Here is a 56,929-nt window from a genome sequence, read left to right on the forward strand (position 1 = left end):
TTTGCGTACCAATATGTGTCGCTGCACCGGGTATCAGCAGATTGTCGAGGGGGTCCTCCTCGCTGCAGAACTGCTCCGCGGGGGAGGGGGAATCCCTGAGCCGGGGCGGACCGCGGGCGTAGGCGAAGAGGTGCTCCGCATCGACGCGGTCGAGAAGGCCTTGGGTGAAGGCCAGTATGTCGATGACATCGACATTCCTGGGCTCGTTCACGGAAGACATGTCTTCACTGCTCATCCTCGGGCACGGATCCTCTCCATCGACGTCGCCGATGCGCTTGCTATGCCAGGTGTGCTCGGGGTCTTCACCGCCGAGGACATCCCGGGGGAGCGCTATGTGGGGCATCTGTACAAGGATTGGCCCGGCATGATCGCTGTGGGAGAAGTCACCAAAGCGATCGGGGACACCTTGGCGATGGTCGTCACGCAGACCCACGCTCAAGCCGAGGCCGCTGCTGCAGCGGTTGTGGTCGAGTACGAGGTGCTCGAGCCGTTGACCAGCCCTGAGGCCGCCATGGCGGAGGGTGCACCGCAGATCCACGGCGAGGGTTTTTGGCGTTTCGGGTCTTTCACCGTCCCTGAGGGAAATATCTGTGCTCATGAGGAATTTTCCCGTGGCGATGTCATTGCTGGTTTTGCCGCTTCGGAATATATCGCTGAAGCAACTTTTGACCTCCCTCCTCAGGAGCACGCTTTCATGGAGACCGAAGCGGCTATCGGTATTCCTGATGGCGAGGGGATCATGGTGATCACTGCAGGCCAAGGAATTTACGACGAATATCATGAAATAAGCGAGTATCTTGGGCTACCCCTGGAGAAAGTTCGGGTTCGCTCGGCACTGGTCGGTGGAGGTTTCGGGGGAAAAGAAGATATGTCGGTCCAGCATCAGGCAGCGTTATGTGCTCACTTAACGGGAAAACCGGTAAAAGTGAAATTCACTCGTACCGATAGCCTGAACTACCACCCGAAGCGCCACGCCATGAAGATCGCGATGAAGATCGGCTGTGATTCCCAGGGAATTCTGCAGGCCATGCAGGCTCGGATCATTTCGGATACGGGTGCCTATGCCTCTTTGGGTGGGCCAGTGCTGCAGCGAGCTTGCACTCATGCCTCGGGGCCCTACCACTATGCCAATGTGAGCGTGGTCGGTGATGCCGTCTACACCAATAATCCCCCGGCAGGAGCCTTCCGCGGCTTCGGGGTCACTCAGTCGGCGATGGCTGTCGAATGCCTTGTCAACGACCTTGCCCGCCAGGTGGGGATCTCCGGATGGGAGATCCGCTATCGCAATGCGATCAGACCTGGACAAGCCCTCCCGAACGGGCAGATCGTCGGAGTGGACACCGCGTTGGTGGAGACGCTGGACGCTGTTCGTGACGATTTCGAAAGATATGAAGCCGCCCCGAACGCCCACGTGGGTATCGCGTGCGCCATGAAGAATGCCGGAGTCGGGGTCGGCCTGAAGGATCCGGGGCGGTGCAATGTGGAGATCATCGACGGCATCGTCCATGCCCGTTCCTCCGCGGCCGGCATCGGACAGGGGATCACCACTGTCATCCTCCAGATGGTGGCAGAGACCACAGGCTTGGAGAGAAGTCAGATCGTGGTGGACCCTCCGGACACCAGCTATTCACCGGACGCAGGTACCACGACGGCGTCGCGGCAGACCGTCTTCACCGGGCAAGCAGCGCGGGAAGCCGGACAAGCACTTAAACGGGACCTGGACTCCGGATACACACTGGCAGATCTCGAGGGAAAGCTTTACGAAGGAGAATTCGACTTCGAAACCGACCCGATCACATCGACGAAAGCAAACCCGATCAGCCATATCTCCTACGGTTTCGCCACTCAGCTCTTCGCCATCGACGACAAGGGCGAAATCATCGAGGTCGTGGCAGCACATGACGCAGGCCGAGTGATCAACCCAGTAGCTTGTGAGGGGCAGGTGATCGGCGGAGTGGCTATGGCCATCGGCTACGGAGCGACCGAGCATTTCCGTTGTGAAGGCGGGGTTCCCCAGGTGAAACTGGCTCAGCTCGGGCTGATCAAGTCCAACCAGATGCCCCCGGTCCGGACGATCTTCGTCAACCGCGTCGACCCGACCTACGCCTATGGCGCCAAAGGCATAGGGGAGATCACCTGTTGTCTGGGCGCTCCAGCCCTGCAGAATGCCTACTTCAAGAAGGACGGTGCTTTCCGAGTCGTTCTTCCGCTGGAAGACACCTTCTACCGACCTGCGCGGCGCCGATGACCGCCGACAGCGCGGGTGCTCCAAAGGCCCGAGCCTTCAATGATTCATCGGAGTCTCGTTCCGGCCTCCTGGGCTCGACGTCGTTGGTCGTCGTGCGTGGTGCCGGAGATATCGCCACCGGTGTTGTCCAGCGCTGTGTCCATGCCGGTTTTGACGTGATCGCCCTGGAACTTGCCCAACCGATGGCCGTACGGTGGCGGGCCTCCCTGTGCACCGCGGTTCGCGAAGGCAGCTGGCAGGTCGAGGATCTCCGGGGTCTACGGGCCGATGACCTCGGTGAGGCTCGACAGATACTGGCGAAGAGCAGGCAGTGCGCGCGGACAGACAGCTACTGGGTTCCGGTGATCGTCGATCCTGAAGCCGAGCTGATCGATCAGGTACGGCCTGCTGCGGTCATCGACGCGATGCTCGCCAAACGAAATATCGGCACCCGACGCGGTATGGGCATCGTCACTGTGGGTTGTGGTCCAGGTTTCGTCGCTGGCGACGATGTCGACTACGTCGTGGAGAGCATGCGAGGGCACAACCTGGGAAGAGTGCTTTCCACGGGGAAAGCGCTGCCCAACACCGGGGTTCCGGGGGTGATCGCCGGGCATGGTGTCGATCGGGTCGTCCGGGCTCCTGCCTCCGGCCGGATACGGGTCGTGCGCGATATCGCTGATGTGGTGGATCGGGGAGAGACTCTCTGCATCCTGGACGGAGTCGACGGCTCCCATGAGGTGCTCTCGCCTTTGTCCGGAGTCGTCAGAGGCATGATTCCCGATGGTGCAGCCGTGCCACGCGGGCTCAAGATCGCAGATGTCGATCCTCGCCCGGAGATGGTTTCCTGCTGCGACACGATCTCTGACAAGGCCAGAGCTGTGGGCGGGGGCGCACTCGACGCTGTTCTTCAGGGGCTGTCGATCCACGGACAGCAAATATTCGAGGAATCACCGGCGTTCCCGAGCGGTGTTCGATGAACGATCTCTCGATACAGCTTGTCGTCTGGGACCGTGAAGGAAGAGCCGTCCCCGGACTCCTTCCGGCACTGGGCATCGCCGATCTGCTCGGGAGACGGGCTTCGGCACCGGATCGTGTGGGTGGAGTGGTGCTTTCAGCCGTGGGCGCTGGGGGTAAGACAACACTTCTCCACGCGATCGGGCGGGAGTGCGTAGCTCTCGGGCTGAAAACCGTGCTGACCACGACCACTCGGTTGTGGCATGAGGACGGTGCCGCACTCGACGTGGACGATGCGTTGGCACGCAGACTCGATTCAGCACTGTTGGTTGCGGGGCGCCCGTGCAAAGGGGGGAAGATCGCCGCTTTTCCCCAAGAAGGGTTTGATCGTCTGCGGCATGGTTTCGACGTGATCTTGGTCGAGGCCGACGGCTCCCGGGGGATGCCGTTCAAGGTGCCTGCTGCGCATGAACCCGTAGTGCCTCCGCAGACGGATCTGCTGTTGGTCGTGGCGAGTGCCACCGCCTTGGGCAGGCCATTGGGGGAAGTCTGCTTCCGGGAGGAGGAAGCCAGGGCCATTCTGAGCGCCGATCCGACGGCAGGGGTCGTGATCGATTCAGCAGCTGCTGCAGCACTACTGCGATCAGGCTATGTGGTGCCGGTGCGGGGCCTGGAACGTTCCGGAGATATCACGGTCGTGATCACCCATGTCGACCACGGGGCGAGCGACGACAACCTTGAGGGGCTGATCCGGCTTCTGCCTCACCACCGGGTGGCCTGTGTGGGGACACGGCACCGAGAAGCGAACTCCGAGGAGGAGAATAACGCCGGTCGGAGGAAGGCTTCTCCGTTATCGCCAGCGGGGCAGGGAGGTCGATGATGCGACGAGCGGGGTACGTCGAGTTGCTGGGGCGGGTCGACGCGGAGGGCATCCACGCTCGGCTGCACTGGACAAGTGGGTCGAGAGCAGGAGAATACGACCCCTGGGACGGTGATCGGGGGAGCCTGCCGGGTGCGCCACGAAGACCGTTCGGTGCGACCTGCCGGGATACCGAGGACGGCGGCTACTTCGCCGAGCAGCTCTGGGGGACGCCTCGGTTAGTGATCGTCGGCGCTGGCCACGTCGGGCGTGCTGTTGCCCAGATCGCTTCAGTGATGGGATTTCACACCGTGGTGGTTGACGACCGGCCCGAACTGGCTCGAGTCAGTCAGCTCCCCGGCGCGGATCTGGTCGTGGCCGATGATTACGGCAACGCGCTCTGTGCGCTTCCCGATCACGCCAACAGTTATTTCGTGATTGTCACTCCAGGGCACCGAAGTGATCGGGAATGTGCTCGGCTCTGTTTGACGCGCACTCATCAGTACGTGGGCATGATCGGTTCCAGACGTAAAGCTGCGCTGGTCCGTCGGGAGCTGACAGAGGCAGGGCTGCCTCACGCCCTGGCGCAGGAACTGCGCTCGCCGATCGGCATTCATCTGGGTGGGCCGGCGCCAGGGGAGATCGCGGTGTCGATCTGTGCAGAGCTGGTCCAGGTCCGCGCCGAACGCCAAGGTTCGGTCGTCGAAGCTGCAGTGGCTGACGCGATCCGTCAGCTGGCAGAGACGCCGGACCAGTCAGCTGTGCTGGCCACGGTCATCGGCGACGCCGGATCGACTCCCCGGGGCACGGGCGCACGCATGGTGGTGAATGCTCAGGGGCCGGTCGCGGGATCGGTCGGTGGAGGCGCTGTGGAACTCGAGGTGACTCGCCGTGCGCTGGCGCTGCTCGAGGAGGAGAACTCTTCTCTCGGAGTGTCCGACTACGACTTGTCTGGTCGTCAGGGAAATGAGCTGGACATGATCTGTGGGGGGAGTGTCCGCGTGCTTCTGGAGCGGATCTGAAGGCATTCCACGGAGTTCCGTGGAGAGGGTTCTCGGCCCCTTCGCCGGGTGTGGGGCCCTCAGCGAAGGAGCCCCACACCGAGGTCAGTGCTTGTGTGCTGATTCCTGTGCGGCCTGTTGCTGGGCATGAGCGCGGGCGAGGACCTCGGTCAGCTTGTTGGCTCCGGCCACAACGGTTGCGGCGTGGAGGCGTCCGGGCTGTCGGGAAATGCGCTCAATGGGGCCGGAGATCGAAACAGCTGCGATGACCCGTCCTGCCGGGTTGCGGACCGGAGCGGACACCGAGGCGACGCCAGGCTCTCGCTCGCCGACGCTTTGCGCCCATCCACGGCGGCGGACGCCGGAAAGAGTGGTGGCGGTGAATTCTGCTCCTTGGAGGCCGCGGTGGAGCCTGTCTGGCTCCTCCCAGGCGAGGAGGACCTGGGCTGCGGATCCGGCAAGCATCGACAAGGTCGCGCCGACAGGGATGGAGTCGCGTAGTCCCATGGGGCGTTCGGCCGCTGCGACGCAGATGCGCATGTCTCCCTGTCGTCGGAAGAGCTGGGCCGACTCATGTGTGTGGTCACGAAGTGCACCCAGGACGGCTCCTGCTGCGGCAAGCAGTCGGTCCTCACCTGCAGCGGAGGCCAGTTCTGCCAGGCGGGGGCCGAGGATGAATCTGCCTTGCATGTCGCGAGATACCAGTCGATGGTGTTCGAGAGCCACCGCCAGGCGATGGGCGGTGGGGCGAGCTAATCCGGTGATGGCGACGAGCTGTGCGAGAGTCGACGGTCCTGCTTCCAGGGCGCCGAGAACGGTTGCGGCCTTGTCCAGGACACCGACCCCACTAGAACTTTCCATGCACTTAGTGTGACGTCCCACGTCCTGAGACGCAAGCTCGCCACATCTTGAACGTGTGAACCATGGGCCTCACAGTTATGACAGATGTCGCCAATGACCTGTTGTGAGACGGTCGTCTCAGAGATGGAGATCGCCATGGGCTTCACGCTGGCTGAAAAAGTGTGGGCGCAGCATGTCGTGAGGTCGGCTCCTGGCGAGCCTGACCTGCTGTACATCGACCTGCACCTTCTCCATGAGGTCACCAGCCCTCAAGCCTTCGACGGGCTTCGCCTGGCAGGGCGAAAGCTGCGAAGGCCTGATCTGACAGTGGCGACCGAGGATCACAATGTCCCTACCCTTCCCGGCCCGATCGAGGATCCGATCAGCCGCACCCAGGTGGAGACGCTGCGCCGCAACTGCGAGGAGTTCGGGGTTCGGCTCTATCCGATGGGGCACGACCGACAGGGCATCGTGCACATCATCAGCCCCGAGCTCGGGCTCACCCAACCGGGCATGACCATCGTCTGCGGTGACTCCCACACCAGTACCCACGGTGCATTCGGCGCCTTGGCGCTGGGGATCGGGACCAGCGAGGTCGAGCACGTGATGGCTACGCAGACCCTGCCTCTGGCACCTTTCCGGACCATGGCTGTTCACGTCGACGGGAAACTGCGATCCGGAGTCGGCGCCAAGGACATCATTCTCGCGGTCATCGCCAGGATCGGTACCGGGGGTGGACAGGGCCACGTCATCGAGTACCGCGGAAGCGCGATCGAAGCTCTCTCGATGGAATCGCGGATGACCTTGTGCAACATGTCGATCGAGGCTGGGGCAAGGGCGGGGATGGTGGCCCCGGACGAGACCACCTACGCATATCTGCGCGGGAGGCCGCACGCTCCCGCCGGTGAGGACTGGGAATCTGCGCTCGTCGACTGGCGGTCGCTGGTGAGCGATCCGGACGCCGTCTACGACACGGAGGTCCACATCGAGGCGGAGAGTTTGAGCCCCTTCGTGACCTGGGGTACCAATCCGGCTCAAGGCGCGCCCTTGTCGGACAAGGTGCCCGATCCGCTGTTGCTAGGTGATGACGACGCCGCCCATACCGCTGCGCGCGCCCTCGAGTACATGGGACTCGTCCCTGGTACACCTCTGCGTGAGGTGTCGGTCGATGCAGTTTTCGTCGGTTCGTGCACCAACGGGCGGATCGAGGATCTGCGAGTGGTGGCCCAGATCCTGCGGGACCGTCGGGTGGCCGAGGGGACACGCTTGCTGGTCGTTCCCGGCTCCGCGCAGGTGAAGATGCAGGCCGAGGCCGAGGGGATCGACGAGGTCGTGATCGAGGCTGGCGGCCAGTGGCGTCTGCCTGGATGTTCGATGTGCCTGGGGATGAACCCGGACCAGCTGTCGCCCGGAGAGCGATGCGCCTCGACCTCCAATCGCAATTTTGAAGGACGGCAGGGCAGCGGAGGCCGAACTCATCTGGTGAGTCCCGCTGTCGCTGCGGCCACCGCGGTCGTGGGACGTCTGGCCTCCCCGGATGATCTGCCCGAATCGGGTTTGCTCCACCACTGACGCCGTCCTGCTGCGCTAGGGCGCGGCGGGGCCGTTGACGGGGCGCCCTAGCGCGCACCTCGAACTTTCGTGTTGCTCACTTGTCAGGAGAACGTCTGATGGAGAAGTTCACCACGCACACCGGTGTCGCGGTCCCCTTGCGCCGCACCAATGTGGATACGGACCAGATCATTCCGGCCTCCTACCTGAAGCGGGTGACACGCTCGGGCTTCGATGATGGACTTTTCGCGCAATGGCGCTCCGATCCGAGCTTCGTTCTCAATCACCCTGTGTATCAAGAAGGTTCAGTCCTTGTGGCTGGATCAGACTTCGGAACAGGCAGTTCTCGCGAGCACGCGGTCTGGGCGCTAATGGATTACGGCTTTCGTGTCGTCGTATCATCTCGGTTCGCTGACATCTTCAGGGGCAACTCCGGTAAATCCGGGTTGCTCACCGCGCAGGTCAGCGCCAGTGACGCGGAGCTACTGCTGAAACTATTGGAGGATGAACCTGGTGTGCAGGTCGCGGTGGACCTCACCGAACGTACGATCAGCTGTAAGGACGTGGTCGTTCCCTTTGACGTCGACGAGTACGTGCGATGGCGGCTCATGGAAGGCCTGGATGACATCGGTCTGACATTGCGCCACGAGCCGGACATCACTGGCTACGAGGCTCGACGCCCCGCATACAAACCCGCTGTCGGGGGCATCTGACCCAGGCAGTTCCTCGATTCGACTCCTACCTCTCCGGGGTGCCTTGGCGGCACTGCGGTGTCCGTACTTGGTCCAGGGAGTGATTCAAGGATCCCGCGAGGCGAGATATCGGGCTTCTCAGTGATGCTCGCGCAAAGACGTTGACGAATTCGGTCCGAACTCACTTAAACGGTCGATGAGCTGCGCAGATATCCCTCAAGGATCCTGCCTTGGTGGTCCTCTTGTGCCTCAGTCGCGAGCACACTCGCTGGGTTCCTCTGTGGTTCACGAGACCTCGGCCGATAAGGGGTGCGACCGTCCTCATCTGGACGAGTCACCTGGAAGTTCGGATAACAAGTCCTCTATGAGCGTGGCTGGCGCCGGTGCGCCGGTGCGCAACGCTCGGGGGAGAACCGTGGAGGAGCGTTCCCGCACAGGTCCCTCATCGCCTGAGCGAGGACGTGCACATGGATGTGGGGGGGCACGGTGCTCTCACCACAGCAGCGAGGCCGGTCCGCCGGTCGAGCCACCATCTCTGGAGGGAGAGGAAACACGTGAACAAGGCTGATCTGGTCGACGCTCTTGAGAGTCGACTCGGGGGGAAGAAGCAAGCCCAGGATGCCATCGAGGCTGTCTTCGATGTGATCATCCGTGAAGTTGCTCACGGTGGGAAAGTCGGGATCACCGGCTTCGGCACTTTCGAGCGCGCAGATCGTGCGGCCCGCACCGGACGCAACCCGCGTACCGGGCAGTCGGTCCGTATCGAGTCCACTGCGGTACCGAAGTTCCGTCCTGGAACGGCTTTCAAGATGTACGTCGCCGAGCCTGCGACCCTGCCAAAGGGCGGTCCGGCCGCTGCGCGTGCAGCAGCCGGAACCGCAGCTCAGGTGCGTGCCAAGAATGAAGCCACCATCGCAGCGAGCAAGAACAACCGGGTCAAGAAGAAATCCGCCTGAGGATTTCTATCCCATCCCCGCGTCCCTCCACGGGGCCGGGCGAGATCGTACTGCGGTGTGCGTCGTTCTTCGCGGCGCACACCGCAGTCGTCTGTCTCGAAGGAGGCTGCTTCGGTCGTGGATGTTCTTCACACCGGTCCAGGAGCTTCCCCGGTCGAGGAAGCTCGAGGCTCGATACCTGGGACTGTGATCCAGGCGACCTCCGACTCTCCATCGAGGATCAACGACAGCCGTTGGCCGATACGTAACCGGCGCACTCCGGATGACCTCACCACCGTGGCATCGATGAGCAACAGCTCACCGGCATCGGTCACGACCTGGGCTTTTCCCGAAGCTTCGTCATAACGGTGCACACTTGCCTGCATAGATCTCAACCTAACCGTCCGTCGAGTACTCGAGACCCTCTGTCCGCCCGGATCCGGGTTCTGCGGGCCTGGCAGGCAGACACCTTGTCTGCGATGTAGGACGCTCCTGGTTTGATGATGCTCGTGTGAACCTGGCACCGGGGGAACCGGTGCAGGGCCCGAGTGCGGGCCTGGAGGACAACGAAGGAGAGGGCACGTGTCGTCGAGCAGGAGCGGGCGCGAAGGATTGAACGGCACCTATCGATTAGGCATGTTCTTCGCTCGTACCTCCATCGGGGCGCTGACCCGGGACCGTTGGGGAGGAGCGGAGCATCTCCCTCAGCGCGGCGGCTTCCTCGTATGCGCTAATCACATCTCGCAGGCAGATCCCTTCGCCGTGGCGCGTTTCCTGTATGACAGCGGACACTCCCCCTACTTCCTTGCCAAGGAGTCCTTGTTCCGGGCGCCCGTCATCGGCCCGATCATGACGCGTTCGGGGCAGATACCCGTCCACCGTGGGACCTCGCACGCCTCGCATGCTTTCCAGAGTGCTATCGACGCTGTGGCGGGTGGTAAGTGCGTGGTGCTCATGCCGGAGGGCACCCTGACCAAAGATCCGGATTGGTGGCCGATGACAGGGAAGACCGGGGCGGCACGCATTGCGTTGGCTACGGGGCGGCCAGTGGTCCCGTTAGCTCAGTGGGGCACCCAGTTCATCCGTCACCGAAAGGCGGACAAAGGTATCCGGGTGGTCAGCCATATGCTGGCGGGTCCTGAGGTGCAGATGGACGATCTGCGTGGGCAAGAGCTGGACGGCCCCTTGCTACGTGAGGCCACCGAACGGATCATGTCCGCGATCACTGTCGAGCTGGAGAAAGTTCGTCGTCTCGAGGCCCCGCGCGGACGTTGGGACCTGCGAGCAGGGCGTCGTATCGAACGGGTGACTCGGGAGGACTTTCGGTGAGGCAGGTCGCCGTTATGGGCTCCGGCAGCTGGGGAACAGCCTTTGCGATGGTGCTGGCCGACGCCGGCTGCCAAGTCAGGCTGTGGGGACGTCGTCCTGAGCTGGCTGAAGCCATCGAGGAGCGACGAAGCAACCCGGACTACCTTCCGGACGTCTTGCTGCCCGACGAGATCCGCGCGACCAGTGATCCCGGACAGGCTCTCGACGGAGCAGAGGTCGTCGTCCTGGCGATCCCCAGCCAGCGTCTGCGAGAGACCTTGGCCCAGTGGGGATCGTTGATCCCGGCGAACGCTGTCGTGGTCTCCTTGGCCAAGGGGATCGAGTTGGGCACCAAGTTGCGGATGTCCCAGGTGATCGAAGAAGCGGCCGGGATCGGTCAGGGGCGCATCGTGGTGGTCACCGGTCCGAACCTTTCCCACGAGATCGCGGCCAGGCAGCCGGCGGCCGCTGTGGTGGCCTCGGTGAGCCGGGCAGCGGCCGCTCAGGTAGCCGAGTGTGTCGCCAGCCCCTCCTTCCGTCCTTACACCGATACCGACGTGATTGGGTGCGAGCTCGGCGGCGCGACCAAGAATGTGGTGGCTGTGGCTGTAGGAACAGCGGCAGGTCTCGGATTCGGTGACAACACTCGAGCGACCCTCATCACGAGGGGGCTCGCCGAAACAGTCCGCCTAGGAACAGCTTTGGGTGCTGATCCGCAGACCTTCCAAGGGCTGGCGGGCGTGGGCGACCTCATCGCCACCTGTATGTCCCCGCTCTCCCGGAATCATTCGGTCGGAGTTGCTCTGGGGCAGGGGCGCAGCCTTGAGGAAATCGTGGCTGCGACCAGGCAGACTGCCGAGGGCGTCAAGTCCTGCGAGTCGATCCTGGCGTTGGCCCAGGACCACGGCGTTGAACTTCCGCTGGTAGAAGCAGTGGTGGCGGTGGTGCACGACGGGCACCACCCCGCTTTGATGGCTCGTGCGCTGATGGCACGGGAATTGAAAGCGGAGAAAATTTAGCGGATAGCATTTCGACAGGCAACCCGGTGATCAGCACCGACCTCTTCGAGGGCGAATGAGAAAGTGGCGTCCATGACCGCTAGCGACAAATCGGACAGCAATCAAGATCAGGGTCTACGACGTGGCTTGAAGGCTCGCCACATCAACATGATCGCCATCGGTGGTGCGATCGGGACCGGTCTTTTCGTCGCCTCCGGGGCGAGCATCAGTCAGGCAGGGCCCGGTGGCGCGCTGCTGGCTTATGCCGCGATCGGTCTGATGGTTTATCTGCTGATGCAGAGCCTGGGAGAGATGTCCACCTATCTGCCGGTGGCCGGCTCCTTCGAGGCTTATGGAACTCGTTTCGTCAGCCGTTCCTTCGGGTTCGCCACTGGATGGAACTACTGGTTCAACTGGGCTATCACCGTGGCGGCCGAATTGGTGGCTGCCGCTTTGGTGATGAAGTACTGGTTGCCTGACGTGCCGTCCTGGATCTGGTCCGCGATCTTCCTCACCTTGCTCTTCCTTCTCAACGCGATCAGCGTGAAGGCCTTCGGTGAGAGTGAATTCTGGTTCGCCAGCATCAAGGTGATCACCATCATCGTCTTCCTGGGTATCGGGGTGCTGATGATCCTGGGCATCCTCGGCGGAAGCTCCCCTGGCACGAGTAACTGGACGTCGGGCGACGCTCCCTTCGTCGGAGGACTGCCTGCTGTGCTCGCCATCTTTATGATCGCGGGTTTCTCTTTTCAGGGCACTGAGCTGATCGGTGTCGCGGCCGGTGAAGCGCAGGACCCGGAGAAGAGCATCCCCAAGGCGATCAAAGCGGTCTTCTTCCGGATCATGCTCTTCTACATCGGTGCTATCGCCATCATCGGTTTCCTCATCCCCTACACCGATCAGCGTCTCCTGGACAGTAATGTCGAAGCAGTGGCAGTCTCACCGTTCACCCTGGTCTTCGAACGAGCTGGCATCGCGGGTGCCGCCGCACTGCTGAATGCGGTGATCTTGACCTCGATCCTGTCCGCTGGTAACTCGGGGATGTTTGCCTCGACCCGCATGTTGTATTCGCTTGCTCTGGACGGCAAGGCTCCTCGTTTCCTTGCGACCACCAATAAGCGAGGTGTGCCGATGGCTGCTCTGATCGTGACCACGGCGATCGGTGCGCTGTGCTTCCTCACCAGCCTCATCGGAGACGGGGGTGCTTATACCTGGCTGGTCAGCGCATCCGGTCTGGCTGGCTTCATCACCTGGATGGGGATCGCCTGGTGTCACTACCGCTTCCGTAAGGCTTTCGTCGCGCAAGGGCACGATCCTTCGGAGTTGCCGTATCGGGCGCGATGGTTCCCCCTGGGGCCGATTCTTGCCCTGGTGATGTGCGCTGTGGTGATCCTGGGGCAGAACTATCAGGCCGTGATCGGTGGGATCAAGCTGGAAGCTTTGCTCTCCTCGTACATCGGTCTTCCACTCTTCCTGGCGTTGTGGGGCGGGCATAAGCTCGTCACTCGTGCGCCCGCCGTTGACGCCAAGACAGCGGACCTGAGCAGGAAATAGCTTTGTTCTGAGTGATTTTCGCGATTTGCCCCACTCTGGGCCGAAAATATGCTCCGTCTTTTCCGATCAGAGTGTGCAGATCGTTCTGAACTTGAGATTGAACACTCGCCCTGGTCGGTCCAAGGAGCGCGTAAAGTCATCGTCGATGAGCACGCAGCAATCTCGTAAGCCCCGTATAGCACTGGTCTTCGGAGGGAGGTCCTCCGAGCATTCGGTCTCCTGTGTCACCGCAGCCAGTGTCCTCGCCGCGATTGACAAAGATCGGTATGAGGTGATCCCGATCGGGATCACCAAAGACGGGCGATGGGTGCTCCAGGAAGGTGACCTTCGCGAATTGACTTTCGCCGGTCAAGAGTTGCCGACCGTCCCCCAGCATGCGGCCGAGGTCGTGCTTCCCATGAGTAGTACCGAAGGGTCATGGACGGTGCTCGAGCCGAATCGTGCTCCTGCCGCGCTGGGCGAGGTCGATGTCGTCTTCCCGCTCCTGCACGGGCCGTTCGGGGAGGACGGAACGATTCAGGGCATGCTTGATCTTGCGGACATCCGGTATGTCGGCTCAGGCGTGCTCGCCTCCGCGCTCATGATGGACAAGCAGTTCATGAAACTGGTTTTCCTCGAGGCCGGGCTGGATGTGGGTCCTTATGTCGTCATCACCGACAAGGACTGGGTCCAAGACGCTGAAGGTGCATTGGCGCGCTGTGAGAAGCTCACCTATCCCTTGTTCGTCAAGCCATGCCGGGCGGGGTCGAGCATGGGCGTGGTCCGCGTCGCTGGCCCGGAAGAGCTGCGTGCTGCGGTGAAGACGGCCCGGGAGCACGACCCCAAAGTCATGGTCGAAGAAGGAATCTTCGGCCGGGAGATCGAGTGCGGCGTTCTTGAAGGCCGTTCCGGGTGTCCTGATCGCGTGAGCGAACTCGGCGAGATTGCGGTGGAGCATGGGCACGATTTCTATGATTTCGATGCGAAGTACCTCCACTCCGAAGATGTGAGGCTGTCCTGCCCGGCCGTCCTCCCCTCGGAGGACGCTGACAAGATGCGTGCACAGGCTTTGACGGCTTTTGCTGCTGCAGGCTGTGAGGGCTTGGCGCGGGTCGACTTCTTCTACACACCAGACCGGCGCATCGTGATCAACGAGATCAACACGATGCCGGGGTTCACCCCCTCCTCCATGTATCCCCAGGTGTGGGCGGAGACCGGCATGAGTTATCCAGAGCTGATCAGTGAGCTGGTCGAGCTGGCTCTGGAGCGTCGACTCGGATTGCGTTGAGTCGACGCTCGACTCAACGGCAGGTGTGTCTTCCTTGAGGGATCTGTCCAGCCGCCTCCGCGAAAGCACCCAACAAGAGGGGCTCTGGGGCGTACTCCCGTGGGACCAGGATCTCGACCGCAGGTGAACGCCCGTAGGTGACGAAGGCCATTCCGTCGTTGAGTCGACGACCGACCCAGTCGATTCCGTTGACAGCAATGCATTCGTCAGTGGTCGGCCCCGGTGTGTCGACACCACAGCGGGCGATGATCGCGGGCTTTCCCCACGCAGCGACAGCGGTCGGGTTCCCGCGGACAGCTCTTCGCTGCTGACCACCTACCTGGGAGGGCCATTGTTCGGTGACATGGGAGCATGCCTCGTCAGCCGCATGTCCTGCCGAGGCAGCGGATGGTTCACGTCCGGTGACGAACCAGTACCCTCCTCCGAGGAGGGTTGCGCAGATGACCAGTGAGGACAAAGCCCATCGGCCTCTCGTCGTGTGATGAAAGGTCAGGCGAGAGGTCATCTGCGACGACTGCTCCTCAGACGTGTACGACCGTGCAGGTCGTGGTCCGGGTGATGCTCGGCACTTCCTGGATGCGGGCGATGACCAGCTTGCCCAATGCTTCGATGGACTCGGCCTCGAGATGCGCGATCACATCGTACGGGCCAGTGACTTCTGCGGTCTCGACGACGCCGTCCAGCTCACCGATGGTATTGGCAACGATCGAGGACTTCCCGACCTCGGTCTGAATGAGGATGTAAGCCTGGACCATGCGAACCTCCTACGTGTCTTCAGCGGGAACCTCCCACGCGGAGCACGCTACCCTGCCCTGACAACTTCGAGCGGAGGAACACTGCACAATGTCCACTGTCCCGTCGAATCTGCAGGGGAGCCGGGCCCGACTCGGCGACCTGAGCGAAGAAGAAGTGCTTCGAGTCATTTTGCCGCTGATGACCTCCCCGGACAGCCGGGTGTTGGTCGGGCCAGGTGACGACGCTGCTGTGATGTCGGCGAGAGACGGCCGCTTCGTCACCTCGACCGATGCCTCGATGAGGGATGTCGATTGGCGGGACGACTGGTCCTCAGGCGAGGATGTCGGCCGCAAGATCGTGGCCCAGAACCTCGCTGATGTGGCCGCGATGGGGGCGGCTCCTGCAGGCCTGCTGGTCACTTTGCTGGCTGGGGAAGATACTGGGCTGGATTGGGTAAGGGAGCTGGCGCGGGGAATCGGCGAAGCCTCTCGGGAAGCTGATTGCCCTGTTCTTGGGGGGGACCTGGGCGCTGCCCCTACTGCGGTGGTGGTCCTCTCGGTCACATCTTTCGGCGACCTCCAGGGGAGGGCTCCGGTGCTCCGCTCGGGGGCGCAGGTGGGGGACGTCGTGGCAGTAGCCGGAACGTTGGGTCGTTCAGGAGCTGGATTGGCTCTTCTTCAGTCGGGACGTACAGATATGTCTGAGGAGGCAGTGGCTCAGGAATTGGTGGCCGTGCATCGGGTCCCTCGTCCACCGTTGTCTGCTGGCCCGCGAGCTGCTGATGCCGGCGCTCACGCCTTGATCGATATCAGTGATGGACTGATCCGGGACACAGGGCGCATTGCATCGGCCAGCGGGGTAAGGATTGCGCTTTCCTCTGAGCAGCTGGCGATGGACATCGAGGTGATTTCTCCGGTGTGGGGCAGAGAAAAGGCCTTGGAGATGGTGCTCACCGGTGGCGAAGAGCACGCTCTACTCGGCGTCTTTCCCCCTGATGTGGCTCTCCCTAGTGGTTTTCGCAAGATTGGGGAGGTTCTGTCCGGGGAAGGGGTGACGGTGGACGGAGAACGTAGGCAAGGCGGCGGCTGGGATCATTTCGCCGGGTGAAGTCTATTACTGAGGGTACGACAAAAACCGTTCCCGCTTAGGGGAACGGTTATCGTCGACGAACGCTAAAGAATTAGCGCTTGACCTTTCCTGCCTTCAGGCAGGAAGTGCAGACATTGAGCCGCTTCGGGGTGACACCTGCTTCGCCGACGAACGCCTTGACCCGCTGGATGTTCGGGGTCCAACGGCGGTTCGTGCGGCGGTGTGAGTGCGAGATGCTGTGACCGAAGGTCGGCCCCTTGCCGCAGACATCGCAGTTGGCAGCCACGGGAATCTCCTACGGGGACGTGATGATGATCGTGGGACTCCCCAGGTACGAAAAACTACCTCCGTACTAAGGGAACCGGTCAAGCGTAGCCGAGGGCAGGGCGCAAGCCCAAATGCAGTGGCGGATCAGGTGAGAGTTTCGAGTGAAGTCAGGGCATGATGTCCTCTCGGAGAGGACGGTTAGCCTTCTGCCCTGAAAGCCTGTGAATCTTCGCTAAGAGTGATCGCTTCATCGAAGGAGCATCTGTGGCAGAGGTGATCGAACGGCTGGATTCGAAGAAAGCTTGGCGTTGGGCGGTAGCCACGCGAGCGGCCTTGAACTCCAGCGCAGACAGCCTCGACTCCCTCAACGTCTTCCCGATACCTGACCGCGACACCGGAAGTAATCTTCGCTTCACCTTCCACGCTGCACTCTGTTCCTTGGAACGCTCAGCTTCGATCAAGGAAGCTCCGCTTTCGATCGTGACCGATGCACTTGCCAGCGCCTCGGCATTGAACGCACGTGGCAACTCCGGTGTGATTCTCAGCCAGATGTTGCGCGGGCTCGCGGAGGTGCTTGCAGAGAACCCCCAGTACGACGAAGAGGACTTGGACGCGAAGGGGCTTGCTCTCGCGTTGGCGCGGATGGCTGAGCATGCACGGCAGGGCGTGGCAAGTCCCGTGGAAGGCACGGTCCTCACCGTGGCCGATGCTGCCGCAGAGGGGGCTCTGAGCTGCGCACGCATTGGCGGATCCTTCAACCAGGTAGTGGCTGCGGCTTTGACGGCAGCCGAATGCGCACTGCAAGAAACTCCTCGGACTTTGCCTGTTCTGGACCAGGCAGGTGTTGTCGACGCCGGGGGAGCAGGCTACGTGCTCATGTTGCGTGTCTTGGCCGAAACCGTGACCGGCGGTAAGGCCGGACAGAGGCGGAGTGACACCGAACAGAACTGGAAAGTGGCCTCGAGGACCATGACCCGCGACACACACCGCACAGAACGGCCACAGGGTGCTGGCGCGGCTACCGGTGCGTCTGGAAACAGTGCAGTTCACAGTCGTGAGGTCATGTTCACCCTTCCCCATATCGGCCTGGAACGACGGAACCTGCTGTGCAAGGAATTGGAGACTGTCGGCGATAGCGTGGCAGTCACCGGTGGCGCGAATTTCACGACTGTACACATCCATACCTGCGAGCCAGGGGCAGCTCTGGAACTGGCTCGCAGACACGGTACGCCCCAACAGGTACGGGTCACCGACCTGCATACAGGGAGCAAATTGCTCGTGGTCGCCTCCGAACACACGTCCAGGGCGGTGCTCACCGGAAGCGGACTCGAAGTTGCCGATCCTGCGGTGATGAAGCGTTCTGTCGTCGAGGAAGGTCTCCCGGCTGATCCGGAGGACACCGTCGTACTGATCGTGGACACAACCGCTCAGAAGGTGGACAGCTCGCCCCCTGACGACGATCCGAGACGCTTCATCCTGACCACGGGTTGCGTGATCTCGACGTTGGCTGCGGCCTCCGTGTACGACTCCGGTAGGCCAGGCGCCGAGAACATTCGGACGATGTCTCTCGCAGCGAGAGGATGTCGGACAGGGCTGATCCAACCGTCGGTGAACAGTGAAACTGGCGGGCCGGCTACATGGGTCGCCGTCGTCGAGGACGAAGTGGTGCTCGGCACCCACGGGGAAACCGATGCAGTGCTCGCTCTGACCCGATTTCTACTGTCACCGGACAGCGAAATCCTCACCCTCGTCATCGGCGCCGCCGCCGACCTCGGTCGATGTAACTCTCGGGCTGGATTGGTTGCTTTGCTGAAAGAGCAATATCCCGGTGTCGAGCTGCGTTGTCTGTCCAGCGAAGCGGAAGAATATGCCTTCCTGATCGGGGTGGAGTGAGAGCGCTGTACTCCGATGGACGCGGAATGCTGCTGGGAAAGGACGAACATTGGTCACTCTTCGTACACCGCTGAAGAACGCCCTTCCTGCCCACGCAGCGAAACAACTGAGCTCTCAGCGCAGCCTGGCTACTGTGGAAGACCTTCTGTGGTTCCTGCCGCGGCGTTATCTGGACCGACAGACCGATCTAGGCTCCCTTCACGAAGGAGATCCGATTGCTTTCGTCGGAGAGGTCGTGACAGCAGCCACTCGGACCATGCGGCAACGCAGAGGACGGATGTTGAACGCCACTGTTCGCACGAGCGGTGGGCAGGAGATCGATCTGACCTTCTTCTCCGCCTATGGTCACGAACATGCGTTGAAGCCGGGAGTCCGTGGGATCTTCGCCGGTCAGGTCGGTCGATACGGTGCTCGATGGCAGCTGGCCCACCCTGCTTATGAGGTGTTCGACGAAGAGAGCCGCATCGATTCGGCTCCCCTGGACGGCGTCGAACTCTTCCCCATCTACCTCGATGTGCCCAAACTGCCCTCCTTCACGATCAGTCGTCTGGTCGTGCAGACGCTTCTGATGATGGAGGAGCCCCCCGCACTGGTGCCGGAGCAGATCAGGCGAGCGCGGAATCTGCCCAGCTTCGTGCAAGCCATGGAGCTGGTCCATCGGCCCAAAGGACATGCGGACCACCATCGTGGAATGCGGGCGCTGAAGTATGAAGAGGCGCTTGTCCTGCAGACCGTACTGGCCAAACGTCGGAACGAGCAGGCTTGTGCGATGGCAGTTCCCCGAAATACACAGGACTCAGTGCTGTTGGCCGAGTTCGACCGAAGGCTGCCTTTTACCCTGACACAGGGGCAGCAACAGGTGTGTGAAGAGATCTTCGCCGATCTGGCTCAGGGACGCCCGATGAATCGGCTTCTCCAAGGAGAGGTGGGCTCGGGGAAGACCGTTGTCGCGCTGCGTGCGATGCTTGCCGTGGTCGACGCAGGCGGGCAGGCCGCGCTCCTGGCACCGACGGAGGTCCTGGCCGCGCAACACCTCCGCTCCATCCGAGGAATGCTCGGCGATCTGGCTCAGAGCGGACTACTCGGCGGAGCTGCACAGGGAACAACGATCACCCTGCTCACCGGGCATCAGAGCAGCGCCGAACGCCGTAGGTCCTTACTCGAAGTGGCATCAGGTCAGGCGGGGATCGTCGTAGGCACCCACGCGCTCCTGCAGGACAAAGTCGACTTCGCGGACCTGGGGCTGGTGGTGGTCGACGAACAGCATCGATTCGGCGTGGAACAGCGTGACGCCCTGCGGAAGAAAGCGAAGGAAGGCAGTCCGCACGTTCTGGTCATGACAGCGACGCCGATCCCTCGCACCGTCGCGATGACGGTCTTCGGAGATATGGACACGTCCGTCTTGGACCAGGTTCCCACCGGGCGCTCGCCGATCGTCTCCCACGTGGTGGACAACGCCCGCTGGTACGACAGGGTATGGGAGCGACTTGGTGAGGAGGTCCGCGCCGGGCATCAGGCCTATGTGGTCTGTCCTCGGATCGGCGATCCGGACGACGACACCGACGTCTTCGCCTTCTCGGAGGAGAACAACTTCTACGAGGAGAGGGAGTACGACGACTGGGGAGATCCACTTCCGCGGTTCGATTCCCCTGGTGGAGAGACCAATGGTGCGCCCCCCCGCCCGGCCAGAGGCGTACTGGCCACTCTGACTGAGTTGCAGATGCATCCAGCACTGCAAGGGCTACGGATCGGGCTCCTGCATGGCCGGCTTCCGTCCGAGGAGAAGGAATCCGTGATGAACGCCTTCTCCGCAGGGGAGATCGATGTTCTCGTGGCGACCACCATCGTCGAGGTCGGTGTCGATGTTCCCAACGCGACGCTCATGGTCATACTGGACGCCGACCGTTTCGGGATCAGCCAATTGCATCAGCTACGCGGAAGAGTCGGCCGAGGCACTGCCGCTGGTCTGTGCCTGCTAGTGACCGGTTCGCAGGCTTCGACCGCTCGGGATCGACTCGGGGCGGTGGCAGCCACGGTGGATGGCTTCGAGCTGTCCCGTCTGGACCTCCAGCAGCGCAGGGAGGGAGACGTTCTGGGCGCCAGGCAAGCTGGTGGATCTTCCTCGTTGAAAGTGCTGAGGGTTCGGACCGATGAGCAGATCATCGTTCAGGCCAGGGAGGACGCGCTCGCCATTGTCGAGGAGGACGCGTCATTGAGCCGGTACCCGGCTCTGGCGGCAGCGGTCAACCAGATGATGGATGCAGAACGGGCAGCTTTCCTGGAACGAGGATGAAGAGATGACACGTATCGTGGCGGGCGTGGCCGGTGGTTTGAGGTTGGCCACTCCCTCGGGAGCGGGCACCAGGCCGACCAGCGATCGGGTCCGGGAAGCGCTCTTCTCTCGTCTGGATCATCTCGGGGTCCTGGAAGGCGCTCGTGTGCTGGATCTCTACGCAGGCTCAGGGGCTTTGGGCTTGGAAGCGATGAGCCGTGGTGCGCAACACGTCGTTCTGGTGGAGCAGGCGCGTGCCGCTGCAGGCGTGGCGCGGCGGAATCTCGCTCAGGTGGCTGAGGCCTGCCGTGGGGCCGCTGATCGGTGCTCCGGAACGGTCCGGGGCGAATCCGTACAACGTGTGCTCGACAGCGGGCCGACGGGTGAGGCTTACGATCTCGTCTTTTCTGATCCACCTTATGAATTGGCTGAAGAACGTCTCTGTGAAGACCTGGAACTGCTCATGCGCCGTCACTGGTTGACTGAAACAGCCATGGTTGTGGTGGAGCGGTCCGCCCGCTCACCGGAACCTGAGTGGCCTCGAGGGCTTCGGCGCTTTTCGGAGAAGCGATACGGCGAAACGCAATTGTGGTTCGCGGAACTGGATTTGACCACCGCGCTATTCGATGAGTCGGAAAGTTCGTAGGTGAGCGCTGTGGAAGGTTCGCAGGCCGGACCGTACTGTTCTCTGCGGCGGTCTTTGGCTTTTCTTCTTTCACCGAAGCAGCTGGATAGTGGTGAATCTGAGGATCCTGCTGGGGGTCTTGTGGTCCTGCCCTTCTTGAGATGTTCCTGGTGCTTCTTTTCGTCATCCGGTTGCGAGGGTGACAGCTGGGTCTCTGCTTGGTTGCGTCTCGATTACGAACAGGCCACCTATGCCGTGAGTGGTCATGTGCACACATGAGCCGCGGATAGAGTCCAGCGAGTGAGCAGATCGCAGCGAGCTCGTTGGCGGCATGCCGCTGTATGGGTCGTGACCGGGGTGGCCTTGTGCGCCATGCTCATCGGTGCCGACGCAGCAGTATGGGGCATGGCCGTCATAGCCGTGTGTCTCGGGGGTGCCTGGCTGTCCTCACCTTTGCGGCAGGACAGGTCGTTGACCCATTGGGATGCGCAGCAGCGTCATGTGCGTGACGGGTTTGTGGTGGTCTACTGGCGTCCGGGGTCCTGGGGCTGCTTGCGTCTGCGCTCGGCGCTTCGTTCTGTTTCTGGTCAGATCCTCTGGGTCAACGTGTGGGCTGATGACGAGGCTGCAGCTTTCGTGCGGGATGTGAACGGAGGCGCGGAGGTGGTGCCGACCGCCATTCTGCGGAATGGAGATGCCGTCAGCCACCCGACTCCGGAGGCTTTGCGGGCAGATCTGAGTGCCAAGTCCGCCTGAGCGTGGACTCACTGTTAAGTTTTGCGACGTGAGTGCTGTCCGTCGCTGCGTCTGTCCCGGGTCCTACGATCCGGTCACCCTTGGCCACCTGGATGTGGTCACGAGGGCTTGTGCCCTGTACGACGAGGTCGTGGTCGCGATTCTGCACAACCCGGCCAAACAGGGGATGTTCACTCCGCAGGAGCGACTCGAGTTGGTTGAGGGCGAACTCTCATCTGCAGGTCTGACCACGGTGAAGGTGGTGACTTTCGCCGATCGTCTCTTGGTCGATGTCTGTAGGGATCTGGGCATTCAAGCGATCATCAAGGGGCTGCGGGGGGAGACGGACTACAGCTATGAGCTGCCGATGGCGGTGATGAATCGTCATTTGACGGGGGTCGAGACACTTTTTCTTCCCGGGGAACCCACTTACAGCCAGGTCTCTTCGTCCTTGATGAAGGAAGTGGCGCGTTTGGGCGGGGATATCTCAGGCCTGGTCTCTGCCCCGGTACAGCAAGCCTTGAAGGACAGGTTGGCGGGTTCGCACTGATACCGGCTGTTCTCCGGCTTGTTCGAGAGGCATTTGGGGCACAGTAGGGCCGGACGCTACAGTGGTAAGTCGGTCTATGTCGATGTTGGCAAGGCCGTTCTGAAAAAGAAGTCCCGCCGACGATGTGGAAGCCATGAACAGCGTAGATCCTCGTAGTCCTCTGGTGCTCGACACCCGAGTTCTGGGGAGACGTGCAGGTTCGATGAGCGAATTCCAGCGCGTCGTCCGGCTGGATGACGAGATGGGTACGGAAGTCATTGCTATCCCTGCCGGGGAAGAGCTCGAGATCGATGCTCGACTCGAGTCAGTCCTGGAAGGGGTGCTCGTCTCAGGAACGGTCGAGTCGGTTGCACGGGGCGCCTGCGTGCGATGCCTGGAGACGATGAGCCTGCCAGTTCTGGCTCGCTTCCAGGAATTGTTCGCCTACGCCGACCGCGCGACCCACCACCAAGAGGTGGGAGGCGACGACGAAGGCCAGTACGTGCTGGAGAAAGACTTGCTCGATCTTCAGCCTGTACTCCGAGACGCGGTGGTGTTGCAGCTGCCGTTCCAGCCGGTCTGCCGGACGGATTGTCCCGGTCTGTGCTCCGAGTGCGGTCAACCCCTTGCCGATGACTTGGAGCATTCCCACGAGATCATCGACCCCCGCTGGGCGTCACTCACGAGTCTTTTGCAGACCGAGGGCGTCCACGTTGAAGAGAAGAGGAACTGACGTGGCCGTCCCCAAGCGGAAGATGTCGCGCTCCAACACCCGTTCCCGTCGCGCCAACTGGAAGGCCACGCCGACGGCTCTGGCGATGTGCCCGACCTGCTCGTCGCCGAAGATGCCGCACATCGCCTGCTCGTCCTGTGGCTCCTACAACGGGCGTCACTACGCCGTCGCGGAGCGCAGCGAGCACCAGGCCTGACCCGCGAAGCATGGCTTCCAGCCACAAGAGCGGACGTGGTGAAGAACGCCCGGTGGTCGAGCTCGTCGATCGGATCCATGAGATCCTCGGGGTGCGGCTCGACGAGGGCGCTCTTCGTCATGCTCTGACACATCGCAGTTATGCCTATGAGAACGGCGGGATCCCCAACAACGAGCGCCTGGAGTTCCTAGGTGACTCGGTGCTGGGTCTTGTCGTCACCGAATCGCTGTACAGCGATCATCCTGACCTTGCCGAGGGACAGCTGGCAAAGCTTCGTGCGGCCTGCGTCAACATGCGAGCACTGGCCGCAGTCGGTCGAACCCTCGGGTTGGGTGAATTCCTCCTGTTGGGGAGAGGTGAAGAAGCGACCGGAGGTCGTGATAAAGCCTCGATCCTGGCCGATACCGTCGAGGCGGTTATCGGGACGGTCTATTTGGCCGAGGGAATCGAGACTTCCAGGGTCTTCGTGCATCACCTGATTGACCCACTGATGAAGGCGTCAACCAGGCTCGGTGCTGGCCTGGATTGGAAGACGAGCCTGCAGGAGCTCGCAGCATCCGGTGCTTATGGGGTTCCTGAGTACAAAGTCTCCGAGAACGGACCCGATCACGAGAAGGTCTTCACTGCGCGTGCAGTGATCGGCGAAGAAGTTCTCGGCGAAGGCGTCGGACATTCCAAGAAGGAAGCCGAGCAACGCGCCGCCGAGGTTGCCTGGACGGAGCTGGACCGCCGTGCCCAGATCGCGACCAGGAATGCGGCTGACACGGTAGAAGCGGTTGAAGGACCTGCCGACGTGCAGGGAACACATGCCTGAGCTTCCTGAAGTGGAGGTGGTACGGCGAGGTCTGCAGGAACATGTCCTCGGCCGTACCATCGCCTCGTTGCAGTTGTCGGGCACGAGAGTCGCTCGACGTCATCTCGCAGGGCCCTCAGACCTGGCAGCGCGGGTGACAGGCCAACGTTGCGTGGCTGTGGAGAGGCGTGGCAAATATCTCTGGTTGGTCTTGGAGCCTTCGTCGGAGGCCCTGATCGTCCATCTCGGGATGAGTGGCCAGGTCCTTGTCTCTCCGAAGCAGAACCCTCGGCACAAACATCAGCACGCTACCTTCGACTTCGATGACCACGGACCGCAACTTCGCTTCATCGATCAACGGACTTTTGGCGGGCTCGCCTGGTCTGAGCTGGTCGCCGACCGTAAACTGGCACGCTCTTCGCTGATTCACGGTGTCCCCGCTTCGATTGAGCACATCGCACCAGATCCCTTGGAAGAGGGTTTCGTGCCGGCGGATGTAGCGACAGCGATGCTCAAGCGGAGAACGGCTGTCAAACGTGCGCTGCTCGATCAGCGACTTGTCAGCGGAATCGGAAATATCTACGCAGACGAGGCTTTATGGCGGGCTGGGCTTCATGGTGAGCAGTTGGCGTCTTCGCTCAGCTTAGACATCCTCCTGAGGACACTGGATCATGCTCGCCAGGTCATGACCGAGGCTCTGGACGCAGGCGGGACGAGCTTCGATGCACTCTATGTCAACGTCAACGGGGCCAGCGGGTACTTCTCTCGCGAACTATCTGCGTACGGCCAGGCTGGCAGGCCCTGTCGGCGCTGCGGGACGCCCATCGTCCGCGAGGCATTCATGAACCGGTCTTCGCATTTCTGCCCACAGTGCCAGCTGCTACCGAGCTAAGTCATCGGTAAGCCTGGAATCTGACATCGGGAAGCAGCGCCGTTCGTTCGCTGTCTACGCTCTCGCCATGGAAAAGGTCACTATCTTCGTCAGAGGCAGAGTGCAGGGCGTGGGTTTTCGCTGGTGGACCAGGGCACATGCCCTGGAGCTTGGGCTGGTTGGTTTCGCGCGAAATATGGCAGATGGCCGTGTCGAGGTGTGTGCTCAGGGCGACCCTACAGCTCTGGAGCGCTTGCACGCCTTGTTGACAGAGAACCCGAGCACTGCAGGGCGCCCCGGCTGTGTCGAATCAGCAGTGACACAGCCGGGATGCCTACGTCATGACCTGTATGGGTTCACAGAGCGTTGAGGGACACCCTCGGCGAAGAACTTTGATCAGTTGTTTTTCGCCGGGCTGCTGGCCGCAGGGGCAGGCGAGCCCGGAGGTGTAGTGGAAGGCGCCAGTGTCACCTGGTCCTCAGGCGGGACATTGATGGTGACAGGCTCTCCCCATTTGTCATAGAAAGTGGTGCTGGGGAGCCCGTTGACCACATTGACCATCTTGCGGGGAAGATACTTGTCGTCGAGCCAGTACTCGACCTTGGACGTGCTCGCATCACCTGTCGCTGCGGCAGTGCTCCCGCTGGGTGCATTCAAGGTCAGTGAGAAGCGTTTTGTTTTCTTCCCGTTGACGTCTTCCTCACCGACGTAGGTGATCAGCTGGACGAGGTTCTTGCTGTCGTCAGGGACGGCACTTACCGAGGCTAGGATCTGATCGGCTCGTTGTCCGACAGGTGCTTTGATCCACTTCTCGCTGCTATTGCTCGTCCGTGAGTACAAGAACTTGTCAGCGACGATGAAGTCCTGTGACTTTCCAGTGGGGCTCTTCATCGTGACCTGGCGTTTGACATTTCCAGGATCAGAATTGTCGATCACGCCTGACGAAGACATGACAGACCCGGATTTCCCGTACTCGCTCGTGAAGCTGTGACTCTTCAGCTGTTTCACGCCGGACCGGGCTGTCTCGAAGAACTTGTTCTTGTCGATCTGCTGCCCAGGCTGGAGTTCGCCCAGATTCGGAGCAGAGGAAGTCGCTGCGCTGGTGGGCTGGGGGGAGGATCCACCCGAGCACGCCGTGAGCGCCAGGGGTGCGGCCAGCACCAGCATGGTCAGCCGTCGGGCTAGGGCGGAATTCATAGATCTCCTTCTCCGGGGCTCGTGGTGAGGGTGCTGCGAAGCGGTACGAGCCATGTCTGATGGAACGGAACCACTCCAGCGTAACGGGGGACATGACCTTTCAGGGTTTTTCCCCAGCTCCTGGGCGAGTGATGGAAGAGTGCATCATCACCATGCGACGAGGAGGGGGCCCATCAGGGCCGGATCGAGAGGAATCGGGAGACTCAGGTTGCGGTCACCCGGCGAAGGCGGATGACCGCAACTGACTTGGTCAGGGCTTGGCGGCCGGAGCCTGCGTGACCTGGTTGGCTGGTGGTTCGCTGATCGCCGGCTTTTCTCCCCACTTGGAGAAAGTGAACTCCCCGGAGGGCATGGCGCCCTTTACACGGAATCCTTTTTCATCGAACCAGAAGTCGAACTTGTCCGAGGCGCCGCCGGGAGCGCCTGCCGCGTTCCCTCCTTGAGTTGGCTGTCCGGGCATCTTCATGGAGAAGCGGCTGGTCTTTTTGCCGTCGAGATCTTCCTTGCCGACGCAGGTGATACTTTCCGTGCTTTCGTCGATCTCGCCGTTTGCAAAGCTCATTTTCGCGAAAGCCATGAGATCGGTGTCCTTGGCGACCGATTTCTGATATTTCTTGTTGCTCTCCGGTGACATGATGTAAGTGTCTTTGCCGATGAGAATGATATGCGTCTCGGCCTTCTTCGGGGACGTGATTCGCATCGACATCTTGGGGGAATTGCTGTCGGTGCGATCAATATCTGCTTCCAGAGTGCTCTTCCCCTCCGGGCTCGGCGGAAGAGTGCCAGCAAAATGGAACGATTTTTTCTTGTCTGCATCACTCTTGGTGGCTTCCAAGAAAGTTGCTTTATCGACAGTCTTACCAGGTTCACAGAGCTGCATGAGATTCTTTTCGGAAGCCGCTGGTGCGGCGTTCTTCTTCGCGCTCGAGTCGTTGCTGTCGGATCCGCCGCATGCGGTAAGGACGAACGGGAGTAGGGCACAAGCGGCAAAGCCGCGACGAAGACTCATGGGATGGAGTTCCCCTCAATGCATGGTGTAGGTGTCCACGATCAGTGCCTGTCAGCCTAGGGGGAGCTTCGATGAACCGTGAATCGAGCCCGGGAGCCTGCTGTTCCCCACCTGCCGATGAGTGGCATCGTCGCAGGCTATGGAGTCGCAGGTAGAGTAACTGCGACCATTTACGGAGGCAGGAGAGACGAACACCGTGTACGTCAAGAGCCTTACCCTGAAAGGCTTCAAATCTTTCGCCTCGGCGACTCACCTCCGCCTGGAACCCGGCATCACCTGCATCGTCGGTCCGAACGGGTCAGGTAAATCGAATGTGGTCGACGCGCTCTCCTGGGTGATGGGGGAACAAGGAGCGAAATCCCTGCGCGGAGGCAAGATGGAAGACGTCATCTTTGCTGGCACCTCAGGTCGTCCCGCTTTGGGCCGGGCAGAGGTCACGATGACGATCGACAACAGCGACGGCGCGCTGCCCATCGATTACGCAGAGGTCACGATCAGTCGGATCATGTTTCGAGGGGGCGGGAGCGACTACGCCATCAATGGGACGGCCTGTCGACTCATCGATGTACAGGAACTGCTCTCTGACGCGGGCATCGGTCGGGAAATGCATGTGATCGTCGGTCAAGGGCAGCTGGACACTGTTCTGCGAGCTACTCCCGAGGAACGGCGCGGGTTCATCGAGGAAGCAGCTGGGGTGCTCAAGCATCGCAAGCGCAAGGAGAAAGCACTGCGCAAGCTGGATGCGATGGAAAGCAAGCTCCTTCGGGTCAATGATCTGACGACGGAGATTCGTCGGCAGCTGGGGCCTCTGGGGAGACAAGCAGAGACAGCCAGAAGAGCAGCAACGATTCAGGCTGACGCCCGGGATTCCCGCCTGCGACTTCTTGCCGACGACCTGGTTCAACTGACCGCGAACCTGGATAAGGAGCTCGCCGAAGAGCGAGATCTGATCAGGCAGAGGGATCAGGTCGGGGAGGAGTGCCGACGGACGGCAGAACAGCTGAGAGAAGCAGAAAAGCGGGTGCAGGTCGACGCCCCACAGGTCCACCGGGCCCAGGAGCGATGCCACACTCTTGTCCGGTTGTCAGAGCGCCTTGAAGCGATTGCGGACCAATCAGGTGAACGCGAACGTCTCCTCGGCGCCACCATCGCAGCCACCGCCTCCGGGCAGGAGCCGGCGCACCTGCACGCGCAGTCAGCCGAGGCGCAGGAGCAAGCGACCAGGCTGACGGCCGAGGTGCACAAGCTGCAGGCCGAACTACAGGACCACACAGGACAACGAGAACAGCTGGAGAGATCCTGGAACGAGGAACGGGACCGGCTCGAGCGTGCTGAGCGTGCCGCAGCTGACCGCAGGGAAGGACTTGCGCGGCTGGCAGGTCAGGTTGCCGCCCGGAGAAGTCGTGTGGAATCGGCTCGGGAAGAGATCGAGCGATTGCAGCACGCGGTGATCCAGTCCGAGGAACGCGCAGCGGAAGCAGCGGCCGAATTCACTCGTCTCGAATCGATGATTGCCGCCGACGAGCAGGGCGAAAACATGCTTGACGAGGCCTATGAGAAAGCCCTCGATGCCTTGGAGAGCATTCGTGCAGAGGCTGATCTGCTTCGTGAGGAGGAGCGGACTGCGGAGGGGGAACGCAGCTCAGCGCAGGGGAAATCGGAAGCATTGGCGCTGGCATTGCGTCGACAAGACGGCGCTGCCACATTGCTGGGCGATGAGGGGCACCCCGCACATCCAGGAGTACAGGGGTCCTTGGCCCAGCTGATGACCGTGCGACAGGGTTATGAGGTCGCCATCGCTGCTGCTCTGGACCGTGCCGCCGACGCCTTGGTCATGGATTCCGATATCGCCGTCGATACGGCGATCGCTCGGCTTCGCGAAGAGAGCGCGGGTCGTGCAGTCCTTGTGCTTCCAGGCGCTCCCTCGAACGCGACTTGTGCATCCGCCCCACGATGCAGTTCCGGATGGCTCCGAGCGCGGGATGTCGTCGATGTCCCTCCGCAGCTGTGTGCGGTGGTCGACCGGCTGCTGGCCGGGGTTCTCCTGGTGGAGGATCCGAGCAGCGCCCGGGACATTCTTCGTGAACTCCCGGAGTCGACCGCGGTGACAAGAGGAGGAGATGTCTACACGATGGGCTTTGTCCGTGGTGGGAGCATCTCGCAGCCCAGCCAGCTTGAGCTTCAGGCAGCTCGGTCGGAAGCCGAGGAAAAAGCAGCAGCGGCAGGGATTCGACGGGACCGCTCGCGTTTCAGGATGAGGGAATTGGCCGTCGAAGTCGCTGCCTGTGAGGCAGAGGCCGAGGCTGCGTTAACCGACCTGCACGCTTCGGACGCACGGATCAATGCTGTTGCTGAACGGCTCGGTGGACTGGGAGCTCAGGTGCGAGCGGCGAAGGCCGAATCGGCCAGAAACGAACGCGCGAGGGCGCTAGCCGTTCAGCGTCTGGAAGACGACGAACAGGAGCTGGTCGCGCTGGAGGGAAGGCTGTCGGCGGCGGAGGCGCAGCCTGTGTCCGCAGATGAGTCATCGGTGGAAGAACGTAATCGTTTAGAGGCTGCTCTGTCTCACGCCCGAGCCGAAGAGACCGAGGCCCGGCTGCGTCTTCGCGGAGGCGAGGAACGGGCTCGATCGGCCAAGGGACGGGCCGAGGCCTTGAAGGTCAGGGCTCGGGCTGAGGAAGCTGCACGGGAACAGGCCGAGCAGCGTCGACGGCGTCAGGAACATCAGCGACAGGCCGCGGCCGGCATTCGGTTACAGGCCCTTCACGGTGCAGAACGCTTGCGGGAGGTTGCCCAGAAGGCGGAGGAAGCCAGGGACGAAGCGGTCGCTGCCCGAGAGGCCGAGGAATCCGGCTTGCGTGAGCTGCGCGCTCGGTCGGGAGAACTCACTGAAGCGTTGCGCGAGCTGACAGATGAGGTGCATCGGGATGAGGTTGCCCGCGCTCAGTTGCGGTTACGTATTGAGCAGGTGCAGAGCCGGGCGGTGGACGAACTGGCGATTGAGCCGGACTTGCTCGTCGAGGAGTTCGGTCCGCATCGTCCGGTTCCTGTGCTTCTGGATCCAGCTCGGACAGCCGATTCGGACGAGGCAGCGCCTTCACATCGTCCTTATGTGCGGGTAGAGCAGGAGCGTAGGTTACGTGCCGCTGAGCGAGGGCTGGCCAGGTTGGGAAAGATCAACCCGCTCGCGTTGGAAGAGTATGCAGCGCTCGAGGAGAGACATCGTTTCCTGGTCGAACAGTTGGAGGATCTCAAGGGTGGGAAACGTGACCTGCTGGCCATCGTGAAAGAGGTGGATGAGCGGGTTGAAAAGGTGTTTGCAGAGGCTTTCGCCGATACAGCCAGGGAGTTCGAAGGCGTCTTCTCGCGTCTTTTTCCAGGTGGGGAGGGGAAACTCGTTCTTACCGACCCTGGTGATCTGTTGACCACAGGGATCGATGTGGAGGCGAGGCCGCCGGGCAAACGCATCAAGCGGCTCTCCCTGCTGTCAGGCGGGGAACGCTCGTTGACCGCCATAGCCCTTCTGGTGTCGATCTTCAAGGCCAGGCCCAGCCCGTTCTACATCATGGACGAAGTCGAAGCGGCCTTGGACGACACCAACCTGGGAAGACTCATCGGTCTTTTTGAAGAGCTAAGGGACTCTAGCCAGCTCATGGTCATCACTCATCAGAAACGCACCATGGAGGTTGCTGACGCGCTATACGGTGTGACGATGAGGGGCGATGGGGTGACTGCTGTCGTCTCCCAGCGGATCCGAGACTTGGCTCCCGGTGCTCGCGCTTCGAGACTCGCGGCTGGTACCGGTCGTACGGGGCAGAGCTGACAAAATATGAATAGTTCCTATTCCTATGGTCATTCGGTGATTTTTGTCGAGATGCGAGGGGTGAAGAGCAATCGTTATGGAGGAGTGACCGCCAAACACCCCCCCCGGATGCGAGCTGTTCAGGAAGACCTAAGACAATTGGGTCATGGTCGCGCTGATTCTTTTCGTTCTTGTCACTTTCGTCATTGGCTGTCTAGTCGTAGGGGCGGTCACTGTGGAGGCACGACGGGAAGGGCGATACATCCTCACCGAGCGCAACCGTTCTCGGGTCGCGCTTGCGCGAGAGCGTTCGGAGGCGATGGGCCGCCTGGCTCGTCGGCAGTCGGCTGCAGTGGCCGCGAGCGTCACGGACCGGGAAGGCGAAGCCGCCCGGGTCTGAGAGTTTCGCGGGTTTCAGGTCGGCCGGGCCGTGTTCTCGTCGTTCCTCTAGCTTGTAGGGCGAGCAATCCGAGGAGAACCTGACCCGGCTGCCTGAACCGACAGTTGTCCTGTGAATCAGCAGCCTTCTGAGTGGCAGCCCGACCGAAGACTTGTCGTGACCAGTCAGTGGTTCGACCGGCCCTAGTTGTCATCACGATGACAGGATGTGCCTGTGGAACAGTTTCTTGCCGACTTCTGGGTTCTGCTCGTCACGGGAACGTTGGTCGTTCTTGCGTTTCTGGCGGGTCTGGTCACGCTCCTGCGCGGTCCCCGGACGACCGGAACGGAAGACGAGCGGCACACACAGACCACAACGCTTGAGAGCGAACGGCCTGATGATGCAGCACCTGATCCGCAGTCCGTGGCGGGGGCGAGGGCACCTGCACATTCTTCGCTCACAGAGCATCCGGATGCCGTGGTTGGACGGATGCATCGTCTGCGAGACCGACTGGCCCGGAGCAACTCCGGAATAGGTCAAGGGCTGCTCAGCCTGCTGTCGAGGGGGCGCCTCGAAGAGGGCACCTGGGAGGACGTCGAAGACACGCTTCTTGCGTCAGACCTCGGTGTCGAAGCAACCCAGGAGCTGGTCGCTTCGCTGAAGCAGCGGGTGTTGGTCGAAGGGGTCCGCGACGAAGAGACTGTCCGCTCCTGGCTTCGTGAAGAGCTCATCCGTATCGTCGATCCGACGATGGACCGGGAGGTCGTCTCCGGCAGGCAAGGGAATCGGAGCGCAGTGGTCCTCGTCGTCGGGGTCAACGGCACCGGTAAGACGACCACTGTCGGAAAACTGGCCAGGGTCATGGTCGCCCAGGAGCGTGAGGTCGTTCTCGGTGCTGCGGACACCTTCCGAGCGGCTGCCGCAGATCAACTGCAGACGTGGGGGGAGCGCGTCGGTGTCCGAACAGTACGTTCAGATCGTGAAGGGGCAGACCCGGCCTCGGTAGCTTTCGACGCAGTGAAATCGGCCAATGAAGGCGATGCCGACGTAGTGCTTCTGGACACAGCAGGCCGTCTGCACAACAAAGCGAACCTGATGGCCGAACTCGCTAAGGTGAAACGGGTTGTGGAGAAGATATCTCCCATCGACGAGGTACTTCTCGTCCTGGACGCCACTACCGGTCAGAACGGACTGGTCCAGGCCGAGGTTTTCGGTGAAGCCGTCGATGTCACAGGAATCGTGCTGACGAAGCTGGACGGGACGGCTAAAGGTGGCATCGTTGTCGGTGTCCAACGCAAGCTGGGGGTCCCGGTGAAACTCGTCGGGCTGGGAGAAGGGCCGGATGATCTTGCGCCTTTTGACCCCGAGACCTTCGTTGACGCCATCCTCGGGTGAACCCGCGTCCTGTAGGTGAGCGGTGCACGCTATGAAAGAACTGCCTGGTGGCGAGAGCTTAGGCGACCCGGTCGTCAGCGCTGGGTCTGGCTCTGAGATGCCGCATAGAGTGGCCAGAGCAGCCCAGCGGGTCGGTTCGGTTCTCATCACTCTGGTCCTGGTTACTGTCCTCATGGGCAGCCTTGTCATTTCGGCGAGACTTGCTCATGTTGCCTTCGGTAGGCACGAGGTGTCCGCGGCGGTAGGTCAGCAATTGGCGTGGCTGGAGGGGAAGACATCCTCCGATGCTCCTGACCGGATGCAGAAGAAACACCGTGACGGCGCTTTCCTGCAACTCGTCCTGACGGGGATAGCCGCAGCTCATGATGAGAGCAGACCTGCTGCAGTACGTCTGCCGCTGCTGCGGGCTTACCTGTACCGGGTAGAACAGGAAGAGATCAAGCAGCGTTATGCCGCAGCGACGCTTCCGGAAAATGGAGCCTTCTACCAGGGGTGGACCTTGCTCCTGGCTACTCAGGTAGCGAGATTGTCTGGCGAGGAGCGCGACGCCAAGTCGGTTCGAGACAAAGCAGCTCCGCTGGTGAACGCCTTGACCACGTCGCACTCCGGCCTGTTGGCCTCCTACCCCAATGTCTATCGTCCTGTGGACAGCGTCGTGGTCGCCGGAGCCCTGAGAAGGGCGGACGAGACCGTCGGGGTGATTGGCGTGACGGAGGCCTTGGCTACCTGGGTTCCCCGGTTGGAGCCGTTACGGGACCCTTCGACCAAGCTGTTGCCTCATATGACCGATGCCACTGGGCGGATCATCGAGGGGCCTCGCGCGACCTCGCAGGCGATCATCCAGGTTTTCTGGCCGTCTATCGACCCTGCTACATCGAGCCGTGACTGGGTGGCTTTCGAGAACACCTTCCTGTGCCCTCGGCTGGGCTTGGTCGCAGTGTGCGAATTCCCTGGTGGATGGTGGGGAGTCAGCGATGCAGATTCTGGGCCGTTGATCGTGGGAGTGTCTCCTCTCGCGACAGTGATGACGATGGCAGCTGCCCGCGCGCACGGCAATGAGGAACTCGCGGTCCAAATTTCTCGGGAGACAAAACTCTTTGAAGTGCTCTTCTCCGAGAAGGGAGAGAAGAAGCATTACAACTCCGACTCCTGGCCGCTCAGCGATGCGGTCATCGCTGCTAGTCGGGCCGTTCCGGTCTCTAGGGAGCTTCCGGGGGTCGACGACCGCGATCCGGTGGCCTGGAAAGCCTGGGTGCTCTGCACGCTCATCCCTGGTGTGGTGGCGGCAGGGGCGTTGGCCTGGCGAGTGATGGGGCGCCGTCGGCGGTTGTCCGGGCCCTTGGAACATGACGCTGCACCTCCTGACGCGCCTTCGTACAAACGCTCGTTGTAGGTGCCAGGGGATTGGTAGGCCGAACACAGGAGTTTCCCAGGGTCAGCGAATACTGTTTCAGCTGTGGGAGACAGGGGTAAGGCCCCGGCTGCGGGTGAGGTGGCCGGGGCCACTCTCATGTCTGGGGAAGTAATGAGGGGACGAGCTCATCCCCTCCTGTTTTTCGGTGACGAGATGTCTGGGGATCTGCGTTCACTTCTTGACTGCAATATTCGAGACAACGATCATGTCGGCATGGCAGACAGCCTTCTCGATTCCGCCGACACTGCACCGGGCGCTGGTTCGCAGAGCGCTTTACGGTCCGCGAACACTCGGCGTGTGCTGGCCTGTCTGACCGAGAACGGTCCGATGACCCAGGCGACCTTGAGTAGGTCGACAGGGCTGTCTCCAGCGACGATCTCGAACATGGTGGCCAGACTCCGTACTGAGGGAGTGGTCACCACCTCTCCGACCACGTCGTCGGGTCGGCGTGCCGTTCTGGTCGAGTTGGGTGGCGTTCCCCAACGTCGGGTGGCTGCAGGTATCGATATTGGACGTCGACATCTACGTATCGTGCTCTGCACGCTCAACCGTGAAGTCGTGGCTGAGGAAGCTGTCGGGCTCCCCGAAGATCATTTTGCGGAGGACAGCATCGGCCTGGCTGATCAGCTGCTGACTAAGCTGCTCGAACGCTCAGATCTCGACCGATCGCAGGTCATCGGATGTGGAGTAGGTATACCTGGACCGATCGATGCGGATTCAGGTCGGGTCGCTCACGGCGTGATCCTCCCGACCTGGGTGGGTTTCCGTCCGATCGAGCGACTTCGTGAAGCCCTGAAGACTTCAGTTTATCTGGACAATGATGCAAACCTGGGGAGCTTGGCCGAGATCACGTGGGGACCTTACATCGATACAGGGCATCTGTTGTACGTCAAAGTGGGTACGGGGATCGGCGCAGGACTCGTGCTTTCCGGCCAGGTGTATCGCGGATCCATGGGGATCACTGGCGAGATCGGTCATATTCCGGTCGCCGAGCATGGATTGGTCTGCCGATGCGGGAACCGGGGCTGCCTGGAGACCGTGGCCTCCACCTCAGTCATGGTCGACGCGCTCGTCCGTGCTGGGGTACTCGAAGCAGGTTCTGGCACGGCTCGCCTGGTGGACATGGTGCGAGACGGCGACCCCGCGGCAGGCCGGGTCGCTGAGGACGCCGGCATGGCCCTGGGACAAGTCTTAGGGATGATGGTCAATGTGTTGAATCCGGCGGCGGTCGTGATCGGAGGTCCCCTCGTCGGATTAGAAATGGATTTGCTCGGTCCGGTTCAGCGAGGAATCCGCCGCTTCGCTTCGCCGACGGTGGCTGCTCGTACCGAGATCGCGCTCTCCTCATTGGGGGAGCGGGCCGAAGTCTTGGGGGCGTGCTCGTTGGTCTTCCAGCAGGCCCCTGAGAGCGCATGGTTGGCCTCTTCGGTGGGTTGATGCCCTCCTTGTGAGGCGTCCCCCTGCGCGGGATCGTAACTTTCTCATATTTCAGACACCTGTTGTCGACAAGGAGTCAGAGCGGACCTGGATGCTAACTGGAGGTTCGCGACAGGCCAGTCGACTTCTCTCCCCGGCTTTTCCGCGGATCGGCTAAAAGCTTTCCGAAGAGCTCTCAAAGGTGGACCCTGGAGACGTGACTCCAGCCTTCGGGATCGTTATGCGTTCATGACTTGACCGCAACGGTCTGGCCAGGGTTCACTTCTTCAACGGGCAGGGTCGCTCGGCGTCTCCCGCCCGGAAAACCCGGAGGGAGTACGACGAGGTATGACGGGCGAAAGCGCGCACGAGAACATTCTCGAGATGCGGCAGATCACCAAGCGCTTCCCAGGTGTGAAAGCCCTGGACGAAGTGTCGCTGATCGTGCGCCGCGGTGAGGTCCACGCCATCTGTGGCGAAAACGGTGCTGGAAAATCGACTCTGATGAAAGTGCTCTCCGGCGTCTACCCTTACGGGAGTTACGAAGGGCAGATCCTTCTCGACGGTCAGGAAGTCCGCTTCAAGGACATCAAGGCCTCCGAGGCGGCAGGCATCGTCATCATTCATCAGGAACTTGCCCTTATCCCAGAGCTCTCCATCACCGAGAATCTCTTCCTGGGAAATGAGGTTGCGTCGTACGGTGCAATCGATTGGCGCGCTGCGAACCTCAGGGCGCAAGCACTTATGGATCGGGTCGGCCTTCATGAAGACCCTGATATGAAGATCAAAGATTTAGGTGTGGGTAAGCAACAGCTGGTCGAGATCGCTAAAGCCCTGGCGAAAGATGTCCGGTTGCTCATTCTCGACGAGCCGACGGCGGCGTTGAACGAAACAGACTCGGAGCACCTGCTCGAGCTGATCTCGGATCTGAGATCCAAAGGGATCACTGCGATCATGATCAGCCACAAACTCAACGAGATCGAAGAGATATCGAACTCGATCACCATCATCCGAGATGGGCAGAGCATCGAGACTCTGGATGTTGATGCAGGCGGAGTCAACGAGGATCGCATCATCCGTGGAATGGTGGGCCGGGCGCTGGAGAGTCGTTTCCCGGAGCGCGCCCCGGAGATTGGTGAAGTCTTCTTCGAAGTGCGCGACTGGACCGTCCGGCATCCGGTGGTCTCGGAACGTCTCGTGTGCAAGCACTCCGACTTCACCGTTCGAAGGGGCGAAATCGTAGGTTTTGCCGGGTTGATGGGTTCAGGGCGGACCGAACTGGTGATGAGCCTGTTCGGGCGATCCTACGGGATTTGGCTTGGGGGGCAGGTCTACAAGGAAGGCCGCCCGATCGAGATGAAGAATGTCAGCCAGGCCATCAAGCAGGGCGTTGCTTATGTGAGCGAAGATCGTAAGAATTTGGGCTTAAATCTTCTCGATGACATCAAAAAATCAACGGTAGCGGCGAAACTTCGCAAGATCGCTCCGGTCAATGTCGTCGATTCCTTTGCAGAGCGAGGAGCGGCTGAGGAGTTTCGTAAAGATCTCCGAATTAAGGCTCCCACCGTCGACGAAGGGGTGGACAAGCTTTCTGGGGGTAATCAGCAGAAAGTGGTTCTCGGAAAATGGATGTTCACCGACCCTGATCTCTTGATCCTCGATGAGCCGACCCGAGGTATCGATGTCGGTGCTAAATACGAGATCTATACGATCATCAACAAACTGGCTCAGGAGGGAAAAGGGATCATCGTGGTCTCCTCTGAACTTCCTGAACTTCTCGGTCTTTGTGACCGGATATACACCATCTTCGAAGGGTCGATCACGGCCTGTATGCCTGCAGCCGAGGCAGATCAGGAACGTCTGATGAAACACATGACCCAGGCCGTGAAGGCGTGAGGAGAAAGACGACAATGGAATTGATCAGGAAGGTCGTGGGTGGAGACCTACGGCAATTCGGAATGATCTTCGCGCTGGCTGTGATCCTGGTGTTCTTCCAATTCAGGACCGGCGGGCTGATGCTGACTCCGGACAACCTCATATCGGTGGTCAGTCAGTACTCGTATATCCTCATTCTGGCCATAGGGATGGTCATGGTTATCATCGCTGGCCATATTGACCTTTCCGTGGGGTCGGTGGCGGCTTTTGTCGGTATCATTGTGGCCAAGCTCATGCAGAATGGAATGCCTTCTTGGGCGGCCTTCCTCATCGGCCTGCTGATTGGTGCAGCGGTCGGAGCCTGGCAAGGCTACTGGGTTGCCTACTGGGGTGTTCCTGCGTTCATCGTGACTCTCGCTGGGATGATGATCTTCCGCGGTGCCAACCAGTGGGTTGGCAACAGCCAGTCGGTCGCTGTTCCGGAGGACTTCCAGTACATCGGTGCGGGTTTCCTACCTGAACTGCACACCGGACTGCCCTACAACGAACCGACATTGATTATTGGTCTCCTGGCCACCGCCTATGTCATCTGGCACGAACTCCATGACCGACGTATCCGGGTCAAGATGAACGCGACCGTGGCGCCGATGAGCGTCACCGTACTTCGGATCGCGCTGCTGTCCGCCGTACTCGTCTCCGCGACCTTGCTCTTCGCCTCCGGCCGACCAGGAACCTCCTTCCCCGTCTCCGGTCTGGTGCTCGTTGCGCTCGTCCTGCTCTATTCCTTCATCACCGGACGTACGGTCTTCGGCCGCCATGTTTACGCCGTCGGCGGGAACCTGCGGGCAGCGACCTTGGCTGGGGTGAAGACGCAGCGGACGAACTTCTTCGTCATGATGAACATGTCGGTCCTTGCAGCGCTGGCCGGAATGATCTTCGTCGCCCGATCCACCGCATCCGGTCCCCAAGACGGGAACAGTTGGGAGCTTGACGCGATCGCGGCGGTCTTCATCGGGGGAGCCGCAGTCAGCGGAGGTGTCGGAACTGTCATTGGTTCCATCGTCGGTGGCCTCGTCATGGCTTTCCTGAACACCGGCCTCGCGCTCGAGGGAGTCGGATCAGACCGGGTTCAGATCATCAAAGGGCTGGTCTTGCTCCTCGCAGTTGCCATCGATGTCTGGAACAAGAAACAAGGCAAGCCCAGCATCATTGGACATTTCATGAAATCCCGCAACGACAACGGTGTCCCACGGGTACGACCCACCACCGAAGCCGACGCGACTCAGCCCTGAACAGGGCCTTTTCCTCCACACTCACCACGAGAAAAGAGAAGTCATGCGTTCCATCGCGATCAAGGCCACAGCTGTGAGCGCCGTCGCACTACTGGCCCTGACTGCTTGCGGCAACTCCAGCCGGGAGACCGGGGCGTCCGCTGGTAGCGGTACCGCCAAGGGTTTCCCCGCCGATGCCATGGTGGGCGTCGCTCTGCCGGACAAGACCAGCGAGAACTGGGTCCTCGCGGGAAAGCTCTTCGAGGATGGGCTGAAAGAGGCAGGGTTCAAGGCTGACGTGCAATATGCAGCTGCCACCAATACCGTCGCTGACCAGCAGAACCAGATCCAGGCCATGGTGACCCGTGGCGCGAAGGTCATCTTTGTCGGCGCTAAAGACGGCAGCCAGCTCGGCACCCAGGCCAAAGCAGCCAAGGACGCAGGAGCGATCGTCGTGGCTTACGACCGCTTGCTGAAGGAGACGCCCAACGTCGACTACTACCTGGCTTACGACAACCGCAAGGTCGGGCAACTCCAAGGCAAAGCCTTGCTGGAGGGCATGAAGTCGAAGAAGGCGGACGGTCCCTACACCATCGAGCTCTTCGCGGGTTCTCCTGACGACGCCAACAGCCAGGTCTTCTTCGATGGCGCTATGGACATCCTGAAGCCGGAGATCGAAAAGGGCTCAGTCGTCATCGGCTCCGGCCAGAAGGACTTCAAGCAGGCCACTACTGAAGGATGGAAGGCCGAGAACGCCCAACGTCGAATGGACACCATTCTGACCAGCACCTATGCGGCTGGTAAGACCCTCGACGGTGTGCTTTCCCCGAATGACACCCTGGCACGGGCCGTCATCACCTCGGCCCGTTCCGCTGGAAAGCCGATCCCGATCGTGACCGGGCAGGACTCCGAGGTCGCCTCGGTCCAGTCGATCATGAAGGGCGAGCAGTACTCCACGATCAACAAGGACACCCGTAACCTCGTCAAGGCAGCCATCGACATGGCCAAGGCCCTGCAGAAGGGACAGAAGCCAGCGATCAATAACGAGAAGGACTACGACAACAAGTCCAAGATCGTGCCGGCTCAGTTGCTCGACCCGCACATCGTGACGAAGGCCAATGCCGCTGAGGAATACGCCAACGACCCCAACCTGGCTTCGTTGACGAAGTAGTACGGCGGTCTGTCGCGCATCCGGCAGATATGTCAGCGTCCTCACAGGCCACACGCCAGCGGTGCCCGTCGGAGATTCCGGTGGGCACCGCTGGCGTGTTGGCAGATCCATCGTGATCGAGAAGCCGCGGAGGGCATTCCTCCAGAGAGCCCCGCCTGGCTGTTCATCGACGCGATCCGGGCGGACGCACACGAGAGCCCACCGATTCGTTAGCCTTGGCAGGTGTTCAACAGCCTGTCAGATCGCCTCGCCGCGACCTTCAAGAACCTGCGCAGCAAGGGCCGTGTCACCGAGCGCGACCTGAATGCGACCATCCGCGACATCCGGGTCGCCCTTCTGGACGCCGACGTCGCGCTGCCTGTCGTACGGCAGTTCACTGGGCAGGTGCGTGAACGTGCGCTCGGCAGTGAAGTGCACGAAGCGCTCAATCCGGGCCAGCAGGTCGTCAAGATCGTGCATGAGGAACTGGTCTCCGTCCTGGGTGGACAGACGCGGAACTTGAACCTGGCGAAGAGCCCGCCGACCGTGATCATGTTGGTGGGTCTGCAAGGAGCAGGAAAGACCACGCTGGCTGGAAAACTTGGATACTGGTTGAAAGCTCAGGGGCACACCCCGCTGCTGGTCGCCGCCGACCTGCAGCGGCCCAATGCGGTGACCCAGCTCCAGGTCGTCGGCGAACGAGCGGGAGCGCCGGTCTACGCCCCGGAGAAGGGCAATGTCGCGGGTAATGACGCCGCCATCGAGACCGGCTCGGGAACCCGCGGCTTCGGGAACCCGGTGCAGGTAGCTCGCGATGGTGTCGAACAGGCCCGGCGTGATCAGCACGATGTTGTCATCGTGGACACCGCAGGCCGACTGGCCATCGACGAAGAGCTGATGGCTCAAGCATCCGACATCAAGGACGCGGTTCAGCCTGACGAGATCCTCTTCGTCATCGACGCCATGATCGGTCAGGCTGCGGTCGACACCGCTACGGCCTTCCTGGACACCCTCGACTTCACCGGTGTGGTGCTCTCCAAGCTGGACGGTGACGCCCGCGGTGGCGCTGCGCTGTCCGTTGCCGGAGTCACCGGGCGGCCCATCATGTTCGCTTCCGTCGGTGAACAGACCAAGGACTTCGAGGTCTTCCACCCCGATCGGATGGCCAGCCGCATCCTCGACATGGGCGATGTGCTGACCCTGATCGAACAGGCGCAGCGGGCCTTCGACCAGCGCCAGCAGGACGAGATGGCGAGGAAGTTCCTCACCGACGAGGACTTCACCTTCGACGACTTCCTGCAGCAGATGTCGGCGATCAAGAAGATGGGTTCGCTGAAGCAGCTTCTGGGCATGATGCCAGGAATGAACCAGATGCGGGACCAGCTCAACGCTCTCGATGAGCGTGAGTTCGACCGGGTCGAGGCCATGGTGCGCTCCATGACCCCCTTCGAGCGCACTCACCCCAAACAGATCAACGGTTCACGCAGGGCTCGTATCGCCAGGGGCTCAGGGGTGTCGGTGACCGAGGTCAACCAGCTGCTGGAACGTTTCGGTGAAGCACAGAAGATGATGCGTCAGCTCCGTCGCGGGGGTGGCATCCCTGGGATGCCGGGTATTCCTGGTCTCGGTGGAGGGTCTGCCCGGAAGAAGCAACCCAAGAAGAAGGGTAAATCCGGGAATCCGGCGAAGCGGGCAGCGCAGGAGAAAGCTATGGTCGAACGCGAGGCACAGGCCCGGGAGGCTGCCTTGCAGAATGCTTTCGGCGGACCGGGAGCGCTTCCCGAAGATGTCGCGGACCAGGGGAAAGCCCTCGGGATTGCCCCGGCACAAGGAGCATCCTCCCAGAGCAGCGGGCCAGCAGGTCTTGATCCGGCATCTCTGCCCAAGGGATTCGACAAGTTCCTCAAAGGTTGATCGGCGGCCGGTGTCCTCCCGAACGGTCCTCGGGAGGACACCGGAGCTTGCTTCAGAAGGGTTGGCTCCCGCTCGTAGTCGTTCTGCTCAATTCGAGCGATCAGTAGGGAGTTCCACGCTTAGCTGCCTGGGAGCCGCGATAAGTTCGAGCCTATGAGCGCTCCTGTGCTGCACGTCTCCGGCCAGATCCATGTCAGTGCCGACGAAGTCCGCGACGACATCTGGGTCGTGGACGGCTGCATCAGTTACACGCCGCCGAATTCAGCAGCCGATGTCGAGACCGTTCATGGGCACGTCTATCCCGGTATGGTCGATGCTCATTGCCATATCGGCCTGGAGAAACATGGCGCAGTTGATCCGCATCGTGCTGAAGCACATGCGCTGGCCGAACGTGACGCCGGTGTCCTCCTCATCCGCGATGCAGGGTCGCCGGCAGACACCCGATGGCTCCAGAAACGTGAAGACCTTCCCCGAATCATCCGTGCTGGACGCCACATCGCTCGGACTCGACGGTACATCCCGAATTTCGCCCATGAGATCGAACCCGACCTGCTTGTCGACTATGTGCGGCAGGAGGCACGAGCTGGTGACGGATGGGTCAAATTGGTCGGCGACTGGATCGACCGTGAACGTGGTGACCTGGGTATCTGTTGGCCGGTCGAGGTGCTCACCCAAGCTGTTACCGCCGCGCACGAAGAAGGTGCGCGAGTCACTGCGCACTGTTTCGGCGAACAATCTCTCGTGGACTTCGCTGCGGCAGGAGTCGACTGCATCGAACATGCCACAGGATTGGTGCCCGAGACGATAGACACATTCGCTACGCAGAAGATCGCGATCGTGCCGACCCTCGTGAACATCCTCAACTTCCCAGATTTCGCAGCTGCAGGAAGACCCCGGTTCCCGAGCTATGCGGCACATATGCTCGATCTCCACCGTCGCCGCTATGAGACCATCAGCGCCGCCCACGAGGCGGGGGTGTCGATCTACTGCGGTACCGATGCCGGCGGGCAGATTCCCCACGGGCTGCTGGCCCATGAAGTTCTCGAACTGTCTCGGACCAGGATGGGAGTTGAGGGAGCTTTGGCAGCTGCGACCTGGGAAGCCAGGCAATGGCTCGGTCGACCTGGGCTCGAAGAAGGCGCTGAAGCTGATTTCCTCGTCTTCCTCGACGATCCGCGAACGGACTTGCGCATTCTGGGCCGACCACATCGGACCGTGCTGCGCGGTCGGCTCGTCCGGTGATTCCTCCGATGGGACGAGGTCTTCACGAGAACGCACCCAGGAACGGAGCTTCGCAACCAGCGACCGAGGAGAACATGGTCGGCCGCGCCATGAGCGCACAAGGCGAGCGGGTCCATGTAGCCACCGTGACCGCAGCGGATGTCGCGCCCTATCGGGTAGCGGTCGAAGGCTCTCGGAGCAGGCTGTCCCGGTGGAATCCTGTCGACCCACACGACCTGTCACGGCACCTGAGGTGGCAGTCCGGTGCGCACCGGACCTTTATCGTCCACGCTTCGGCACCGGAAGGCGATCACGACATCGTCGGCCGGATCAATGTGACCAATGTGGTGCGAGGCCGTGCTCTCGCTGCAGCGATGGGCTACGACGCCTACGATCCCTACGCGGGTCGAGGGTTGTTTGCCGAAGGCCTGCGGCTCGTGGTCGATCTGGCTTTCGCGCCGGAACCGACCGGTATGGGCCTGCACCGTCTGGAAGCCTCGGTGCAACCGGGAAATGTGCGCTCGGCAGGTCTACTCCGCTCGTTGGGGTTCCGATTACGAGGGGAATGGCCGGAGTATCTGTGGCTGCCGGACGAGTCCGGACGCCACGCCTGGCGGGACCACCTGACTTACGGTGTCCTCTCGTCGGAATGGCCTGCTCATCCCTATGCGGCTACGAGGCGACAGACGGTGATCGTGGTACTTCCCGCAGGTGCGCTTGACCAGGCGAGAGGGAAAGCCGTCGGCGTTCAGCTGGGTGGAGAGCTCGGGGCTGTGGTCCTTGCTGCACAACAGTTGGAAGCGCTCGGGCCGGAGTCGGCTGCTCACTCGCTGCAGACAGCCGGCGCTGTCGTCCTGGAGGATTGCGCTGCGGCCCGACGGATATCGAATTCTCTGTCCGGAGGACGTTCGCCGCTCGTGCTCTCCGATGTGGAGTGGGCTGATCTCATGGGCGGGAGAGAGCCAGCGGGGACAGCCTCGGTCGCGTTACGTGCGAAGGCATGGTCGGTGGGCTCTTCCCTGCCGCACCCTTGACCGGGAGAGACCAGGAGCGCGATGCCTCGGCGGCGCTGGTCCTATCCGGGATTCATTCCGATCGTTCCATCTTTCCGGTAAGCCGATGCACCTGGTCGCTCAACGCGGCCGACATGGGGGTTAACCCCTGGGGTCCACCGATCCGGGAGGTGATCCCCTGGATCTGTCGGTCGATCTCATCGATGGCTGATCCAATGGCCGCGATGGCAGCTGCTGCTTCTCCTGCAGCTTCTTGTGCTGCTCGCACCTGTGCGTTGATTCCGTCAGAGGACTGAGTGGTTTCGTTCGCGAGGTTCTTCACCTCACCGGCCACCACGGCGAAACCTCTCCCGGATTCGCCGGCGCGGGCCGCTTCGATGGTGGCATTCAAGGCCAGTAGCCGAGTCTGAGATGCCACGGCGGCGATGAGGCGTACAGCAGTTTCGATCTCGGCGCTTGCTCGTTCGAGTTCTTCCACCGTGGACCTGGCCTGTTCTGCTGACCCGACGGCCTGGCTGGTGGTCTTAGATAGTGCCCCTGCTGCTTCGCCGAGCTCGCGCGCAGCCCCGCTCAGACGTCCAGAGATGGCAGCGACTTCTTCGGCCACCTCGGTACGTTCGTGGTCGCGTAGCGTCAGTTGGGTGTCATGGGCGAGCATGGCCGCTCGCGCCGCATTGATGGCTTTGGCTCCGTCTCTGAATTGCCCGGGCATACCCCGTAGTAGCACTACCCGGTAGAAACGTCCTTCAGCGGAAGCTCTCAGACAGGCTTGGGTTTCTCGGGTGTAGGCCTCTAAGAGATCGAGAGCCGCGTTGACATGGTGTGCGAGTCGGGTAGCAGGCTCGGGTGCATGTAAGAGGATGACCCTGGCATCGAGGTCTCCTTGGACGGTGCGGGCCATGACCTGGTCGATATGTTCTATTGCTTCGACGAGGGAGCTCTCCTCTTTTGTCAGATGGATCGACTCCGTGTGTCTCATCATGCAGCCCTGCGGTGTGCCGGGGTCGTGCGATGGATGAGATCCCATACGTATTCGTCGTAGGTGATGCCCCGATCGGCCAAGATCCCGGTGACCAGGTTCAGCCCGGCCGATGCTGCATCTCGACGGTGGGAGTGCCTGGCCTCTTCGACGCGCATGAGTCCGTAGAGTGCTTCGACCTCGGCGATGGCAGCACGTTCGGGAGAACGACGACTGGAGTGGTATCCGATGGTGTCTCCCGCTTGGTTGCAGGTCGGGGTCACGTGCGTGAGCACCCAGTAATATCCGCCTTCTCGCGTTTGGTTCTTCACGTAGGCGAAGATTTCCTGTCCGCGGGAAATGGTGTCCCAGAGCAGCTTGAACACTCCTCCCGGGCAGTCGGGATGGCGCACGATGTTGTGCGGAGCGCCGATCAATTCCTCTTCGCGGTACCCGCTGACTCGGGTGAAGACATCGTTCGCGTACGTGATGACACCCTTCAGGTCGGTTTTGCTGACGATGAGTTCGTCTTCACCGAAGGTGACTTCATGGGTACGCGGGGTAGAAGCAGATGCAGCAGATGGCACGGTTCTTCTCCGGAGGGTACGGCGGGGTGACGAGTGGATTCCGTGTTGTGCAAGTCGACTCGGGGAGCTCAGATGTGAGCGTTCGGTGTCGGTCGGTAGCTAAGGCGCGGTGGCTCCGCGCCGCTGGAGGTCTGCAGATCTGGCAGAATGGCATACGTACCCGTCTGCCCGAGCCAGACTCGCGCGGGCTGGACGCCTACACACCGAGTAACGGCACCCCGGCCTTATTCCATCGCCGGTCTCGCCGTGCTCATTCACAGAACAAGGAGAGACCACACTCGTGGCCGTCAAAATTCGTTTGAAGCGCATGGGCAAGATCCGTGCACCGTTCTACCGCGTCGTCGTGATGGACTCCCGCACCAAGCGGGACGGTCGTGCGATCGAGGAGATCGGCAAGTACCACCCCACCGCCGAGCCGTCGGTCATCGAGATCAGCTCCGAGCGTGTGCAGTACTGGCTGGGAGTGGGCGCCCAGCCCACCGAGCAGGTCCAGGCTCTGCTGAAGATCACCGGTGACTGGCAGAAGTTCAAGGGCGAGGAAGGTGCCGAGGGCACCCTCAAGCCTCAGCCGGTCAAGCCCTCCAAGAAGGACCTCTACGAGGCAGCTATGGCTGCAGCGGGCAAGGCCGACGAGGAGTACGAGAAGAAGGGCCCCACCACGGCCAAGAAAAAGGCCGCCAAGGCGGAGAAGTCCGAGGAGACCGCTGCTGAGGCTCCCACCGAGGAAGCTGCGGCAGAGGCCGACGAGAAGAGCGAGGCCTGATCGTGCTCGAGGAAGCCCTCGAGCATCTCGTCAAAGGCATCGTCGAGCACGACGAGGACGTCGCTGTCAGGCATCGTGAGCTGCGGCGTGGCGAGGTCCTCGAGGTGCGTGTGCACCCTGACGACCTGGGTCGTGTCATCGGACGCTCCGGTCGCACCGCCAGCGCACTGCGCACGGTGATGACCGCGCTGGCCGGAGGACGCCCTGTCCGGGTGGACATCGTCGACACCGACCGGATGCGCTGAGTATCCCGGTCAACTGTCTCTGCCTCAGGGGCACGATGCCGTAGGTGTCGTGCCCCTGAGGTCTGCCCGCCTGTCCAAAGTGATATCGAGGCTGGCGCCTGCTTAGCAGGTGGGCAGTCCCCTGAACTGGCACGAGGAGTGAATCGTGGACACCGTGGTGGCCCGGATCGGCAAAGCCCATGGCCTTCGTGGGGAGGTCACCGTTCAGATCCATACCGACGACCCGGAGAACAGGCTCACACCCGGTGAGGTCTTCACCATCGAAGGGCTCGCCGACATCGCCGAACTGACCTTGGCCACGGTCAGGGTGCACAACGGCACCTGGCTGTTGGGTTTCGAAGGACACTCTGACCGTAACGCTGCCGAAACTCTACGTGGCGGACGTCTCGTTCTCCCTGCCGGTGAGGACGACGGCGAAGGTTGGTACGAGAATGAACTCATCGGCCTGAACGTGTTCTCCGCCTCTGGCGAACAGATCGGCCAGGTCGCCGGATTGGAACTGGGCGCGGCCCAGGACCGGCTGGCTGTCCGACTGGATGACGGTCGCACCGGCTCTGTTCCCCTGGTGGAAGCCCTGATCCCGGTCATTGATCTGGAACAGAAGCGTGTGGTGGTCGACGCACCGGACGGCCTGTTCGATCTGAATGGCTGAGGCAGGCAAAGCATGCGTATCGACGTCGCCACCATCTTTCCTGACTACCTGAGCCCGCTGAAGCTCTCCCTCATCGGCAAGGCCCAGGTCGAGGGGCTGCTCGACATTCGAGTCCACGACCTTCGGGATCACACCCATGATCGTCATCGGACGGTCGACGACAGCCCGTACGGCGGTGGCGCCGGCATGGTGATGAAACCCGAGCCTTGGGGTGAACTGCTCGACAGCGTGCTCGACACTCTTGGGTCGGACTGTCCCGAAGATGGACCGGTGCTCGTTGTCCCTGGGCCAGGAGGTCGACCGCTGACCCAGGCCATGGCCTATGAGCTGGCCCGTGAACCATGGTTGATGTTCGCTTGCGGTCGCTATGAAGGCATCGACGAGCGGGTCTACTCGTACGCTCAAGAGTGCCTTGGCGAAGACCGAGTACGCCTTGTGTCCCTGGGCGACTACGTGCTCAACGGAGGGGAGGTGGCCACGCTCGCGGTCATCGAAGCGGTGGCACGCCTGCTGCCTGGTGTGATCGGTAACGAGGAGTCATTGACCGAGGAGTCACACACCGGGGGACTGCTCGAATATCCGGTCTACACCAAGCCTGCGAGCTGGCGTGGGCGTGAGGTTCCGCAGATCCTCCTGTCCGGGGATCACGGAAAGATAGCTCGCTGGAGACACGAAGAGCGTCTGAGTCGCACAGCGCAGCGCCGCCCAGATCTGTTGCCGAGTGCCGCCGTGCTGTGCGGGGAGCACGATCTCTCTCTGTCTTTGGCAACCCCAGGGGACGCCGGAGAACTCTTTACTCTGACCAGGTCTTGCTGGGTGACCGAGGCACAGCTCAACGGAGATCTGTCGATCCCGCCACTCACTGAGAGCCTGGAGGAGATCCGGAACTCGCTGCTTTCTGAAGCTGGCTGGCAGACCTGGATCCTGCGTGACCCAGCCTCTGGTCGTCTCGTGGCATCCGTGAGGGGGCGGCTCGTACGTGGGTCACGTGATGCGGAGAACGAGGCTCGGACCTGGGAGGTGGGTCGGCTGATGGTGGCGCCCGACCTGACTGGCCGTGGCTTGGGGCGAGCACTGCTCTCCTTCTGCCTGGAGAAAGCGGACGCGCGTGCTACTCGCGCCTGGTTGATGACCGGGCGGTCGAGCGAACGTAACCAGCGGATATACAAGAAGGCCGGGTTCCGTGTCTGTCGTGGGGAACCTCAGGTGCCAGGAACCTTGGAGATGGAATGTCGGCTGGTGTGATCGAGCACTGCCACGTACGGTCGTTTTCCAAACGTTGACGTAGGGAATCCGCCGGCACGTGGATTTCTGGGCGAGCCGTCCGCTCTGGCACAATGGTGAGTCGCGTCTGGAATCATGCTCGGCCCCTACCACGGGGGGATGTGTAGCCTTCACCGTCAGGTGTGGCACATGCGGCCTTGGCCAGCGCACTCATCGACGATTGATCCGGCCTGACCCGTGGCACGACCGAGAAAGTGAACGCGCCATGCACAAGCTCGACGCCGTCGACGCAGTCAGCCTCCGTGACGACATTCCCGCTTTCCGTGCGGGGGACACCGTCAAGGTCCACGTGCGAGTCATTGAAGGTACGCGCAGCCGTGTCCAGGTCTTCCAGGGCGTCGTCATCCGTCGTCACGGTGGTGGCATCGGGGAGACCTACACCGTTCGCAAGGTGAGCTTCGGTGTTGGTGTTGAACGTACCTTCCCGGTGCACACCCCTGTTGTGGAGAAGATCGAGGTTGTCACCCGCGGTGACGTCCGTCGCGCCAAGCTCTACTACCTGCGGAACCTGCGCGGCAAGGCTGCCAAGATCCGTGAGAAGCGCGACAACACAGCCCGCTGAGCGGCGGCGATCTTCCTTTTGTGCGTGAAGACGAGCAGGCAGCTCGGCCGCGAAAGCGCTGGGGTGCTGTGAGCAACGACACACAGACGACGACCACCCGTGCAGGACGGTGCGACACGCTTGCGTGGCGGCCTCCGTTCTGGCTCGTGGTGGTCGTCGTCTTTCTGCTGACCCTGTTGATGCGGGTTTATGTCCTGGGGGTCTACGGAATCCCCTCTTCTTCGATGGAGTCGACCCTGAACCCCGGGGACCGCGTCATCGTCAGTAAATGGTCTGGCGGAAGCGGGATCAAACGAGGCGACATCGTGGTTTTCGATGGTGAGTCGACTTTCGGCCCGGTGCCTGGCGCTGAATCCGGTCCAGTGGAGAAGCTACTGGGCAAACTCGAAGGACACGAACCGCGGAGCGTTTACGTCAAACGAGTGATCGGTGTTGGCGGGGATCGGATTGTCTGCTGTGATGCCGGAGGCAAACTCACGGTCAATGGCAAAGCGATCAATGAGCCCTACGTTTATGCGGGCAACCCTCCGAGCGAACAGAAGTTTGATATCACCGTCCCACCAGGACGTTTGTGGCTCATGGGAGACCATCGATCACAGTCGGCTGATTCGAGGGCGCACCTGGGGTCTCCCGGCGGGGGTACTGTCGCCGTGGACGACGTGATTGGTCCCGTCATGTTCCGATACTGGCCGCTGAACCGGATCGGAGCGGTCGGTTCCTAGCGTCGAAGGCTGTCGAGGCCGGCCGGGCAGAGTTCTACCTGTCCGGCACTCGGCACCGGTCACGCTATGACAGGAGAGACATGCGCGAGCAAGCGGGTGGTGCATCGGACAGCGGGGACGAAAAAGGTGAAGAAGTTCCACGCACCATCGCAGGGCGCGTGTGGGCTTTTTTCCGGGAGATCGTCATCGTGGTCGTCCTCGCAGTGGTCATCTCCTCGTTGATCAAGACCTTCGTGGTCCAGCCTTTCTGGATTCCCTCCGATTCCATGAACGACACTCTCATCCGGGACGATCGTGTCGTGGTCAGTAAACTGGCACCGGGGCCTTTCTCCTTGGCCAGAGGAGATGTCGTGGTTTTCGAGGACCCGGGACAATGGCTGACCGGGGTACCGACCTTGCCACGAAAAGAAGGTCCTTCTCAAAAGGTGAAGGATGCTCTGGCCTGGGTAGGGGTTTTACCCAGCCAGGAGGACAACCATCTGATCAAGCGGGTGGTGGGCCTTCCCGGGGACCGGGTGAAGTGTTGTTCAGCCAACGGAAAACTTGAGATCAACGGGGTCGAGATCGACGAGCCCTACCTTTTTCCCGGTGACAAAGCCAGCGAGATTCCCTTCGATATCACGGTCCCTGAGGGCAAGATCTGGGTCTTGGGAGATCATCGTTCGAATTCACGAGACAGCCGTTACAACGACATCGAACCGGGTAGCTCAGGCGTGCCAGGGCTACCCCGGACGACGCCATCCGGCAACCAGTCGAAGAACCACACAGGCTTGTACGGCAGTGTTCCTATGGACAAAGTGGTCGGGCGTGCCTTTGCCGTGGTGTGGCCATTAGGCAGGGTCACCGGGCTAGGCGCGGATTCGCAGACCTTTGCCAAGGTGCCGGAACCGAAGGAGAAGAAGTAACGATGTCAGATCCTGCAGGAGCGGGAACGTCTGAGATGGCATCGGCAGCCAGGATCCGGAACCGTAGGAAACCCGCAGCATCAGGAAAAACGCCAAGCCTGCGGCTGGAACGTGCACTGCAGCGTCAGGGTTATCGGATCATCGCCGGTATGGACGAGGTCGGCCGGGGCGCATTGGCCGGCCCTGTGTCTGTCGGAGTGGTCTGTGTTGGTGCATCGGTACGCTCGGCGCCTTCCGGTGTCCGAGATTCAAAACTGCTCACCGCCACTGCCCGAGAGTCCATGATCGAGCCGATCAAGCGATGGGCTGACGGGTGGGGAGTGGGGCATGCCTTCCCTGACGAGATCGACGCCCTGGGGATCATCGGTGCACTTCGGCTGGCTGGTTCACGGGCTCTCGACTCCTGTGGACTTCGACCTGATCTGGTCATTCTCGACGGGAAACATGATTGGCTCACCGATCCGTCCGCGACAGGGCTCCTTGGGCTGATTGAGGGGGCAGCGCTCTGCCCTCCTGTGCAAACACGGATTAAAGCTGACCTGACCTGTTCTTCGGTGGCCGCTGCGAGTGTGCTCGCCAAGGTGGAACGCGACGAGATGATGGCTGTCGGGGCCGAAAAGCACCCCGGTTATCGCTGGGAGATCAACAAGGGATACGGATCCGCTGCGCATCTGGAGGCGCTGCGCACCAAAGGTCCGTCCGAATGGCACCGAAGATCATGGAACCTCGGCGTCCCCACTGGGTCTCCGCCTGTTACCAGGGAATTCGACTCTGTCTCCACGAGACACGACCGCGCCGGGGAGGCGATGGCCGAACTGCGGTCCGGTATGCGACATGATGGGACCGTGGAGGTGGCAGTTGATGGGCGCTGAGGATCTCGAAAAGTACGAGACCGAGATGGAGCTTCAGCTCTATCGTGAATACCGCGACGTCGTCGGGCTTTTCAGTCATGTAGTGGAGACCGAGCGACGGTTCTACCTGTGCAATTCGGTCGATGTGAAGGTGCGTAGCGAGGGTGGAGAGGTCTTCTTCGACGTTCAGATGTCCGACGCATGGGTGTGGGATGTTTACCGCCCAGCACGTTTCGTCAAAAACGTCCGGGTGGTGACCTTCAAGGACATCAACATCGAAGAACTGGCCAAACCAGATCTCGAAGTTCCGGAGAGCGACACCTTCGGCCGTTAAAGAGCCGTTCTCCTGGGACGCCAGGCCAGAACGATCCACAACCCCGACTGTCGAGCTTCTTTCTCCACAGCTGATCGTCGACGGCTGACAACGGTCCACGCCAGGGCATCAGCCTGGACCTATGACGAGCGTGCGCAGCGAGGAATACACCCAAAGAAATTCCCCGGGGTCATTTCCAGAAGCTAACAGGACCGGGAACCAGGGAACGGTCGATCGACGACGAGTGGCGTTGGGTGCCTATGGCGAGAGACTGGCGGCACGATACCTGCAGGACAAAGGCCTGAATATTCTCGGGCGTAATTGGCGGTGCGCCGACGGAGAGATCGACATCATCGCTCAGGACGGCCACGATCTGGTGATCTGTGAGGTGAAAACTCGGCGGACCCTCTCCTACGGGGTGCCTGCGGAAGCCGTGACCTGGAAAAAAGTCGCTCGATTGAAAAAACTCGCAGGATGGTGGCTCCTCGCACATCCGGAGGAGAGCAATAGGACCGCAGGCCTACGGATCGATGTGATCGGAGTTCTCGTGCCGCGTAGCGGCCGCCCGGTCATTGACCATCTCGTCGGTATCGCCTCATGACGCTGGGCCGCACCCGAGGTACTGTGCTCGATGGCCTTGAAGGAGCCCTGGTTCAGGCTGAAGCTGATGTCGGCAATGGACTTCCCACTTTCTTGATCGTGGGGCTGCCCGATGCCGCTTGTCGGCAGGCCACCGATCGGATCAGGGCAGCAGCAGCTAACTCGGGTCTCGATCTGCCGACTCGTAAGATTGTGGTGAACCTGTCGCCGGCTTCCTTGCCGAAGAGCGGATCTGGCCTTGACCTGGCCATTGCGGTAGCGGCGCTCAGCGCAGCAGGGAAACTTCCACTCGCCCAGGTATCTGACGTTTTACACCTGGGCGAACTGGGCCTCGACGGGACCGTCCGTCCTGTGCACGGTGTTCTGCCCCTCGTGCTTGCCGCAGCACAAGCAGGGATCGACGCGGCTGTCGTTCCTGCAGCCAATGCCGCCGAAGCCAGACTGGTCCCCGGAATCACCATCTGGCCAGTACATACCCTCTCCCAGTTGGCGGCTCTGCACGATGCTCGCAGGCGGGGACACCCGATCCCAGAACATCCGGATCCTGCCGAAGCTCTCGGCGCGACAGCTGCCGTGAAGTCTCCTTTGCAAGAGAAACATCCGGACCTCGCCGATGTAATCGGCCAGGAAGACACCCGATTCGCCTTGGAAGTCGCGGCAGCAGGCGGACACCACATGTTCATGCTCGGACCGCCAGGTTCTGGCAAGACCATGCTCGCCGAACGGCTCCCTTCCATCCTTCCGCTGCTGGCCCAGGACCAGGCGTTGGAGAGCACCGCGATCCATTCCGTTCTGGGGACACTTCCTTCCGGGGTGCTCGTACGGCACGCACCCTTCGTCGCTCCTCACCATGGTGCCTCGATGTCCGCGATGATCGGTGGAGGGAGCGGAGCCGTACGGCCAGGTCTGATTTCCCAAGCGCATCACGGAGTGCTCTTCCTCGACGAAGCACCGGAGTTCCGTCCCCATGTTCTTCAATCCCTCCGGCAACCCTTGGAATCAGGCACCGTCGTCGTGGCTCGTTCCCGATCCTCGGTGCGCTATCCGGCCCGTTTCCAGCTCGTTCTCGCGGCGAATCCTTGCCCCTGTGGGCGCGGACATGGCAAGGGACGCGACTGCACGTGTACTCCGCGGGCACGTCGTGACTACTTGGGACGCTTGGCAGGTCCGCTGCTAGACAGGGTGGACCTTCAGGTGCAGGTGCCCGCTGTCAGCATCGCGATGCTCGGCAACGCCCGGGGAGAGGACAGCGCCACCGTTGCCGAAAGAGTCTCCGCGGCGAGGAAGATTCAACGAGCACGCTACGGAGGACAGCCCTGGTCACTCAATGCTCAAGTTCCAGGGTGCGAGCTCAGGCATGGGCCACACGCTGTTCCCCCGACAGCTCGCACCGACCTCGACCGGGCGCTTGAACGAGGCCAACTCACCCTGCGCGGATACGACCGGGTGCTTCGACTTTCGCAGACCGTTCGAGATCTGGCCGGTGGGGGCACCCCGAACCGCGCCGACATCGGTATCGCATTGACGCTACGCGCCCAGGCAGGAGCCCACGGATGAACGACACAGCACTGCCTCTGAACTTCTCCAAGAATTTCCCCTCGTGCTCTTCCGACGAAGGACCGGACCCAAGCTCCTGGCCTGCTTGGCCGAGCTCTTGGGGTCGTAGACCTGATGACGACCGGGAAGCACGCGCAGCCTGGGCGAGAATCGCCGAACCTGGTGACGCCAAAGCACACCGGCTGATCTCCAGATACGGCGCGCTCGCTGCATTACGGAGATTGCCGACGCTTCCTGAAGGGAGTGAGGACGGCCGTTTCTCAGCGAGGCTGGCCACACTTGACATCGACGAGGACCTAGCGCTCCTCAGGAGGATCGGCGGACGCCTGATCGTCCCGGACGACCCTGAATGGCCACAAGGCCTGAACGATCTCGAACGACCGCCTCATGCCTTGTGGGTCCGAGGACCTCTACGGCTCGGACAGACATGCCGACGCAGCGTGGCTGTCGTCGGAGCCCGTGCCTCCACGCCCTACGGGGAAGCACAGGCCGCAGAGATATCTGCAGGCTTGGCCGAACGTGGCTTCACCATTGTCAGCGGAGCTGCTTGCGGTATTGATGCTGCCGCCCACCGAGGCACTCTCGCCGTAGGAGGCACGACCGTTGCCGTTCTGGCCGGTGGTGTGGATCGACCCTATCCAGCAGTGCATGCCGGGCTGATCGCCGAGATTGCGAGTTCAGGTGCTGTCATCAGCGAGACAGCACCGGGAGCTGCGCCGATGAGACAGCGCTTCCTGCTACGTAACAGGATCATCGCTGCCATGGCGTCGGGAACGCTGGTCGTGGAAGCTGGCCTGCGTTCAGGATCACGGAACACCGCGGGAACAGCTTCCGGGCTGCACCGGCCGGTGATGGCCGTTCCCGGCCCCGTGACCTCGATGTCTTCGGCCGGCTGTCATGAGATGGTGCGGGCGGGAATGGCGACCTTGGTGACCGATGCGGCGGAGGTGGCCGAGGAAGTGGGCGAGATCGGAGTGGATCTTGCTCCGGTGCGGAAGGGGCCGGAGCGCCCGGGAGATGACCTGGACGAGTTGTCACGCCGGGTCCTCGACGCACTCTCGCCCCGACATGGTCTGGGGCTCACGGAGTTGAGCGCGATCAGCGGACTTTCACCGAGTGAAACGCGTTCGGGCTTGGGCCAGCTCTCCTTGACTGGGCTGGCTGCACAGGACGCATGGGGGTGGCGGCGTACTCGATGACTGTGGGCTGCCCGTGTCGGTCTGCGACATTCCTTGGCAGGATGGCGGATGCGTGGTTCTGCGGTCACTTGTCGAACGGCTCTCGGCGAGGGAACTTGCTTGGGAGCCGGTCTGTCAGGAATTTTGAGAGTTGTGACGACAGATGCCTGGGAGCACCCGATCGAGGAATACCGCAGATATCTGCGCCATGCACGCAACGCCTCACCACATACCGTACGGGCCTATCTGGGTGACCTCCGTCATTTGGCGGATTACGGCCGTGGGCATGGGCTGACCGGTCCGGAGCAGTTCCAACTGGTCGATCTGAGGTCCTGGCTGGCGGACCAGGCAGGCTCCGGAGCCGCCCGTGGAACTCTCGCGCGGCGTGCCGCTGCGGCGAGAGCTTTCTTCAACTGGGCTGCCAAACAAGAACTGATCCCCGGCGACCCCTCTGAGCGGCTCGCGTCGCCTCCCCGACGGCAGGTTCTCCCCAGCGTACTCAAGGTCCAGGAAGCCACCGACGTCATGGACGTGGCAGAGGTGGTCGCCGATGACGAGGACCCTGTCCATATCCGGGACCGAGCGATGCTGGAGCTCCTGTACGCGTCAGGTATCCGGGTGGGAGAGCTCGTCCTGCTCGACGTGGACGACATCGATACAGAACAGTGCGTCGCCAGGGTCATCGGCAAGGGCAACCGGGAGCGCATCGTGCCTTTCGGGATCCCCGCCGCACGCGCTCTACGTCTGTGGGCGGACCAGGGGAGAGACCTTCTGGTCAACGCCGCGTCGGGTCCGGCACTCTTCCTCGGACGCCGAGGGCGACGGGTCAACCCTCGAGAGGTACGCCGGGTAGTGCACGAGATGATCGCGCATGTGCCGGAGGCCCCCGACTTGAGCCCGCACGGGTTACGGCACAGCGCAGCGACCCATCTCTTGGAGGGAGGTGCTGATCTGCGTACCGTCCAGGAGCTGTTGGGACACGCCAGCCTCGGTACGACGCAGATCTACACCCATGTCTCCGCCGAACGGTTGAGGAGTTCGTATGAACAAGCGCATCCGCGAGCTTGAGAAACCGGTCGAGACGGACACGGAACCGGCAGTCAGGCAGTTTACTGCGGCTCAGGGATTGTCTTGGGCGGCTGGGGCGCTCGCCTTGATCGCCATGATTGGGCCAGCATTTTCTTCTGGAGATCTACTAGGATCTGAGCGACCGCGAAATCCTGCTGTCATGTCATCATCAGCTGCTCATCCGGCCTCGGTGCCGACCACAGGGAGTGGATGGGTGCGCGCATTGACCGTGCCGGGAGCGGACAGCGACCGTGTTGGGCGCAGGGTGAGTTATTCGGTGGAGGTCGAAGACGGGTCAGCTGTCGACGTCGACGAGTTCAGCACACTGGTTCGTAGGGTGCTGACCGATCCCCGGGGATGGGAACCTCAGGATCGAGTGCACTTCGTGAGCTTGAGCCCTGACCAAGTGCAGTCCGGGGAACGTCCACAGGTGCGGATCACCTTGGCCAGTCCGACCACGGTGGATCGGATGTGTGCGCCTCTGCGGACCGAAGGCGAGGTCAGCTGCCGGAATGGCGACCGGGTTGCGTTGAATGCCCTGAGGTGGGTTCGTGGAGCACAGAGCTATCCGGACGATCTACTTCATTACCGCATCTATCTGATCAACCATGAGGTCGGTCATGCGTTGGGGCACGGCCACGAGCCCTGTTCCTCTCCGGGATCTCCTGCACCAGTGATGTTGCAGCAGACTTTGGGGCTGG

57 protein-coding genes (2 of these 57 running past the window's edge) are annotated in these 56,929 nt (G+C 61.7%); 47 read left to right on the forward strand and 10 right to left on the reverse strand.

Translation table 11 applies throughout. The annotated features are described in order from the left end of the window. The 4 genes in view from xdh to DX923_RS04305 are tightly spaced (each overlapping or abutting the next) and all read left to right on the forward strand, a layout consistent with a single transcriptional unit that may run on beyond the window. Window positions 1-2,248 carry the 3' portion of a selenium-dependent xanthine dehydrogenase gene (gene xdh, locus DX923_RS04290; protein ID WP_116112938.1) on the forward strand. Its footprint begins 434 nt before the window's first position, so the window shows 2,248 of its 2,682 coding nt (coding positions 435-2,682); its start codon lies off the left edge, out of view; it ends in the stop codon at window positions 2,246-2,248. Next, a complete protein-coding gene (yqeB, locus tag DX923_RS04295) occupies window positions 2,245-3,207 on the forward strand; it encodes a selenium-dependent molybdenum cofactor biosynthesis protein YqeB (RefSeq protein ID WP_116112939.1) in 963 nt (320 codons plus the stop codon). Before xdh ends, yqeB begins: the two co-directional genes overlap by 4 nt. Next, on the forward strand, window positions 3,204-4,064 hold the full coding sequence (gene yqeC / locus DX923_RS04300; RefSeq protein ID WP_116112941.1) for a selenium cofactor biosynthesis protein YqeC: 861 nt from the start codon (window positions 3,204-3,206) through the stop codon (window positions 4,062-4,064). The genes yqeB and yqeC overlap by 4 nt, the downstream gene beginning before the upstream one ends. Next, window positions 4,061-5,065, forward strand: coding sequence for an XdhC family protein (locus DX923_RS04305; protein ID WP_116112942.1), 1,005 nt, complete (start codon window positions 4,061-4,063; stop codon window positions 5,063-5,065). Before yqeC ends, DX923_RS04305 begins: the two co-directional genes overlap by 4 nt. Before the next feature lie 84 nt (window positions 5,066-5,149). On the opposite strand, the gene DX923_RS04310 is transcribed toward DX923_RS04305, so the two are convergent. Beyond that, window positions 5,150-5,905, reverse strand: coding sequence for an IclR family transcriptional regulator (locus tag DX923_RS04310; protein WP_006501355.1), 756 nt, complete (start codon window positions 5,903-5,905; stop codon window positions 5,150-5,152). 135 nt (window positions 5,906-6,040) lie between these two features. Between DX923_RS04310 and leuC the strand changes: the two genes are divergently transcribed. From leuC to DX923_RS04325, 3 genes are all read left to right on the forward strand, one after another. After that, window positions 6,041-7,456 carry a 3-isopropylmalate dehydratase large subunit gene (gene leuC / locus DX923_RS04315; protein ID WP_162872775.1) on the forward strand — a complete coding sequence of 472 codons (1,416 nt, stop codon included), beginning with the start codon at window positions 6,041-6,043 and terminating at the stop codon, window positions 7,454-7,456. Window positions 7,457-7,554: 98 nt separating this feature from the next. After that, window positions 7,555-8,148: a 3-isopropylmalate dehydratase small subunit gene (gene leuD, locus DX923_RS04320; RefSeq protein ID WP_116112944.1), complete on the forward strand. Its 594-nt coding sequence runs from the start codon at window positions 7,555-7,557 to the stop codon at window positions 8,146-8,148. A gap of 533 nt (window positions 8,149-8,681) precedes the next feature. Then, window positions 8,682-9,083: an HU family DNA-binding protein gene (locus DX923_RS04325; protein WP_116112946.1), complete on the forward strand. Its 402-nt coding sequence runs from the start codon at window positions 8,682-8,684 to the stop codon at window positions 9,081-9,083. Window positions 9,084-9,211: 128 nt separating this feature from the next. Here DX923_RS04325 and DX923_RS04330 read toward each other — a convergent pair whose 3' ends face one another. Further along, entirely contained in the window at window positions 9,212-9,448 is a 237-nt protein-coding gene (locus tag DX923_RS04330; protein ID WP_116112948.1) for a hypothetical protein, read from the reverse strand. 196 nt (window positions 9,449-9,644) lie between these two features. Here DX923_RS04330 and DX923_RS04335 point away from each other — a divergent pair, with 196 nt between their 5' ends. The 4 genes from DX923_RS04335 to DX923_RS04350 all read left to right on the forward strand — a co-directional run bounded on the left by DX923_RS04335 (window position 9,645) and on the right by DX923_RS04350 (window position 14,189). Further along, a complete protein-coding gene (locus DX923_RS04335; RefSeq protein WP_116112949.1) occupies window positions 9,645-10,391 on the forward strand; it encodes a lysophospholipid acyltransferase family protein in 747 nt (248 codons plus the stop codon). Next, window positions 10,388-11,389, forward strand: coding sequence for an NAD(P)H-dependent glycerol-3-phosphate dehydrogenase (locus DX923_RS04340; RefSeq protein ID WP_240322736.1), 1,002 nt, complete (start codon window positions 10,388-10,390; stop codon window positions 11,387-11,389). The genes DX923_RS04335 and DX923_RS04340 overlap by 4 nt, the downstream gene beginning before the upstream one ends. Window positions 11,390-11,461: 72 nt before the next feature. Beyond that, entirely contained in the window at window positions 11,462-12,922 is a 1,461-nt protein-coding gene (locus DX923_RS04345; protein WP_116112953.1) for an amino acid permease, read from the forward strand. Between the two features lie 145 nt (window positions 12,923-13,067). Then, entirely contained in the window at window positions 13,068-14,189 is a 1,122-nt protein-coding gene (locus DX923_RS04350) for a D-alanine--D-alanine ligase family protein (protein ID WP_116112954.1), read from the forward strand. Between the two features lie 13 nt (window positions 14,190-14,202). Here DX923_RS04350 and DX923_RS04355 read toward each other — a convergent pair whose 3' ends face one another. Then, window positions 14,203-14,694 carry a DUF3515 family protein gene (locus tag DX923_RS04355; RefSeq protein WP_116112956.1) on the reverse strand — a complete coding sequence of 164 codons (492 nt, stop codon included), beginning with the start codon at window positions 14,692-14,694 and terminating at the stop codon, window positions 14,203-14,205. Between the two features lie 16 nt (window positions 14,695-14,710). Continuing rightward, complete coding sequence (locus DX923_RS04360) at window positions 14,711-14,944, reverse strand: Lrp/AsnC family transcriptional regulator (protein ID WP_006501345.1); 234 nt, start codon at window positions 14,942-14,944, stop codon at window positions 14,711-14,713. An 88-nt stretch (window positions 14,945-15,032) separates the two neighbouring features. Between DX923_RS04360 and DX923_RS04365 the strand changes: the two genes are divergently transcribed. Beyond that, window positions 15,033-16,031 (forward strand): thiamine-phosphate kinase, encoded by a 999-nt coding sequence (locus DX923_RS04365; protein WP_116112958.1) that lies wholly within the window; start codon window positions 15,033-15,035, stop codon window positions 16,029-16,031. Between the two features lie 73 nt (window positions 16,032-16,104). Here DX923_RS04365 and rpmB read toward each other — a convergent pair whose 3' ends face one another. Then, complete coding sequence (gene rpmB, locus DX923_RS04370) at window positions 16,105-16,299, reverse strand: 50S ribosomal protein L28 (protein ID WP_006501343.1); 195 nt, start codon at window positions 16,297-16,299, stop codon at window positions 16,105-16,107. Window positions 16,300-16,544: 245 nt separating this feature from the next. Between rpmB and DX923_RS04375 the strand changes: the two genes are divergently transcribed. The 10 genes from DX923_RS04375 to DX923_RS04420 all read left to right on the forward strand — a co-directional run bounded on the left by DX923_RS04375 (window position 16,545) and on the right by DX923_RS04420 (window position 25,297). Then, entirely contained in the window at window positions 16,545-18,173 is a 1,629-nt protein-coding gene (locus tag DX923_RS04375) for a DAK2 domain-containing protein (protein ID WP_116112960.1), read from the forward strand. A 49-nt stretch (window positions 18,174-18,222) separates the two neighbouring features. Beyond that, on the forward strand, window positions 18,223-20,466 hold the full coding sequence (locus DX923_RS04380) for an ATP-dependent DNA helicase RecG (protein WP_116112961.1): 2,244 nt from the start codon (window positions 18,223-18,225) through the stop codon (window positions 20,464-20,466). A 4-nt stretch (window positions 20,467-20,470) separates the two neighbouring features. Further along, complete coding sequence (gene rsmD / locus DX923_RS04385; protein ID WP_116112963.1) at window positions 20,471-21,091, forward strand: 16S rRNA (guanine(966)-N(2))-methyltransferase RsmD; 621 nt, start codon at window positions 20,471-20,473, stop codon at window positions 21,089-21,091. A 279-nt stretch (window positions 21,092-21,370) separates the two neighbouring features. Continuing rightward, entirely contained in the window at window positions 21,371-21,826 is a 456-nt protein-coding gene (locus tag DX923_RS04390) for a hypothetical protein (protein WP_116112964.1), read from the forward strand. A 28-nt stretch (window positions 21,827-21,854) separates the two neighbouring features. Further along, the gene (coaD, locus tag DX923_RS04395) at window positions 21,855-22,355 is read left to right on the forward strand and encodes a pantetheine-phosphate adenylyltransferase (protein WP_116112966.1); all 501 of its coding nucleotides are present in this window, start codon (window positions 21,855-21,857) and stop codon (window positions 22,353-22,355) included. 133 nt (window positions 22,356-22,488) lie between these two features. After that, window positions 22,489-23,067 carry a YceD family protein gene (locus tag DX923_RS04400; RefSeq protein WP_116116154.1) on the forward strand — a complete coding sequence of 193 codons (579 nt, stop codon included), beginning with the start codon at window positions 22,489-22,491 and terminating at the stop codon, window positions 23,065-23,067. Window position 23,068: 1 nt separating this feature from the next. Continuing rightward, window positions 23,069-23,263, forward strand: a complete 195-nt coding sequence (rpmF, locus tag DX923_RS04405; protein ID WP_116112967.1) for a 50S ribosomal protein L32 — start codon at window positions 23,069-23,071, stop codon at window positions 23,261-23,263. A 10-nt stretch (window positions 23,264-23,273) separates the two neighbouring features. Then, window positions 23,274-24,077 carry a ribonuclease III gene (rnc, locus tag DX923_RS04410; RefSeq protein ID WP_116112969.1) on the forward strand — a complete coding sequence of 268 codons (804 nt, stop codon included), beginning with the start codon at window positions 23,274-23,276 and terminating at the stop codon, window positions 24,075-24,077. Next, entirely contained in the window at window positions 24,070-24,948 is an 879-nt protein-coding gene (gene mutM, locus DX923_RS04415; protein WP_116112971.1) for a bifunctional DNA-formamidopyrimidine glycosylase/DNA-(apurinic or apyrimidinic site) lyase, read from the forward strand. The genes rnc and mutM overlap by 8 nt, the downstream gene beginning before the upstream one ends. A gap of 67 nt (window positions 24,949-25,015) precedes the next feature. Beyond that, window positions 25,016-25,297 (forward strand): acylphosphatase, encoded by a 282-nt coding sequence (locus DX923_RS04420; RefSeq protein ID WP_116112972.1) that lies wholly within the window; start codon window positions 25,016-25,018, stop codon window positions 25,295-25,297. Window positions 25,298-25,323: 26 nt separating this feature from the next. On the opposite strand, the gene DX923_RS04425 is transcribed toward DX923_RS04420, so the two are convergent. Beyond that, window positions 25,324-26,124 (reverse strand): hypothetical protein, encoded by an 801-nt coding sequence (locus DX923_RS04425; protein WP_116112974.1) that lies wholly within the window; start codon window positions 26,122-26,124, stop codon window positions 25,324-25,326. Between the two features lie 250 nt (window positions 26,125-26,374). Next, window positions 26,375-27,133: a hypothetical protein gene (locus tag DX923_RS04430; protein WP_162872776.1), complete on the reverse strand. Its 759-nt coding sequence runs from the start codon at window positions 27,131-27,133 to the stop codon at window positions 26,375-26,377. Between the two features lie 196 nt (window positions 27,134-27,329). On the opposite strand from DX923_RS04430, the gene smc reads away from it, so the two are divergent. After that, window positions 27,330-30,956, forward strand: coding sequence for a chromosome segregation protein SMC (gene smc, locus DX923_RS04435; protein ID WP_116112977.1), 3,627 nt, complete (start codon window positions 27,330-27,332; stop codon window positions 30,954-30,956). Window positions 30,957-31,101: 145 nt separating this feature from the next. Further along, the gene (locus tag DX923_RS04440; RefSeq protein ID WP_006501330.1) at window positions 31,102-31,335 is read left to right on the forward strand and encodes a hypothetical protein; all 234 of its coding nucleotides are present in this window, start codon (window positions 31,102-31,104) and stop codon (window positions 31,333-31,335) included. A gap of 192 nt (window positions 31,336-31,527) precedes the next feature. Here the strand turns inward: DX923_RS04440 and DX923_RS16605 are convergent, their stop codons facing one another. Further along, window positions 31,528-31,677: a hypothetical protein gene (locus DX923_RS16605; RefSeq protein WP_240322856.1), complete on the reverse strand. Its 150-nt coding sequence runs from the start codon at window positions 31,675-31,677 to the stop codon at window positions 31,528-31,530. Between DX923_RS16605 and ftsY the strand changes: the two genes are divergently transcribed. The 9 genes from ftsY (at window position 31,615) to DX923_RS04485 (ending at window position 44,004) form a co-directional block, all read left to right on the forward strand. Beyond that, window positions 31,615-32,709, forward strand: coding sequence for a signal recognition particle-docking protein FtsY (gene ftsY, locus DX923_RS04445; RefSeq protein WP_240322810.1), 1,095 nt, complete (start codon window positions 31,615-31,617; stop codon window positions 32,707-32,709). The genes DX923_RS16605 and ftsY overlap by 63 nt on opposite strands. Window positions 32,710-32,740: 31 nt before the next feature. Then, window positions 32,741-34,102, forward strand: a complete 1,362-nt coding sequence (locus tag DX923_RS04450) for a hypothetical protein (RefSeq protein ID WP_162872777.1) — start codon at window positions 32,741-32,743, stop codon at window positions 34,100-34,102. A 234-nt stretch (window positions 34,103-34,336) separates the two neighbouring features. Further along, window positions 34,337-35,560, forward strand: coding sequence for an ROK family transcriptional regulator (locus tag DX923_RS04455; protein WP_116112982.1), 1,224 nt, complete (start codon window positions 34,337-34,339; stop codon window positions 35,558-35,560). Window positions 35,561-35,887: 327 nt separating this feature from the next. Continuing rightward, complete coding sequence (mmsA, locus tag DX923_RS04460; protein ID WP_116112984.1) at window positions 35,888-37,435, forward strand: multiple monosaccharide ABC transporter ATP-binding protein; 1,548 nt, start codon at window positions 35,888-35,890, stop codon at window positions 37,433-37,435. Between the two features lie 14 nt (window positions 37,436-37,449). Beyond that, window positions 37,450-38,706, forward strand: coding sequence for a multiple monosaccharide ABC transporter permease (mmsB, locus tag DX923_RS04465; RefSeq protein WP_116112986.1), 1,257 nt, complete (start codon window positions 37,450-37,452; stop codon window positions 38,704-38,706). Between the two features lie 43 nt (window positions 38,707-38,749). Continuing rightward, window positions 38,750-39,856: a substrate-binding domain-containing protein gene (locus DX923_RS04470; RefSeq protein WP_116112988.1), complete on the forward strand. Its 1,107-nt coding sequence runs from the start codon at window positions 38,750-38,752 to the stop codon at window positions 39,854-39,856. A 222-nt stretch (window positions 39,857-40,078) separates the two neighbouring features. Continuing rightward, entirely contained in the window at window positions 40,079-41,749 is a 1,671-nt protein-coding gene (ffh, locus tag DX923_RS04475; protein ID WP_116112989.1) for a signal recognition particle protein, read from the forward strand. 153 nt (window positions 41,750-41,902) lie between these two features. After that, window positions 41,903-42,991, forward strand: a complete 1,089-nt coding sequence (locus tag DX923_RS04480) for an amidohydrolase family protein (protein WP_116112991.1) — start codon at window positions 41,903-41,905, stop codon at window positions 42,989-42,991. A 74-nt stretch (window positions 42,992-43,065) separates the two neighbouring features. Continuing rightward, window positions 43,066-44,004, forward strand: coding sequence for a GNAT family N-acetyltransferase (locus tag DX923_RS04485; RefSeq protein ID WP_116112992.1), 939 nt, complete (start codon window positions 43,066-43,068; stop codon window positions 44,002-44,004). A gap of 52 nt (window positions 44,005-44,056) precedes the next feature. On the opposite strand, the gene DX923_RS16910 is transcribed toward DX923_RS04485, so the two are convergent. Both DX923_RS16910 and DX923_RS04495 read right to left on the reverse strand, forming a co-directional pair. Continuing rightward, on the reverse strand, window positions 44,057-45,010 hold the full coding sequence (locus DX923_RS16910; RefSeq protein WP_116112994.1) for a methyl-accepting chemotaxis protein: 954 nt from the start codon (window positions 45,008-45,010) through the stop codon (window positions 44,057-44,059). Next, entirely contained in the window at window positions 44,962-45,528 is a 567-nt protein-coding gene (locus tag DX923_RS04495) for a PAS domain-containing protein (protein ID WP_116112995.1), read from the reverse strand. Before DX923_RS04495 ends, DX923_RS16910 begins: the two co-directional genes overlap by 49 nt. 280 nt (window positions 45,529-45,808) lie before the next feature. Between DX923_RS04495 and rpsP the strand changes: the two genes are divergently transcribed. The 14 genes from rpsP to DX923_RS04565 form a co-directional block, all read left to right on the forward strand. After that, the gene (rpsP, locus tag DX923_RS04500; RefSeq protein ID WP_116112997.1) at window positions 45,809-46,291 is read left to right on the forward strand and encodes a 30S ribosomal protein S16; all 483 of its coding nucleotides are present in this window, start codon (window positions 45,809-45,811) and stop codon (window positions 46,289-46,291) included. Window positions 46,292-46,293: 2 nt separating this feature from the next. Further along, window positions 46,294-46,536 carry an RNA-binding protein gene (locus tag DX923_RS04505; RefSeq protein WP_116112999.1) on the forward strand — a complete coding sequence of 81 codons (243 nt, stop codon included), beginning with the start codon at window positions 46,294-46,296 and terminating at the stop codon, window positions 46,534-46,536. Window positions 46,537-46,681: 145 nt separating this feature from the next. Beyond that, window positions 46,682-47,188 carry a ribosome maturation factor RimM gene (rimM, locus tag DX923_RS04510; protein WP_116113000.1) on the forward strand — a complete coding sequence of 169 codons (507 nt, stop codon included), beginning with the start codon at window positions 46,682-46,684 and terminating at the stop codon, window positions 47,186-47,188. 12 nt (window positions 47,189-47,200) lie between these two features. Next, the gene (gene trmD, locus DX923_RS04515) at window positions 47,201-48,433 is read left to right on the forward strand and encodes a tRNA (guanosine(37)-N1)-methyltransferase TrmD (RefSeq protein WP_116113002.1); all 1,233 of its coding nucleotides are present in this window, start codon (window positions 47,201-47,203) and stop codon (window positions 48,431-48,433) included. Between the two features lie 244 nt (window positions 48,434-48,677). Continuing rightward, a complete protein-coding gene (gene rplS, locus DX923_RS04520) occupies window positions 48,678-49,034 on the forward strand; it encodes a 50S ribosomal protein L19 (protein ID WP_116113004.1) in 357 nt (118 codons plus the stop codon). A gap of 68 nt (window positions 49,035-49,102) precedes the next feature. Then, a complete protein-coding gene (gene lepB / locus DX923_RS04525; protein WP_275895842.1) occupies window positions 49,103-49,756 on the forward strand; it encodes a signal peptidase I in 654 nt (217 codons plus the stop codon). An 80-nt stretch (window positions 49,757-49,836) separates the two neighbouring features. Beyond that, entirely contained in the window at window positions 49,837-50,661 is an 825-nt protein-coding gene (gene lepB, locus DX923_RS04530; RefSeq protein ID WP_116113007.1) for a signal peptidase I, read from the forward strand. A gap of 2 nt (window positions 50,662-50,663) precedes the next feature. Next, window positions 50,664-51,533, forward strand: coding sequence for a ribonuclease HII (locus DX923_RS04535; protein ID WP_430732291.1), 870 nt, complete (start codon window positions 50,664-50,666; stop codon window positions 51,531-51,533). Then, complete coding sequence (locus DX923_RS04540) at window positions 51,523-51,846, forward strand: DUF2469 domain-containing protein (protein WP_116113009.1); 324 nt, start codon at window positions 51,523-51,525, stop codon at window positions 51,844-51,846. Before DX923_RS04535 ends, DX923_RS04540 begins: the two co-directional genes overlap by 11 nt. A gap of 223 nt (window positions 51,847-52,069) precedes the next feature. After that, window positions 52,070-52,426 (forward strand): YraN family protein, encoded by a 357-nt coding sequence (locus DX923_RS04545; RefSeq protein ID WP_275895843.1) that lies wholly within the window; start codon window positions 52,070-52,072, stop codon window positions 52,424-52,426. Further along, window positions 52,423-53,982, forward strand: coding sequence for a YifB family Mg chelatase-like AAA ATPase (locus DX923_RS04550; protein WP_116113012.1), 1,560 nt, complete (start codon window positions 52,423-52,425; stop codon window positions 53,980-53,982). The genes DX923_RS04545 and DX923_RS04550 overlap by 4 nt, the downstream gene beginning before the upstream one ends. Further along, on the forward strand, window positions 53,979-55,181 hold the full coding sequence (dprA, locus tag DX923_RS04555; RefSeq protein WP_116113014.1) for a DNA-processing protein DprA: 1,203 nt from the start codon (window positions 53,979-53,981) through the stop codon (window positions 55,179-55,181). The genes DX923_RS04550 and dprA overlap by 4 nt, the downstream gene beginning before the upstream one ends. Before the next feature lie 132 nt (window positions 55,182-55,313). Continuing rightward, entirely contained in the window at window positions 55,314-56,228 is a 915-nt protein-coding gene (locus tag DX923_RS04560) for a tyrosine recombinase XerC (RefSeq protein ID WP_116113015.1), read from the forward strand. A 160-nt stretch (window positions 56,229-56,388) separates the two neighbouring features. After that, a protein-coding gene (locus tag DX923_RS04565; RefSeq protein ID WP_240322737.1) for a DUF3152 domain-containing protein crosses the window boundary here: on the forward strand, window positions 56,389-56,929 show its 5' portion. 47 nt of this gene lie beyond the right edge of the window; the window shows 541 of its 588 coding nt (coding positions 1-541); the start codon lies at window positions 56,389-56,391; its stop codon lies off the right edge, out of view.

It is taken from the genome of Austwickia chelonae, assembly GCF_003391095.1.
Taxonomy (GTDB): domain Bacteria; phylum Actinomycetota; class Actinomycetes; order Actinomycetales; family Dermatophilaceae; genus Austwickia; species Austwickia chelonae_A.

Coding starts and splice junctions, on each gene's coding strand:
- DX923_RS04470 (WP_116112988.1), top strand. CDS start 38,750: ATGCGTTCCATCGCGATCAAGGCCACAGCTGTGAGCGCCGTCGCACTA.
- DX923_RS04365 (WP_116112958.1), top strand. CDS start 15,033: ATGTCCACTGTCCCGTCGAATCTGCAGGGGAGCCGGGCCCGACTCGGC.
- DX923_RS04535 (WP_430732291.1), top strand. CDS start 50,664: ATGTCAGATCCTGCAGGAGCGGGAACGTCTGAGATGGCATCGGCAGCC.
- DX923_RS04540 (WP_116113009.1), top strand. CDS start 51,523: ATGGGCGCTGAGGATCTCGAAAAGTACGAGACCGAGATGGAGCTTCAG.
- DX923_RS04550 (WP_116113012.1), top strand. CDS start 52,423: ATGACGCTGGGCCGCACCCGAGGTACTGTGCTCGATGGCCTTGAAGGA.
- rsmD (WP_116112963.1), top strand. CDS start 20,471: ATGACACGTATCGTGGCGGGCGTGGCCGGTGGTTTGAGGTTGGCCACT.
- DX923_RS04345 (WP_116112953.1), top strand. CDS start 11,462: ATGACCGCTAGCGACAAATCGGACAGCAATCAAGATCAGGGTCTACGA.
- DX923_RS16910 (WP_116112994.1), bottom strand. CDS start 45,010: ATGGGATCTCATCCATCGCACGACCCCGGCACACCGCAGGGCTGCATG.
- mmsA (WP_116112984.1), top strand. CDS start 35,888: ATGACGGGCGAAAGCGCGCACGAGAACATTCTCGAGATGCGGCAGATC.
- DX923_RS04305 (WP_116112942.1), top strand. CDS start 4,061: ATGATGCGACGAGCGGGGTACGTCGAGTTGCTGGGGCGGGTCGACGCG.
- DX923_RS04425 (WP_116112974.1), bottom strand. CDS start 26,124: ATGAATTCCGCCCTAGCCCGACGGCTGACCATGCTGGTGCTGGCCGCA.
- DX923_RS04330 (WP_116112948.1), bottom strand. CDS start 9,448: ATGCAGGCAAGTGTGCACCGTTATGACGAAGCTTCGGGAAAAGCCCAG.
- trmD (WP_116113002.1), top strand. CDS start 47,201: ATGCGTATCGACGTCGCCACCATCTTTCCTGACTACCTGAGCCCGCTG.
- lepB (WP_116113007.1), top strand. CDS start 49,837: ATGCGCGAGCAAGCGGGTGGTGCATCGGACAGCGGGGACGAAAAAGGT.
- DX923_RS04440 (WP_006501330.1), top strand. CDS start 31,102: ATGGTCGCGCTGATTCTTTTCGTTCTTGTCACTTTCGTCATTGGCTGT.
- DX923_RS04420 (WP_116112972.1), top strand. CDS start 25,016: ATGGAAAAGGTCACTATCTTCGTCAGAGGCAGAGTGCAGGGCGTGGGT.
- DX923_RS04455 (WP_116112982.1), top strand. CDS start 34,337: ATGGCAGACAGCCTTCTCGATTCCGCCGACACTGCACCGGGCGCTGGT.
- yqeC (WP_116112941.1), top strand. CDS start 3,204: ATGAACGATCTCTCGATACAGCTTGTCGTCTGGGACCGTGAAGGAAGA.
- DX923_RS04400 (WP_116116154.1), top strand. CDS start 22,489: ATGAACAGCGTAGATCCTCGTAGTCCTCTGGTGCTCGACACCCGAGTT.
- DX923_RS04485 (WP_116112992.1), top strand. CDS start 43,066: ATGGTCGGCCGCGCCATGAGCGCACAAGGCGAGCGGGTCCATGTAGCC.
- DX923_RS04480 (WP_116112991.1), top strand. CDS start 41,903: ATGAGCGCTCCTGTGCTGCACGTCTCCGGCCAGATCCATGTCAGTGCC.
- leuD (WP_116112944.1), top strand. CDS start 7,555: ATGGAGAAGTTCACCACGCACACCGGTGTCGCGGTCCCCTTGCGCCGC.
- rnc (WP_116112969.1), top strand. CDS start 23,274: ATGGCTTCCAGCCACAAGAGCGGACGTGGTGAAGAACGCCCGGTGGTC.
- mutM (WP_116112971.1), top strand. CDS start 24,070: ATGCCTGAGCTTCCTGAAGTGGAGGTGGTACGGCGAGGTCTGCAGGAA.
- DX923_RS04360 (WP_006501345.1), bottom strand. CDS start 14,944: ATGGTCCAGGCTTACATCCTCATTCAGACCGAGGTCGGGAAGTCCTCG.
- dprA (WP_116113014.1), top strand. CDS start 53,979: ATGAACGACACAGCACTGCCTCTGAACTTCTCCAAGAATTTCCCCTCG.
- DX923_RS04355 (WP_116112956.1), bottom strand. CDS start 14,694: ATGACCTCTCGCCTGACCTTTCATCACACGACGAGAGGCCGATGGGCT.
- rplS (WP_116113004.1), top strand. CDS start 48,678: ATGCACAAGCTCGACGCCGTCGACGCAGTCAGCCTCCGTGACGACATT.
- DX923_RS04430 (WP_162872776.1), bottom strand. CDS start 27,133: ATGAGTCTTCGTCGCGGCTTTGCCGCTTGTGCCCTACTCCCGTTCGTC.
- DX923_RS04350 (WP_116112954.1), top strand. CDS start 13,068: ATGAGCACGCAGCAATCTCGTAAGCCCCGTATAGCACTGGTCTTCGGA.
- leuC (WP_162872775.1), top strand. CDS start 6,041: ATGGGCTTCACGCTGGCTGAAAAAGTGTGGGCGCAGCATGTCGTGAGG.
- DX923_RS04450 (WP_162872777.1), top strand. CDS start 32,741: ATGAAAGAACTGCCTGGTGGCGAGAGCTTAGGCGACCCGGTCGTCAGC.
- yqeB (WP_116112939.1), top strand. CDS start 2,245: ATGACCGCCGACAGCGCGGGTGCTCCAAAGGCCCGAGCCTTCAATGAT.
- DX923_RS04310 (WP_006501355.1), bottom strand. CDS start 5,905: ATGGAAAGTTCTAGTGGGGTCGGTGTCCTGGACAAGGCCGCAACCGTT.
- mmsB (WP_116112986.1), top strand. CDS start 37,450: ATGGAATTGATCAGGAAGGTCGTGGGTGGAGACCTACGGCAATTCGGA.